38 protein-coding genes and 1 tRNA gene (1 of these 39 only partly in view) are annotated in these 41,705 nt (G+C 57.5%); 23 read left to right on the forward strand and 16 right to left on the reverse strand.

The window, feature by feature from the left end:
- Window positions 1-30, reverse strand: partial view of a twin-arginine translocation signal domain-containing protein gene (locus tag DWV57_RS12710; RefSeq protein WP_120020977.1) — the 5' portion only. Its footprint begins 1,410 nt before the window's first position; 30 of the gene's 1,440 nt are visible here — the first part of the coding sequence; the start codon lies at window positions 28-30; its stop codon lies off the left edge, out of view.
- An 85-nt stretch (window positions 31-115) separates the two neighbouring features.
- Window positions 116-1,123, reverse strand: coding sequence for a LacI family DNA-binding transcriptional regulator (locus DWV57_RS12715; protein ID WP_118529139.1), 1,008 nt, complete (start codon window positions 1,121-1,123; stop codon window positions 116-118).
- A 314-nt stretch (window positions 1,124-1,437) separates the two neighbouring features.
- On the opposite strand from DWV57_RS12715, the gene DWV57_RS12720 reads away from it, so the two are divergent.
- The 3 genes from DWV57_RS12720 (at window position 1,438) to DWV57_RS12735 (ending at window position 4,692) form a co-directional block, all read left to right on the forward strand.
- Window positions 1,438-1,626 carry a hypothetical protein gene (locus tag DWV57_RS12720; RefSeq protein WP_097776694.1) on the forward strand — a complete coding sequence of 63 codons (189 nt, stop codon included), beginning with the start codon at window positions 1,438-1,440 and terminating at the stop codon, window positions 1,624-1,626.
- A gap of 16 nt (window positions 1,627-1,642) precedes the next feature.
- Complete coding sequence (locus tag DWV57_RS12725) at window positions 1,643-4,078, forward strand: glycosyl transferase (RefSeq protein WP_097780933.1); 2,436 nt, start codon at window positions 1,643-1,645, stop codon at window positions 4,076-4,078.
- Between the two features lie 176 nt (window positions 4,079-4,254).
- Window positions 4,255-4,692: a hypothetical protein gene (locus DWV57_RS12735; RefSeq protein ID WP_243112362.1), complete on the forward strand. Its 438-nt coding sequence runs from the start codon at window positions 4,255-4,257 to the stop codon at window positions 4,690-4,692.
- Between the two features lie 200 nt (window positions 4,693-4,892).
- Here DWV57_RS12735 and DWV57_RS12740 read toward each other — a convergent pair whose 3' ends face one another.
- Both DWV57_RS12740 and DWV57_RS12745 read right to left on the reverse strand, forming a co-directional pair.
- Window positions 4,893-5,144: a DUF6061 family protein gene (locus DWV57_RS12740; protein ID WP_120020978.1), complete on the reverse strand. Its 252-nt coding sequence runs from the start codon at window positions 5,142-5,144 to the stop codon at window positions 4,893-4,895.
- Between the two features lie 177 nt (window positions 5,145-5,321).
- A tRNA-Leu gene (locus DWV57_RS12745) sits at window positions 5,322-5,408 on the reverse strand.
- Between the two features lie 230 nt (window positions 5,409-5,638).
- Here DWV57_RS12745 and DWV57_RS12750 point away from each other — a divergent pair.
- Together DWV57_RS12750 and DWV57_RS12755 are read left to right on the forward strand one after the other, a co-directional pair.
- Window positions 5,639-6,013, forward strand: a complete 375-nt coding sequence (locus DWV57_RS12750) for a DUF3592 domain-containing protein (protein WP_120020979.1) — start codon at window positions 5,639-5,641, stop codon at window positions 6,011-6,013.
- A 14-nt stretch (window positions 6,014-6,027) separates the two neighbouring features.
- Window positions 6,028-6,981, forward strand: a complete 954-nt coding sequence (locus tag DWV57_RS12755) for an FKBP-type peptidylprolyl isomerase (protein WP_120020980.1) — start codon at window positions 6,028-6,030, stop codon at window positions 6,979-6,981.
- A 57-nt stretch (window positions 6,982-7,038) separates the two neighbouring features.
- On the opposite strand, the gene DWV57_RS12760 is transcribed toward DWV57_RS12755, so the two are convergent.
- Window positions 7,039-8,814, reverse strand: coding sequence for an ABC transporter ATP-binding protein (locus DWV57_RS12760; RefSeq protein WP_120020981.1), 1,776 nt, complete (start codon window positions 8,812-8,814; stop codon window positions 7,039-7,041).
- Window positions 8,811-10,550: an ABC transporter ATP-binding protein gene (locus DWV57_RS12765; protein WP_347562398.1), complete on the reverse strand. Its 1,740-nt coding sequence runs from the start codon at window positions 10,548-10,550 to the stop codon at window positions 8,811-8,813. Before DWV57_RS12765 ends, DWV57_RS12760 begins: the two co-directional genes overlap by 4 nt.
- Before the next feature lie 199 nt (window positions 10,551-10,749).
- Between DWV57_RS12765 and DWV57_RS12770 the strand changes: the two genes are divergently transcribed.
- From DWV57_RS12770 to dnaK, 3 genes are all read left to right on the forward strand, one after another.
- Window positions 10,750-11,700, forward strand: a complete 951-nt coding sequence (locus DWV57_RS12770) for a glycosyltransferase family 2 protein (RefSeq protein WP_097776683.1) — start codon at window positions 10,750-10,752, stop codon at window positions 11,698-11,700.
- A 164-nt stretch (window positions 11,701-11,864) separates the two neighbouring features.
- Window positions 11,865-12,965, forward strand: a complete 1,101-nt coding sequence (locus DWV57_RS12775; RefSeq protein ID WP_005946528.1) for an SseB family protein — start codon at window positions 11,865-11,867, stop codon at window positions 12,963-12,965.
- Between the two features lie 91 nt (window positions 12,966-13,056).
- Window positions 13,057-14,874 carry a molecular chaperone DnaK gene (gene dnaK / locus DWV57_RS12780; RefSeq protein WP_120020983.1) on the forward strand — a complete coding sequence of 606 codons (1,818 nt, stop codon included), beginning with the start codon at window positions 13,057-13,059 and terminating at the stop codon, window positions 14,872-14,874.
- Between the two features lie 197 nt (window positions 14,875-15,071).
- On the opposite strand, the gene DWV57_RS12785 is transcribed toward dnaK, so the two are convergent.
- The 4 genes from DWV57_RS12785 to DWV57_RS12800 all read right to left on the reverse strand — a co-directional run bounded on the left by DWV57_RS12785 (window position 15,072) and on the right by DWV57_RS12800 (window position 18,313).
- Window positions 15,072-15,836, reverse strand: coding sequence for an amino acid ABC transporter ATP-binding protein (locus tag DWV57_RS12785; RefSeq protein WP_097776679.1), 765 nt, complete (start codon window positions 15,834-15,836; stop codon window positions 15,072-15,074).
- Entirely contained in the window at window positions 15,826-16,590 is a 765-nt protein-coding gene (locus DWV57_RS12790) for an amino acid ABC transporter permease (protein WP_120020984.1), read from the reverse strand. The genes DWV57_RS12785 and DWV57_RS12790 overlap by 11 nt, the downstream gene beginning before the upstream one ends.
- Before the next feature lie 111 nt (window positions 16,591-16,701).
- On the reverse strand, window positions 16,702-17,541 hold the full coding sequence (locus tag DWV57_RS12795; RefSeq protein ID WP_097776677.1) for an amino acid ABC transporter substrate-binding protein: 840 nt from the start codon (window positions 17,539-17,541) through the stop codon (window positions 16,702-16,704).
- Window positions 17,542-17,737: 196 nt separating this feature from the next.
- On the reverse strand, window positions 17,738-18,313 hold the full coding sequence (locus tag DWV57_RS12800) for a nitroreductase family protein (protein ID WP_097776676.1): 576 nt from the start codon (window positions 18,311-18,313) through the stop codon (window positions 17,738-17,740).
- 179 nt (window positions 18,314-18,492) lie between these two features.
- On the opposite strand from DWV57_RS12800, the gene DWV57_RS14595 reads away from it, so the two are divergent.
- The gene (locus DWV57_RS14595; protein ID WP_158576386.1) at window positions 18,493-18,645 is read left to right on the forward strand and encodes a hypothetical protein; all 153 of its coding nucleotides are present in this window, start codon (window positions 18,493-18,495) and stop codon (window positions 18,643-18,645) included.
- A gap of 69 nt (window positions 18,646-18,714) precedes the next feature.
- Here DWV57_RS14595 and DWV57_RS12805 read toward each other — a convergent pair whose 3' ends face one another.
- Window positions 18,715-19,170 (reverse strand): threonine/serine exporter family protein, encoded by a 456-nt coding sequence (locus tag DWV57_RS12805; protein WP_120020985.1) that lies wholly within the window; start codon window positions 19,168-19,170, stop codon window positions 18,715-18,717.
- Window positions 19,167-19,958: a threonine/serine exporter family protein gene (locus DWV57_RS12810; RefSeq protein WP_097776674.1), complete on the reverse strand. Its 792-nt coding sequence runs from the start codon at window positions 19,956-19,958 to the stop codon at window positions 19,167-19,169. The genes DWV57_RS12805 and DWV57_RS12810 overlap by 4 nt, the downstream gene beginning before the upstream one ends.
- A 537-nt stretch (window positions 19,959-20,495) precedes the next feature.
- Here DWV57_RS12810 and DWV57_RS12815 point away from each other — a divergent pair.
- From DWV57_RS12815 to metA, 5 genes are all read left to right on the forward strand, one after another.
- Complete coding sequence (locus DWV57_RS12815) at window positions 20,496-21,416, forward strand: MetQ/NlpA family ABC transporter substrate-binding protein (RefSeq protein WP_097776673.1); 921 nt, start codon at window positions 20,496-20,498, stop codon at window positions 21,414-21,416.
- A gap of 150 nt (window positions 21,417-21,566) precedes the next feature.
- Complete coding sequence (locus DWV57_RS12820) at window positions 21,567-22,580, forward strand: ATP-binding cassette domain-containing protein (protein WP_120020986.1); 1,014 nt, start codon at window positions 21,567-21,569, stop codon at window positions 22,578-22,580.
- Window positions 22,577-23,233: a methionine ABC transporter permease gene (locus tag DWV57_RS12825; RefSeq protein WP_097773982.1), complete on the forward strand. Its 657-nt coding sequence runs from the start codon at window positions 22,577-22,579 to the stop codon at window positions 23,231-23,233. Before DWV57_RS12820 ends, DWV57_RS12825 begins: the two co-directional genes overlap by 4 nt.
- A gap of 347 nt (window positions 23,234-23,580) precedes the next feature.
- The gene (locus tag DWV57_RS12830; RefSeq protein ID WP_120020987.1) at window positions 23,581-24,855 is read left to right on the forward strand and encodes an O-acetylhomoserine aminocarboxypropyltransferase/cysteine synthase family protein; all 1,275 of its coding nucleotides are present in this window, start codon (window positions 23,581-23,583) and stop codon (window positions 24,853-24,855) included.
- 159 nt (window positions 24,856-25,014) lie between these two features.
- Window positions 25,015-25,947 (forward strand): homoserine O-succinyltransferase, encoded by a 933-nt coding sequence (gene metA / locus DWV57_RS12835; protein WP_005946493.1) that lies wholly within the window; start codon window positions 25,015-25,017, stop codon window positions 25,945-25,947.
- A gap of 349 nt (window positions 25,948-26,296) precedes the next feature.
- Here metA and DWV57_RS12840 read toward each other — a convergent pair whose 3' ends face one another.
- The 3 genes from DWV57_RS12840 to DWV57_RS12850 form a co-directional block, all read right to left on the reverse strand.
- A complete protein-coding gene (locus DWV57_RS12840; RefSeq protein WP_120020988.1) occupies window positions 26,297-26,881 on the reverse strand; it encodes a flavin reductase family protein in 585 nt (194 codons plus the stop codon).
- Complete coding sequence (locus DWV57_RS12845; protein ID WP_120020989.1) at window positions 26,878-27,858, reverse strand: glycosyltransferase family 2 protein; 981 nt, start codon at window positions 27,856-27,858, stop codon at window positions 26,878-26,880. Before DWV57_RS12845 ends, DWV57_RS12840 begins: the two co-directional genes overlap by 4 nt.
- A 167-nt stretch (window positions 27,859-28,025) precedes the next feature.
- The gene (locus tag DWV57_RS12850; RefSeq protein ID WP_097776688.1) at window positions 28,026-28,706 is read right to left on the reverse strand and encodes a Crp/Fnr family transcriptional regulator; all 681 of its coding nucleotides are present in this window, start codon (window positions 28,704-28,706) and stop codon (window positions 28,026-28,028) included.
- A gap of 218 nt (window positions 28,707-28,924) precedes the next feature.
- Between DWV57_RS12850 and DWV57_RS12855 the strand changes: the two genes are divergently transcribed.
- From DWV57_RS12855 to DWV57_RS12875, 5 genes are all read left to right on the forward strand, one after another.
- Window positions 28,925-29,989: an MqnA/MqnD/SBP family protein gene (locus DWV57_RS12855; RefSeq protein ID WP_097776668.1), complete on the forward strand. Its 1,065-nt coding sequence runs from the start codon at window positions 28,925-28,927 to the stop codon at window positions 29,987-29,989.
- A 262-nt stretch (window positions 29,990-30,251) separates the two neighbouring features.
- Window positions 30,252-31,007 (forward strand): DeoR/GlpR family DNA-binding transcription regulator, encoded by a 756-nt coding sequence (locus tag DWV57_RS12860; RefSeq protein WP_120020990.1) that lies wholly within the window; start codon window positions 30,252-30,254, stop codon window positions 31,005-31,007.
- Complete coding sequence (gene pfkB, locus DWV57_RS12865) at window positions 31,004-31,909, forward strand: 1-phosphofructokinase (RefSeq protein ID WP_120020991.1); 906 nt, start codon at window positions 31,004-31,006, stop codon at window positions 31,907-31,909. Before DWV57_RS12860 ends, pfkB begins: the two co-directional genes overlap by 4 nt.
- 48 nt (window positions 31,910-31,957) lie before the next feature.
- A complete protein-coding gene (locus tag DWV57_RS12870) occupies window positions 31,958-33,883 on the forward strand; it encodes a fructose-specific PTS transporter subunit EIIC (protein WP_120020992.1) in 1,926 nt (641 codons plus the stop codon).
- 479 nt (window positions 33,884-34,362) lie between these two features.
- Entirely contained in the window at window positions 34,363-35,856 is a 1,494-nt protein-coding gene (locus DWV57_RS12875; RefSeq protein ID WP_097776665.1) for a DUF1846 domain-containing protein, read from the forward strand.
- A gap of 71 nt (window positions 35,857-35,927) precedes the next feature.
- Here DWV57_RS12875 and DWV57_RS12880 read toward each other — a convergent pair whose 3' ends face one another.
- Window positions 35,928-36,617, reverse strand: coding sequence for a GntR family transcriptional regulator (locus tag DWV57_RS12880; RefSeq protein WP_118529159.1), 690 nt, complete (start codon window positions 36,615-36,617; stop codon window positions 35,928-35,930).
- A gap of 391 nt (window positions 36,618-37,008) precedes the next feature.
- Between DWV57_RS12880 and DWV57_RS12885 the strand changes: the two genes are divergently transcribed.
- The 4 genes from DWV57_RS12885 to DWV57_RS12900 all read left to right on the forward strand — a co-directional run bounded on the left by DWV57_RS12885 (window position 37,009) and on the right by DWV57_RS12900 (window position 41,606).
- Entirely contained in the window at window positions 37,009-38,109 is a 1,101-nt protein-coding gene (locus DWV57_RS12885; protein WP_120020993.1) for a TRAP transporter substrate-binding protein, read from the forward strand.
- 164 nt (window positions 38,110-38,273) lie between these two features.
- The gene (locus DWV57_RS12890) at window positions 38,274-38,756 is read left to right on the forward strand and encodes a TRAP transporter small permease subunit (RefSeq protein WP_243089099.1); all 483 of its coding nucleotides are present in this window, start codon (window positions 38,274-38,276) and stop codon (window positions 38,754-38,756) included.
- A gap of 24 nt (window positions 38,757-38,780) precedes the next feature.
- On the forward strand, window positions 38,781-40,073 hold the full coding sequence (locus DWV57_RS12895; protein WP_097780898.1) for a TRAP transporter large permease: 1,293 nt from the start codon (window positions 38,781-38,783) through the stop codon (window positions 40,071-40,073).
- A 159-nt stretch (window positions 40,074-40,232) separates the two neighbouring features.
- Window positions 40,233-41,606: a sodium-dependent transporter gene (locus DWV57_RS12900; RefSeq protein WP_120020994.1), complete on the forward strand. Its 1,374-nt coding sequence runs from the start codon at window positions 40,233-40,235 to the stop codon at window positions 41,604-41,606.
- Window positions 41,607-41,705: the final 99 nt, after the last annotated feature.

The following is a 41,705-nucleotide window of genomic DNA, read 5'->3' on the forward strand; positions in this document are numbered from 1 at the left end:
CAGGAAATTACGGCGAGAGATCTTTTTCATAAGGGTAAACCTCCTTCATGGTTTTCCATTATTTGCAAAAGTTTTCTTCATAAAAGGTTCCGTAGCAAGAGCCTTTGGAGACATATTAAAGAATGCTGACCGACCCGCCGTCCAGCAATTTGCCGGAAACGCGGATCTGTTCGGGCAGGGTCACTCTTGGATGCTCGATCAGCTCAATGAGCTTGTCGGCAGCCGTGCGGCCCAGCGCGGCGGTGTTCTGTTGGTAAGTCACCAGCTGAGGCTTGACCACCCGCGAGAGGTAGATGCCGTCGTAGCCCATCACCGAAACATCCTCCGGGATCGAAAGCCCCTTTTCGCTGATGGCGTTGTAGCCGCCCAGCGCGGAGAAATCGTCCGGGAAGATGATGCAGGTGGGCGGCTGCGGAAGCTCCAGCAGCGCTTTGGTCTCGGCGGCACAGCGGTCGGCATCATGGTAAATGCCCTCCCGCACATAAGCTTCCGGGATCTTCAGGCCCAGCTCTTCGCAGGCCTGATAGAAACCTGCAACGCGGTTCTCGGTAACGGCGGTCTTTTCGCCGTGGATAAAGGCGATGCGGCGGTGGCCGCAGGCCCATGCCTGCCGCACCAGTGCCTTCAGGCCGGAAACGTTATCCGAGAGGATCGCCATGCGGTTATTGAACACATGATCGATCGTGACCACCGGCACCTCGCTGTTCACCAGCTCCACCACCTGCGGCTCGTAGAAGTTCACGCAGGCGATCACCACACCGTCCACATTGCGGTAGCGGCAGTGCTCAAGGTAGCTCATGCTCTTGCCGCTGATATTGTGGTTGATAAAGGTGATGTCGTAACCGTGTTTCTCGGCTTCCACCTTGAAGCTGTCCAGCACGGCGGAAAAGTATTCGTGGGTCAGGCCGCTCTGCCGTTCATCTACGAACAGAACGCCCAGATTGTAAGTACGGTTTGTTTTCAAGGAACGCGCGGCGGCGTTTGGCATGTAGCCCATACGGTGCGCTGCGGCCCGTACCCGTTCTCGTGTGGCAGGCGAGATATCTGGCTGGTCGTTCAGCGCCTTGCTGACCGTTGCCACCGATACGCCGCATTCCTTTGCCAGATCTTTCAGGGACGGCATCGCTCGTTTGCCTCCTTCCGAAGAACGTTTTACGGGGGATGTTTACCATCAAGTCCTTAATCGTTTTCGCAATCTCATAATAGCGTATTCTGTACGAAAAATCAAGCTAAAAAGAATAACTTCCATTGCTTTTGACCCATTTTTGGCGTTTTGTTCGTTTCTGAAGAACCGAAATTGTGCACCTTGGATGGATTTCGTTACATTTCGATTAAAATCAAAAGATTTTCGTTGCAGTTTCGTTACGATTTTCGCCGTATATAATATTACCTATAAATTGTGTTTCAGCGTTTTCACTTATAGGAAGCACAAAAAGCGTGCTTGAAATGAATTTTCTGAAAATCATGGAAACATGCGTATTTATGAAAGATACTTTCAGAAATTTTTTAGAAAATCCTCTTGCTTTTTTGGCCTGCTTGGGCTATGCTAGAAGCAAAGAGAATGCTTTGATCGTCTGCCTTAATCGTTTTCGCAAAAGCGATGCCGCCGGGGCTACCGGCAGCTGATAAGGAGGAAGCATTTATGAAATTCGGTCATTTTGATGACGCACGCAAAGAATATGTCATCACCACCCCGCGTACGCCTCTGCCCTGGATCAACTACCTTGGCAGCGAGGATTTCTTCAGTCTTGTCTCAAATACGGCGGGCGGCTACAGCTTCTACCGCGATGCGCGGATGCGCCGCCTGACCCGCTACCGCTATAACAGCTCCCCGCTGGATATGGACGGCCACCACATTTACATCAAGGATGGCGATACCGTCTGGAACCCCGGCTGGCAGCCCACCAAGACAGAGCTGGACAGCTACGCCTGCCGTCACGGTCTGGGCTATACCATTCTGGAGGGTGAGAAGAACGGTGTTTCCGCTGCGCAGGAGCTGTTCGTGCCCACCGGCGATGCCTGTGAGCTGGACCGCCTGACTTTGAAAAATAAGACGGATGCCATAAAAGAGCTGGATGTGTTCAGCTATGTGGAGTTCTGCCTGTGGGATGCCATTGACGACAGCTCCAACTTCCAGCGCAACTTCTCCACCGGCGAGGTGGAGGTGGAGCCGGCCATCATCTACCATAAGACGGAATACCGTGAGCGCCGCAATCACTATGCGGTATTCTGGAGCAATACGCCCGTTACCAGCTTTGATACCACCCGCGATGCCTTCTGCGGTGTGTATGGCGGCCCTGCAGACCCGCAGGCCGTCCGCGCCGGGCACTGCTCCGGCAGCATTGCCCACGGCTGGGCACCGGTGGGCGCGCTGCACATCCATGTCACCCTTGCACCGGGTGAGGAAAAGAAGATCCTCTTCGGTCTGGGCTACATCGAGAACCCACAGGAAGAAAAGTTCACGGCTCCCGGTGTCATCAACAAGGAGCGTGCCCATGCCATGATCGCACGCTATGCCACCGATGCACAGGTGGACGCGGCCCGCAAGGCGCTGGCCGACCACTGGGAAGCTCTGCTCTCCACCTACCATCTGGAATCCGGCGAGGAAAAGCTGGACCGTATGGTAAACATCTGGCACCAGTATCAGTGTATGGTCACCTTCAATATGAGCCGCTCGGCCAGCTACTTTGAAAGCGGGACCGGCCGCGGCATGGGCTTCCGCGACAGCTGTCAGGATCTGCTGGGCTTTGTACACATCATTCCGTCCCGCGCACGGGAGCGCATTCTGGATATCGCCGCCACCCAGTTTGAGGATGGCAGCGCCTACCACCAGTACCAGCCCCTGACCAAGAAAGGCAACCGCGATATCGGCACCGGCTTCAACGATGACCCGTTGTGGCTCATTGCCGGCACTGCCGCCTATCTGCGCGAGACCGGAGACTGGTCTATTCTGGACGAGCAGGTGCCCTTTGATAATGATGCCAGCAAGGCACAGAGCCTGATGGAGCATCTGCGCCGCAGCTTCAACTTTACCGTCACCCACCTTGGCCCCCACGGCCTGCCGCTCATTGGCCGCGCCGACTGGAACGACTGCCTGAACCTGAACTGTTTCTCGGAGCACCCGGGCGAGAGCTTCCAGATCACCGGTCCCAGCGAAGGCCCTGTGGCCGAAAGCGTGTTCATTGCGGGCATGTTCGTCAAGTACGGCCACGAGTACGCCGAACTGTGCGACCACTTGAACCTTGCCGATGAAGCCGCTGCGGCCCGCAAGGCCGTGGACGGCGTGGAACAGGCGGCCTTGACCTCTGGCTGGGACGGCGCATGGTTCCGCCGCGCCTACGATGCTTTTGGCAAGCCTGTTGGCAGCAAGGAGTGCACCGAGGGCCAGATCTTCATTGAGCCGCAGGGCATGTGCGTCATGGCTGGCATTGGCAAGGAGACCGGTCAGGCCGCGCAGGCATTGAAGAGCGTAGAGGAACGGCTGGATACCAAGTACGGTGTGGTTCTGCACCAACCTGCATACACCAGTTATCAGCTCAATCTGGGCGAAATTTCCAGCTATCCTCCGGGATACAAGGAGAACGCCGGCATCTTCTGCCACAACAACCCGTGGATCAGCTGTGCCGAAGCCGTTCTGGGCCACGGCGACCGGGCCTTTGAGGTGTACCGTAAGACATGCCCGGCCTACATCGAGGATATTTCTGAGATCCACCGCACCGAACCCTATGTTTACAGCCAGATGGTGGCCGGTAAGGATGCCCCCACCTTTGGCGAAGCAAAGAACAGCTGGCTGACCGGCACTGCCGCATGGACCTTCTTCAATGTGAGCCAGTATATCCTTGGCATCCAGCCCACGCTGGACGGCCTGAAGGTAGACCCCTGTATCCCACACACGCTGGGCGGCTTCACCGTTACCCGCCGCTACCGGGGCGCAACCTATCACATTGCAGTGGATAATACCGCTGCAGTCCAGTACGGTGTGAAGAGCGTCGCTGTGGATGGCAAGCCCATTGAGGGCAGCCTGCTGCCGCTGGCACCGGAAGGCGCTGTGGTAGAGGTGCAGGTGACCATGGGATAACCTTTACTGCATTTTCATAATTTCTCCTTCGTGCGGTTCTGAAAGAACAGCGGCCTCCGCATTACGATCCTGCTTGGCATCATATTTGCCTTGCAGGACTTCATCTGCAAGCTGCCGACCAATCTCGTGGGCCTGCTCCGGCGTGGTTTCACCCGGATGTCGGTGGTGTCGATACGATGCAGTGTGCCCGCCCCTGCCACGACACCCTCTATTCAAGTTTAGAGGTGGCCGAAAAATTATCGGCTGCCGAACAGGGCTGCCATGTGCCTACAGAGTTGGTGCCGCGCTGTCCCAAGTGCGGAGGTCCCATGGACATCCACATGGGCGCAGGTCAGAGAATAATTCCGGATACCGCTGCCCAAGCACGGTTCCAAAACTTTCTGAAAACCTACCACGGGAAGAAACTGGTAGTTCTGGAGCTGGGCATTGGCTGGCGCAATCAGCTGATCAAGGCTCCGATGATGCGTCTGGTGGCCAGCGAGCCAAACGCCACTTATGTGACCATCAATCTGGGCGAGGTCTACATTGCGGACAATATCAAAGAGAAGTCCTTTGGACTGGACGGGCGGCTGGATGAGTTGCTGCCTGCTCTCCGGGAGGCGTGCGAGGCATAACGATTTACGTATTTTCCGGACATAGCAAAACCTCCTCGTGTAGTTCTATTATCCTACACGGGGAGGCTTTTTGTCTATTGTCTAATTTTTATGGGTCGGTTCAATTTTACACCTCTCCGGAGGTTTACGCAACTATTGGGATGGTCTCCAAAAAAATGCTGGACAACACCAGCTCAAAAATGGTATTGTCCAGCATTCATTTAGATTTCCAGCCTGTGGCTCCCAGTTACATTTTTCAAATATTCCTTCGGATCGCCATTCAGAATCAAATCGGCATAGCCAAGCGGGTCATTGTAGATGAGGTAGTCCAACTCCGACCTCTGCGCCATGGTCACGTCCAATTCATCCTCGACCCCAGTGCAGTCAATGGAGATCATTCTCCCATCCCGGAGCAGCAGCTCCACGCAGCCGGTATCCATGTTGAATTTACAGACTCTTGCATCGTACTTCATGTTTGTGTCCCTTCCGCCTTACGGCACTCTTACAGTTGTGACCTTTGTGATACGGTCTTTTTTCTGATAAGGTTTTGGACACACAGCCGTCGGGAAGGAGCCTTCATTTTGCTTTCCGAAGAAAACAAAAAATCCGAACCCTTCTCCTATCGAGAAAAGGTTCGGATTTTCATGGTTTGGTGCGGATAAGAGGACTTGAACCTCCACCGAGTTGCCCCGATTAGACCCTGAATCTAACGCGTCTGCCAATTCCGCCATATCCGCATATTCTGTTTTGTTCGTGAGCTGTGTCGCTCGGAACGATAGTTATTATACCAGATATACGAAGAATGTCAAGCATTATTTTCAGATTTTCTCGACAAAATTTTGCTTAAAAATTGATGCATTCTGAATGGCAGCTGCAGGGCGAAATTTTTGCCAAAGTGTGATACAATAAACAGGACGTGCCGGGAGGGTGTCCTGCGCGCAGACTGAGAAAACGAGGGAAATGCAGAATGTTCAATATCATTATTTTCCTGCTGGGAGCAGGCATCATGTTCTTTATGGCTCTGCGCAGTGTGCTGGCACGGCGCAGGCTGTGCACGCAGGGGCAGAAGGTCACGGCCACGGTGGAGGGCACCGTGCAGAGCCGGGATGGCGGTGCCTATGTGCTGGCCTTTACCACCGCAGGCGGCAGCCATCGGCTGCACTACCCGAAGCCTGCGCGGGGCAAGAGCTTTGCAGTGGGGGATACCGTCACCTTATATTATGACCCCGAAAACCCGGGAAAAATGTATGTAGAGGGCGACCGCGCTACGCTGGGAGCCGAGGTGCTGTATGCCGTGCTGGGTGTGGCCCTGCTGGTGCTGACCGTGGGCATTGCCCGCTGAAAGGGGAAAAGAGGATGAAACTGGAACATTTTGGCATGGCTGAGGCGGGCGACTGCCGTCTGGTATTCACAGCCGGTGCCGAGGAGCTGGCGGCAGCCATTGCACAGGTGCAGGCAGGGCCGGACGCGCCGCAGGAAGAGGACGGTCTGCTGACCGAGGCGGTGAACCGCACCATTCTTGGCGGCTTTTCGGCGCTGTATGAGCAGCTGGTGCAGGAGTACCATGTGGTGCCGGTGACCGACCCGGATTTTGAATTGCTGGCGGTGAACCGGGCCGAGGGCTTCCGGGCGGGTGCACAGTTTTATGCGCTGCCGCCGCTGGAAGTGGGAGCATACACCGGCTTTGTGCAGGCCGTGGAGCCGCACCCCATCCGGCAGCTGACCATTGAACTGGAGATCAACCGTCACCACGGCGACGAAGAACGTGCAGCCGATGCAGCGGGCAAGGCGGCGCTGCGGCAGCAGGTGGCCCGCGAGATCTGGGCACAGCGCTGTGCCCAGGCTGAGCAGCGGGCACGCAAGGAGCTGGTATGGCAGCTGGGCGATGCAGTGAAAGGCCAGCTGCCAAAGCAGCTGGTGGGCGGTAACTATTTTGCCGAGCAGCGCCAGTTCAACCTGAGCCTGCAGGCCAATGGCATCAACTTTGACCAGTTCCTTAAAGTGCGCGGCCAGACGGTGGAAGAGTTCCGTGCATGGCTCCACGCGCAGGCAGAGCGCAAGCTGCGCAGCTGGCTGGGGCTTCTGCTGGTGGCAGAAAAGGAGGGCCTTGCACCCGCGGATGCCGAGGTGGAAGCAGCCTCTGCCCACTGGGATGCCAAGCTGGACGGCGAGCGCACCTTCCCCGCCAACGATGCACGCAAGGTGCGCCAGCGTCTGTCCCGGGAGCGGGCGGAGCAGTTCATCGTGGAGCATTCCACCCTCACTCCGCCGCCCACTGAACCCATCGTGCAGAAAGTTGAAAGCAAATAATAATAAAAAGGAGCGATGCAGCGCACCGCTCCTTTTTGTTATTATTATCGGGAACTCTCAGATCTCCACGCCTTCGAACTGGCTGTTGTAGAGTTTGGCGTAGAAGCCGTTTGCAGCAAGCAGCTCGTCGTGGCTGCCCTGCTCCACGATGTGGCCGTCCTTCATCACAAGGATCACGTCCGCCTCGCGGATAGTGGAAAGGCGGTGCGCCACAATAAAGCTGGTACGGCCCTGCATCATGCGGGCAAAGGCTTTCTGGATACGCACCTCGGTGCGAGTATCAATGGAGGATGTTGCTTCGTCCAGGATCAGCATCGGCGGCAGGCAGAGCATTACGCGGGCAATGCACAGCAGCTGCTTCTGGCCCTGACTGATGTTGCCGCCGTCCTCGGCGATGACGGTATCGTAGCCCTCCGGCAGGCGGCGGATGAAGCTGTCTGCATGGGCGGCTTTGGCTGCTGCCACGATCTCTTCAAGGCTTGCATCCGGCTTGCCGTAGGCAATGTTTTCCCGCACGGTACCGGCCCGCAGCCATGTATCCTGCAACACCATGCCGTAGCTGCCGCGCAGGGAAGCGCGGGTCACATCCCGGATGTCGGTGCCGGACACCTTGATGGAACCGCCGTTCACATCATAGAAGCGCATGAGCAGGTTGATGAGGGTGGTCTTGCCGCAGCCGGTAGGGCCGACGATGGCAATGCGCTGGCCGGGCTTTACGTCGAGGGAAAGGCCCTCGATCAGCGGGCGGTCGGGCAGGTAGCGGAAGGAAACATCCTCCAGCTGCACATGGCCGTCCGGCTGCAGCACGGAGGCGTTCTCGACTTCCGGCACCTGATCGTCGGCATCCAGCAGCTCGAACACGCGGGCGGCGCAGGCCAGAGCATTCTGCAGTTCGGTGACTACACCGGAAATTTCGTTGAAGGGCTTGGTGTACTGGTTGGCGTAGCTCAAAAACACGCTCAGCTGGCCGATGGTGATGCCGCCCCGCACCGCGTACACGGCACCCACAAGGCCCACGCCTGCGTACACGATGTTATTCACAAAGCGGGTGGCAGGGTTGGTCAGGCTGGAAAAGAAGATGGCCTTCAGGCTCACGTCCTGCAGACGGCCATTCACCTCGTCAAAGGCGGTAAGGCTCTCGGCCTCGTGGCCGAAGGCCTGCACCACCTTCTGGCCCTCGATCATCTCGTTGACCAGCGCGGTCTGCTCGCCGCGCACGGCGCTCTGGCTCTGGAAGTAACCATAGCTGCGCTTGGCAAGGAAGCTTGCCACCACGAGGCTCAGCGGGGTGATGCACACCACCACCAGCGTGATGGGCACATTCTCGCTGAGCATGAACAGCAGGGTGCCGAGGATGGTCAGCACGCCGCTGAACAGCTGTGTAAAGCCCATCAGCAGGCCGTCCGCAAAGGTGTCCACATCGGCCACCATGCGGCTGACGATATCGCCGGAGGGGTGGCTGTCGAGGTAGGACAGCGGCAGGGTCTGAATTTTGCGCAGGGCTTCGTTGCGCAGGTCGCGGCTGACAAGGAAGGTGATGCGGTTGTTGCACACGCTCAGCAGCCACTGCGCAAGAGCGGCCACACCGGCAACCACCAGCACCTCGATGATAATGCGCATCACACCGCCAAAATCTACGGAACCCTTGCCCAGCATCATATCAATGGCGCTGCCGCAGAGGATGGGGATATACAGCTGTGCACCCACGCTCACGGCAGCAACGATCAGGCTGCACACCACAAACAGGGAATAAGGTTTGATCTTGCCCAGAACACGGGTCAGGGTGGCCTTGCGCTGCTGCGGGGTCAGCTTTGTTTTTGCTTTTGCACTCATTTCTGCGCATCCCCTTTCTTGAACTGGCTCTCGTAGATCTCCTCGTAGACGGGGCAGGTCTGGCGCAGCTGGTCGTGGGTGCCGATGCCCACCAGATGGCCGTCGTCCAGCACCAGAATTTGATCTGCGTGCTGCAGGCTGGCAGCGCGCTGGCTCACGATGAACACGGTCAGGCTGCCGGGCAGAGCAGCCAGTGCCTTGCGCAGGGCGGCATCGGTGGCATAGTCCAGTGCGCTGGCGCTGTCGTCAAGGATCAGAATTTCCGGCTTGCCCACAAGGGCGCGGGCGATGGTCAGGCGCTGCTTCTGTCCGCCGGACAGGTTGCGACCGCCCTGCTCCACAGGCTCGTCCAGCCCAAGGGGCTTGGCTTTGACGAACTCCGCAGCCTGTGCGGTCTCCAGTGCGGCCCACAGGTCCGCATCGGTGGCATTCTTGTTGCCCCACAGCAGGTTGGAGCGGATGGTGCCGCCAAAGAGCTGGGCCTTCTGCATGACCATGGCTGCCTTGCCGCGCAGTTCTTCGCGGGGATAGTTCCGGGCATCGCGGCCCATGATCTCCACCGTGCCTTCGGTGGCATCGTAGAAGCGGGGAATCAGGTTGACAAGGCTGGATTTGCCGCTGCCGGTACCGCCGATGACACCAATGGTCTGGCCGCGCTTTGCAGTGAAGCTGATGTCGGAAAGGCTGGGTGCACCGGCACCCACATAGGTCAGGCTTACATGCTCAAAGCGCACGGCATCGCCGGATTTTTCGGCGGGCACCTCGCCCAGAAGCTTTTCCGGGAAGGCCATGCCGGGCTTGGTGTCCAGCACAGCCTGCACGCGGCCTGCGCAGGCCAGCGCCTTGCTCACCTGCACGATCAGGTTTGCCAGCTTGACCAGCTCCACAAGGATCTGGTTCATGTAGTTCACCAGCGCGATCACGTCGCCGGAAGCCATGCCACCCACATTGATCTCAATGCTGCCCACATAGAGCAGTGCCACAATGGCAATGTTGATGAGCACATAGGTCAGCGGGTTCATCAGGGCAGAGATATGGCCTACATGGAGCTGCATCTTGGTCAGCAGATCGTTGGCATTCTCAAAGCGCTCTACCTCGCTCTTTTCCTTATCAAAGGCGCGCACCACGCGCACGCCGGTCAGGTTTTCGCGGGTCAGGCCCAGCACCCGGTCAAGGCGATTCTGTACCGTCTTGTACAGGGGCCGGGTAGCAGCCATGATGCCGAACACCACCACGCTCAGCAGCGGGATGGTCACTACAAAGATCAGCGCTGCACGGGCATTCACTGTAAAGGCCATGACCATGGCACCGATCACCACGAACGGGCTGCGCAGGAACAGGCGCAAAAACAGGTTCAGGCCGCTCTGCACCTGGTTCACGTCGCTGGTCATGCGGGTGATCAGGGTGCTGGTACCGAGGGTGTCCATCTCGGTAAAGCTCAGGGTCTGGATGTGCTCAAACAGGGCGTGGCGCAGAGCTGTGGAATAGCCCACGGCCGCCTTTGCGGAAAAATACTGTGCCGTCAGGCTGCAGGCAAGGCCGATCATGGCCAGCAGCAGCAAAATGCCGCACCGCACAAGGATATAGTGGAAGTCGTGGGCGGCAATGCCGATGTTCACGATATCCGCCATGACCAGCGGCACAAACAGGTCGAACGTGGCTTCCAGCATCTTGAAAAGGGGCGCAAGCACGCTCTCGCGCTTGTAGTCCTTCAGATAGCCTAGCATCTTGTTCAAGGCGATACTCCTTCTTTCTTGCATTATAAGGTTTATGAAATCCTACTTATTATAGCGTACAAAAACTTAAAAAGCCATAGAAAATGTTTTTATTGCAAAAGTGTGCTGAAAACCGCCGGGCAAAATGCCGAAAACGGTTGAAACCAGGGTGGGGGTATGCTACAATGATTTTAAATATTGCACAAAAGGGGAAACAGGAATGCTGATAAGTTTGGTCGTTCCGTGCTACAATGAGGAAGAATCACTTCCCATTTTTTATAAAGAGGCCAGCAAGATCGCACAGCAGATGGGAATATCCCACGGAGCAGATTTTGAGTTCATCTTTGTGGATGACGGCTCAAAAGACCGCACACTGCAGATCGCGCGGGAATTGCACCGGAAAGATGCCCGTGTGCGGTACATCTCCTTCAGCCGGAACTTTGGCAAGGAAGCAGGCATTTATGCCGGATTAAAAGCGGCAAAGGGCGATTATGTAGCAACGATGGATGCGGATCTGCAGGACCCGCCCTCGCTGCTGCCGGAAATGCTGGAGCTGCTGCTCTCCGGCGAATATGACTGCGCGGCCACCCGCCGCACGACACGCGAGGGTGAACCGCCCGTTCGCAGCTGGTTTGCCAAAAAGTTTTATCAGATCATCAATAAGCTCTCGGATACAGAGATCGTGGATGGAGCAAGAGACTTCCGCCTGATGAGCCGCAAGATGACTGATGCCGTGCTGAGCATGGCGGAATATAACCGCTTCAGCAAGGGCATTTTCAGCTGGGTCGGCTTTAAAACGAAGTGGATCGACTACAAAAACGTAGAGCGTGTGGCGGGCACAACAAAGTGGAACTTCTGGGGTCTGCTCAAATATTCGATCGAAGGCATTGTGGGCTTTTCCACAGCTCCGCTGCTGATGGCGGCGGGCCTTGGCCTTGCCTTTTGCGTATTGGCGTTTGTAGGCATCATGATCGTGGTGGTGCGTGCACTGATGTTCGGCGACCCTACTTCCGGCTGGCCGAGCCTTGTCTGCATTATCCTTTTGTGCAGTGGTGTGCAGCTGCTGTGTACAGGCATTGCGGGCGAGTACCTTGCCAAAACATATCTTGAAACAAAGCACAGACCAATCTATATTGCTGCTGAGACCGAAGAAGATCTGGACGCGGAATAAGGCGTTTCAGGAAAAATGTATTTTTAACGGGGTGCCAGAAGAAGCTGATCTGGCACCCCGCTTTTTTAAGCAGGGAAAAATGGATACATACAGATAGGCGTTGTACCCAAAGCCATTTCCTGCTATACTAAAAATTGACTAGAAACTGGAAGAATGGTGAGCAGATGGCAAAAAGACAAGACGGCGGCATCCGGCTGCGCCCGGTGGGCACCCGCAAGCATCGGCAGAACGCTCCGGCCTACAGCCCGGCGGGCACCGGCTGCCCGGCCTTTGAGCAGGCAGTGGAAAATTTATATAAAGGCCAGAACGAAGAAAGCTTCTGGACGCTGATGGGCGCTTTGAACTATGCACTGGAAATGGAGACCCATGTTCTGGTGCCGCTGCGCACGGCACTGACGGTGCACAACACGCCTGCACCGTGGACGGAGCATCCGGTGCCCACGGCAAAGGCGAAGGACCTGCAGCTGTGGACCCTGCGCAACGAGAAGGGCCGCACATGGCTGCCTATGTTCACCTCTGCAGCTGCGGCCTGCGCCGACCGCAGCACTTCTGCCCGGCCAATGGCAGATTACACCCTGCAGGATGCCATGGAGCTGGCCCTTTCCACTGAGGGGATTGACGGCGTGGTGCTGGACCCGTGGAGCCACTCGGCTACGCTGGACGGCGCTCTGCTCAACGGTTTGCTGCACGCGGGCCATACGCCGGAAGACCCCGGTGATGAGAAAGCGGATGCCGGAAAGGAAGCCGCCCGCAAGGGCAACTGGGCGCAGGCTGTGGAATGCTTTGAAAAAGCAGCCGAGCTTGGCAGCACCATGGGACTTGCCCTGCTGGCAGACTGCATTTATAAGGGCCGCGGCACCCGCACGAACCGTGCCGAGGCCCGCCGCATGTGGAAGGAAGCAGCGGACAGCGGCGAGATCTTATCCAACATTGCACTGGGCGATGACTGCGCTGCCCGGGGCGACAATGGCCGGGCACTTTTGTATTACCGCCGTGCCCGCGCCAACGCAGCCCATATGCCGGATATCGAGTACACTCCGCAGGTGTGCCTGCGTGTGGCCCAGACCGAAACGCGCTACACCAGCCGCAAAAAGGCGCTGGCACTGGCCGCAGAAGCAAGGCAGGGCTTTTCCATCAAGGCCCGTGAACACGAGCCGGACGCAGAGCAGTGGCTGGCCGAAGCTGACCAGCTCATCCGGGAACTGACCAGTGAACTGCCTGCCCGAGCCACAGCTTACGACATGGAATCTTTACAATTGGACTAAAAAATCGTCATATCGGGACGGTAAGATATACTCGGAAATGATTTGAAGAGCTGCGCCCAAGATGCACAGCACCGGAGAGGAAACAGACAGTATGAGCAAAGTAATCGGCATCGATCTCGGCACGACCAATTCCTGTGTGGCAGTGGTGGAGGGCGGCAAGCCCGTGGTCATCACCAATGCGGAGGGTGAGCGCACCACCCCCAGCGTTGTGGCCTTCACGAAGGACGGTGAACGTCTGGTGGGCGGTGCGGCCAAGCGCCAGATCGCCACAAATTCCGGGCGCACCATCTCCAGCATCAAGCGCCATATGGGCAGTGACTATCGGGTGCACATCGACGGCAAAGACCTGACCCCGCAGGAGATCAGCGCCATGATCTTGGCCAAGATCCGCCGCGATGCCGAGAGCTATCTGGGCGAGCCGGTGACCGAAGCGGTCATCACGGTGCCCGCCTACTTCGACGACAGCCAGCGCAAGGCTACGCAGGATGCAGGCCGCATTGCAGGCCTGAACGTGCTGCGCATCATCAACGAGCCTACTGCTGCCGCTGTGGCCTATGGTTTGGATAACGAAGCGGCGCAGAAGATCCTCGTCTACGACCTCGGCGGCGGCACCTTTGATGTGTCCATCATCGAGATCGAGGACGGGATCTTTACGGTGCTTGCCACCGGCGGCGACACCCATCTGGGCGGTGACGACTTCGATCAGCGCATCGTGGAATATGCCGTGGCCGAGTTCAAAAAATCGGATCGCATCGACCTCTCCCGCGACCCGGCGGCTATGGGCCGGCTGAAAGAGGAAGCCGAAAAGGCAAAGAAGGAGCTTTCTGCCGCACCGTCGGCACAGCTGAACCTGCCCTTTATCGCAGTGGGCAAGGACGGCCCTCACCACTTGGATATCTCGCTTTCCCGCCCGCAGTTCGAGATGATGACCGGCGACCTGCTGGCCCGCACAGTGGCTCCCGTGCAGAATGCGCTGCGGGATGCAGGCATTTCTGCCAGCCAGCTGGGCAAGGTGCTGCTGGTGGGCGGCAGCACCCGGATGCCTGCCGTGGAGCGTCAGGTGAAGGAGCTGCTGGGCTGCGAACCCAGCCACAGCCTGAACCCGGACGAGTGTGTTGCCATGGGTGCGGCGGTACAGGGCGGTCTGCTGCAGGGCGGAGGCAAGCTGGCCGGTGCCACCGGCGCAGCGGCGCAAGGCCTTGTGCTGATGGATGTGACCCCGCTGACCCTCTCCATTGAGACGCTGGGCGGCGTGGCCACCCCGCTGATTACCCGCAACAGCATGATCCCCACCCGCAAGAGCCAGATCTTCACCACCGCACGGCCCATGCAGACCAGTGTGGAGATCAACGTGCTGCAGGGCGAGCGCCACTTTGCCCGCGACAACAAGAGTCTGGGCAAATTCAAGCTCACCGGCATCCGGGCAAGCTTCTCCTCCAAACCGCAGATCGAAGTTACCTTCGATATCGACGTGAACGGCGTGGTGAAGGTATCTGCCAAGGACCTTGGCACCGGCAGGGAGCAGAACATCACCATCACCGGAAGCACCAACCTTTCGGAAAATGAAATCCAGCGCGCCATGGCAGACGCTGCCGCCTATGAGGCCGAGGACAGCCGCCGCAAGGAGCGGCTGGACCTGCACAATCAGGCCGAGGTGCTGGCCTACAAGGTGGACGAGGCTCTTTCCAAATGCAAAAAGGAGCTGGATAAGGACGAGAAGAACCGCATCAAAACGGACCTCGCCAACCTCCGCCGCTGCCTGCGCAAGGATAAGCCCGAAAAAATGAATGAAAACGAGGAAGCCGCCCTGCGTCAGGCCAAGACCCAGCTGGAAGAAAGCGCCAACCATCTGATGGTGCTTTATACCAGTGAGCAGGATAGCAGCGATAACGGAGAAAATCATCTGTAATTTTACCAGCAGGACGGCAGATAGTTTCCTAAGTAAATGATCCGCTGGGGTGGGATCCTGTTGCCGCAGGCAATAGGGTGGGCGATGGAACGGCCCGTTGCATTTGCGTGGAAAGCTATCTGATGGCCTGCATCATAAGAACAACAAAAACCTCCGCTGTGTTTTTGCACAGCGGAGGTTTTCTATGTGGAAAAGTATTACAGCATCTTAGAAAGGAATGCTTTTAGTCTGGGATGCTTCGGGTTCGTGAACAACTCCTGCGGCGGCTCGTCCTCCTGGATCTTGCCGTCATCGATGAAGATGACGCGGTTGGACACCTCACGGGCGAAGCCCATTTCGTGGGTGACCACCAGCATGGTGATGCCGGTGTGGGCCAGCTCCTTCATCAGTTCCAGAACCTCGCCCACCATTTCGGGGTCGAGGGCGCTGGTGGGCTCGTCGAACAGGATCACGTCCGGGTCCATGGCAAGGGCACGGGCAATGGCAATACGCTGCTGCTGACCGCCGGAAAGGCTCTTGGGGTAGGCATCGGCCTTGTCGGACAGGCCCACGCGGGCCAGCAGCTCGTCGGCCTTGTCGGAAATGGCCTGCTTATCCTTGAGCTTGAGCAGGGTGGGGGCCAGCTCAAGGTTCTTCTTCACGGTCAGGTGGGGGAAGAGGTTGAAGTGCTGGAACACCATGCCCATCTTCTGGCGCACAGCATCAATGTGGGCCTCGTCCACCTCGGTGCCCTCAAATTTGATGCTGCCGGAGGAGGGAATCTCCAAACGGTTCAGGCAGCGCAGAAAGGTGGATTTGCCGCAGCCGGAAGGGCCGATCAGGCAGACCACATCGCCGCGGTAAATATCAATATCGATGCCCTTCAGCACGTCCAGAGTGGGGGTGGGCTGCTTTGCGCCCGGCTTCTTTTCGCCGCCGTAGGTCTTTGTCAGGCCGCGGACTTCCAGAATCTTATCGGTCACTTTGAGCAAGCCTCCTCTCAAACTTTGCCAGCAGACGGGTGAACAGCATGACCAGCACAAGGTAGATCAGCGCATCGCCCAGCAGCGGGAACATGGGCTCATAGGTGCGGTTCATGATGCCCTGTGCGGCGTACAGCAGCTCCTTGCCGCCGATGACCGTGATCAGGGAAGTATCCTTCAGCAGGATAATGAACTCGTTGCCCAGTGCGGGCAGCACCGCACGGATGGCCTGCGGGATGATGATGACCACCATGGTGGTCATGTAGTTCAGGCCGAGGCTGCGTCCGGCCTCCATCTGGCCGGGGTCAATGGCCATCAGACCGCCGCGGATGATCTCGGACACATAGGCACCGGAGTTGATGCCCAGTGCCAGCGCACCCACCATGGTAAAGTTGCGGCTGTTGGCAAAGATGACCATGCTCATGATGAGCAGCTGCACCATCATAGGCGTGCCGCGGATGATGGTGGTGTAAATTTCGCAGATGATGTTGAAGAAGCCCAGCACCGGGTTCTTGTGGCCGGGGCGCTGCTGGTCGTGTGCCACACGCACCAGAGCTACCACGCTGCCCAGCACGATGCCCAGTGCCAGTGCCAGCGCAGTGACCAGCAGGGTAGTGCCCACACCCTTGATGTACTGCGTCCAGCGGTCATTCAGGATGAACGCCTGATAAAACTTGAAGAAGAAATTCTGCCCGAAGCTGAGCGTAGTGCCGCTGTTGAGCAGCTCTTTGAGCAGTTCGTACTGTGCAGCCATTCGCATCCTCACTTTCCTGTTTTGTTAGAATTTTGTAACCTTATTTTTCCAAAAAAGGGGAGGTGCCCCAGTTGGGGCTGCCTCCCCGTGGTTCCGTTATCAGCCAGCTGATTATTCAGCGGTGATGTACTTGTCCACGATGGCCTGCAGGGTGCCGTCAGCCTTCAGCTCTTCCAGAGCGGAGTTGATGGCGTCCTCCAGCGGAGAGCTCTTTGCCATGCCGATGGCGTAATCCTCCTCGGCGTAGCTGGTCTCCAGCACCTTCAGGCCGGGGTTGGCAGCCACATACTCCTTGGCGGGAGCGTTGTCGATGACCACGGCGTCCACCTGACCATTGTTCAGGGCCTGCACAGCGGTCAGACCGCTGTCGTAAGCCACCACAGCGTCCTCGCCGAAATCATCGGTGCAGTAGATGTAACCGGTGGTGCCGCGCTGGGTGCCGATCTTCTTGCCGGCCAGATCGTCGGGAGAAGCAATGTCGGAGCCCTCGGGAACGATGACGGACTGGATGCCGGTAGCGTAGCTGTCGGAGAAGTCCATCACGGCCTTGCGCTCGTCGGTAACGGTAACGCCGGCCATAACGATGTCGGCCTTGCCCTGCTGCACGCTCAGCAGAGCGGCGTCAAAGTCCATGTCATCGATCTGCAGCTCCAGACCCAGCTTGTCAGCGATGGCCTGAGCAGCCTCGATGTCGATGCCCTCGAACTCGCCTGCATCGGTGGTCATCTCATACGGAGGGAAGGTTGCGTTGGTAGCCATGGTCAGCTTGCCAGCCTCAACGGTGGTCAGCTCGCCAGCGGCAGCGCTGGTGGAAGCAGCTTCAGAAGAAGCAGCAGAGCTTGCCACGGAGGAAGCGGTGCTTGCGGAAGAACCACCGCAGGCAGTCAGAGCCAGAGCGGCAACGGACAGACCGGCAGCTGCCAGAAAGCTGCGACGAGAGATCTTTTTCATATTCAAACACTCCTCAAATGTACTGTATGTTTTTGCGGTACGCCGGAACGATGCGATTCATCGAACATCTGGCGAACGAATTTAGTATAGATTGTACAAATTGAAAAGTCAATACTTGTGCAAAAAATCTCATCAATTGAAACCGAATTGAAAACAATTATACAAAAAATGCGTCGACAAAATGTATATATACAAATTATAGATATTTTGCGATCTCTTCTTTGCTCCGCTTTGGCACGCAGTAATCCCGGTTCTCGTCCAGATAATACTTTACGCCGGTCTCAGCCGTCAGCGGCACAATGTGAGCCTTGTGGGCCGGGTAGCCGAACGCCACCATGAATGCCAGCTTCTGCGGTTCTTCAATGCCCAGCAGTTCGGTGAGGGCGGGCTTGTTGATCGCGCCCATGATGCAGCTGCCCACGCCTTTGTCCCATGCGGCAAGGGTCATGTTGGCAAGGGCAATGCCGGTATCGGTGGCAAGGTCGCCGGGGATGGAGGTATCCTGCACCACGGCCACATACAGGGTGGGCAGCTCGTCGGCTTTGGGTGTGCCCTGCTCCGGCGGCAGATAGGCAGCCCACTTGACCAGCGGCTGCACCTTTGCCACCTCCTCGGGCTTGTTCACCACCACCAGACGCACAGCCTGACGGTTGGCTCCGCAGGAGGACAGGCGGACGGCCTCGACGATATCATCCACCACATCCTGCGGAACAGCTTTCTGTGCAAAGCGGCGGTAGGTGCGGCGGCTGACAAGAGTATCCATAACAGACATAAAGAGCACCTCTTTTGTATAAGTACTGTCAAAAGTATAGCAGATGCGGCAGAGTCTTGCAACGCTCCGGCGCAAAAAAAGCTTTCACGCTGGGCAGTGATCTTGCCTTCTGCGACAGGCTGCGATTGCATCCGACGAATGATATATGGTAAAATGTGGTAAAAGAAGGGGGCGGCGCAATGGTATTGGCGGCAGGCATCGTGGGTTTTATTCTGGGGGTCAATGTGGGTTTTTTGTTTGCCGGGCTGATGCGGGCGGCAAGAGAGGAACAGAAGCAGACGAGAGAGGAACAGGAGCAGACGAAAGATGAAAACGGGACATGCGGAGGATGAGTAAAAATAGCACAGAACAGAAGGGGCCGCTGCAGGGAATAATGTGCAGCGGCCCTTAAATTATGATTTTTAATGTTTCCGGTGCCGCTTTGGGATGGGCACGCTGAGCACCAGCGTGATGCCGATGGCCAGCGCAACGGCTACTTTAAAGGTACTGATGCCGTTGGAGAGGGCCAGCGCGTTGTTGCCCTGAATGAAATAGTAGGCGGTGTAGTAGATGCCCGCGCCGGGCACCAGCGGGAAGATGCCGGACAGCAGAAAGACCGTTACCGGCATTTTGAGCACAATGGCAAACACCCGGGTGAGGATGGTCAGCGGGATCACCGCCAGCAGGGAGGCTGCGGCACTGTCTGCCCCCAGCATCACGGCCAGCTCGTAGACGAACCAGCCCACGGCACCCACCAGCCCGCAGAAGGGCAGGCTTTTGCGCGGACAGCCGAACAGAACGGCAAAACTCAGGGTGCCTGCGCCGGCAATAAAGAACTGCGCGGCCAGCTCCCCAATTTGTGTACTGGTCAACATCATGCCACGACCACCCCCGTAAAGAATGTATAAAGGCTCAGCACAAGGCCGGTGCCAATGGCAATGCTGGCTGCAATGAGCAGCGCATCGATCATGCGGATGGTGCCAGAGAGGTAATCTCCGTGCACAAAGTCGCGGATGCCCATGGTAAAGGCGATGCCGGGGGTCAGGATCATCAGCGAACCGATAATAGAATGACTGGCCGGTGTGCCCAGCACTCGGCAGGCCAGAATGCACACCAGCGTGATAAGCGCAGCACAGCTGATCTTGCAAAAGCCGCCGGGCAGCTCGTGCTGCTCACACAGCAGCAGATAGCCGCTGGCAAGAAAGCCTGCCAGTGCCGCCGCCAATGCGCTGCGCAGCGTGCCGCCGAAGATCAGCGCAAAGCAGAACGCACCGCACATGCCGCTGACCAGCTGCACCCAGTTCTTGGGAAAAGGGATGCGCCGCGCCAGCACCAGACGGCTCTCGGCTTCGTCCAGCGACATGCTGCCCTCTGCGATCTCGCGGGAGAGGGCATTCACTGCCGCCACCCGGCCCAGATGAGTGGTGCGGGTAGGTACATTGCGCACCTCGCTGATCTCGGCGGTGCCCGCACTGGCAAAGATGCCGTTGGTCAGCACGTAAACATGGAACTCCCGCAGGTGGAATGACCGGGCCATGATCTCCATGGTCTGCTCCACCCGGAACACCTCGGCACCGTTTTCCAGCAATGTCTGGCCCGCCGCCATGATAAAATCCATGATGCGGCGGCGCAGCTCTTCATCCGGGAAAACCTCGCGGCTGCTCATTGCCGTACCTCCTTTATAAATAATGCTGTCTTATTCTACCATGTCCGCGGCTGGCGCACAAGATAAAAAAACGCAATTTCCTACTAAAAAACTTCGTTGTAGGTGTTGACAAATCCGGTCGATTGGATTATTATAAATGCAATATCACAAAAATGGCTGTGAAGAGAAGAGTAGGCCTTCGCATTGATCCTTACCAGAAAGCCCGGGCGATGGAAAAGGGCAGGAAACAGGAAGCTGAAAATGGTCTCGGAGCCGTGTGGGCGAGGCGCATGAGCGCTAAGTTTGCAACGGGATGCGCCCGTTACAGCGTCCGGCTGTAAGCAGCAAAGCTGCCGCAGCATCGAGGCTGTGCCCGTGAGGGTATGGTAAACCAAGGTGGTACCACGGAAGTATGTTATGCTCCCGTCCTTGTCTGAGCGTTGGCTCAAGGTCAAGGACGGGAGCTTTTTTCATGCATCCGTCAAAGGCCCTTAGCACGGAACTGTGCCGTGCGGGCCGCTGTACATTATAATAAGCAAATAGAGAGGGAACAAAACTATGATTACTCGTCGTGATTTTCTGAAAGTTACCGGTGCTGCAGCTGCTGCAGCTGCCCTGACCGCATGCGGCGGTTCTTCTTCCACCGCATCTTCTGCTGCTTCCGGCACTGCTTCTTCCGCAGCTTCTTCTGCTGTGGCTAAGCTGGACAAGGTGAAGGTGGCTGTGCCCAACGACACCACCAACGAAGCACGCGCCCTGACCCTGCTGGAGAAGAACGGCTTCTTTAAGCTGAAGGCGGATGCAGGCCTGACCGCAACCGCAAAGGACATCGAGGAGAACCCTCTGAATGTTTCCGTCGATGAGGTCGAGGCTGCTCAGGTGCCCAACGTCCTGCAGGACGAGGACTACGCCGTCATCAACTCCAACTACGCCATCTCCGCTGGTCTGGACCCCATGACCGATGCTCTGGCAATGGAGGACGGCACCTCTGCTTACGTCAATATTCTGGTCTGCAAGGACGGCAATCAGGAAGAGCCGAAGATCAAGGCTCTGGCCGCTGCTCTGCAGAGCCAGAAGGTGAAGGAGTTCATGGATGAAAACTACAAGGGCGCTGTGGTGTCCGTTGTGGAGAACCCCACCGACGGCTATGACTCCTCCATCGACTACGATGCACTGAACGGCGAGACCGTCAGCTGCGCTGCTACGCCGGCTCCTCACTGCGAGGTTCTGGAGATCTGCAAGGACATTCTGGCCGAAAAGGGCATCACGCTGGATATTCAGGAGTACGACGACTACATCATTCCCAACAACATCGTTGAGGACGGCCAGTGCGATACCAACTATTTCCAGCATCAGCCGTATCTGGACGACTTCAATGCAGAGCACGGCACCCATCTGGTGACGGTTGCCGGCATCCACGTGGAGCCTATGGGCATCTACGGCGGCAAGCAGGACAGTCTGGCACCGATCGAGGGCTAAGCAGACTCCCCCAGTCACCTTGCGGTGACAGCCCCCTCGGGGAGGGGGCCTTTGCCTGACCGTTCTGTTTCAGGCTCCCTCCATGAGGGAGCTGGCAAACCCGCAAGGGTTTGACTGAAGGAGTTTATTCAACAGCAAGGAGCAATTTCTGTGATCGAGATCAAACATCTTTCCAAGACCTTCCAGATGAAGGACGGCGCGGTGAATGCGCTGAAGGACATCAACCTCACCATCCCGGATGGTTCCATTTATGGCATCATCGGCATGTCCGGTGCGGGCAAATCCACGCTGGTGCGCTGCATCAACTTGCTGGAACGCCCCACCGAGGGCAGCGTTGTGATCGACGGCACCGCTATGGAGACTTTAAACGCAGCCCAGCTGCGTGAGCGCCGCCGCGAGATCACCATGATCTTCCAGCAGTTCAATCTGCTGATGCAGCGCAGCTGCCTGAAGAACATCTGCTTCCCCATGGAGCTGGCCGGTGTGAAAAAGGCGGAGGCCGAAAAGCGTGCCAGAGAGCTGCTGGAAGTGGTGGGCCTGCCCGATAAGGCCAACGCCTACCCGGCACAGCTGTCCGGCGGCCAGAAGCAGCGCATTGCCATTGCCCGCGCACTGGCAACGGACCCCAAAGTTCTGCTCTGCGATGAAGCCACCAGCGCACTGGACCCCAACACCACCCATGCGATCCTGACCCTGATCAAGGACATCAACAAGAAGCTGGGCATCACGGTGGTGGTCATCACCCATCAGATGAGCGTTGTGGAAGAGATCTGCGATCATGTTGCCATTCTGGACGGCGGCGTTGTGGTGGAGGAAGGCTCCGTGCAGGAGATCTTCTCGAACCCCAAAACGCCCGCAGCAAAGCGTCTGGTGGCACCCAACGGCGGCAGCGCCGCGCGGGATCTGTCCAGTTTTGCACCGGACGACCATGTGGTGCGCGTCACCTTCAACGGTTCGTCCACGGCAAAACCGCTGGTGGCAAGCCTTGCCGCAGAAAAAGGCGTTCTGGTGTCGGTGCTCAGCGCCGACACCCGCGACCTGAGCGGTCAGTGCTACGGCTCCATGCTGCTCAAGCTGCCCGCTGATGTGGAGCAGGCAAAGCAGGCTGCGGCCTATATGCGCGCCCAGCCCGGCATTACGGTAGAGGAGGTGACCGGCGAATGAGTATTGCAGATTACGGCTTTGCCATCTGGGAGACCTTTTATGTGACGGTCCTTTCCACCGCGTTTGCGCTGGTGCTGGGCCTGCCACTGGGTGTGCTGCTGGTGGCCGGTGATAAGGACGGCATTCTGCCGCTGCCCGGCTGGCTGATGCACATTCTCAACATCGTTATCAACATCCTGCGCAGTGTTCCGTTCCTGATCCTGATGATCTGTGTATTCCCGCTTACCCGTGCCATCGTGGGCACCACGGTGGGTACCAAAGCCACCATCGTTCCGCTGGTGGTGGCAGCCTTCCCGTTCGTGGCACGTCTGGTGGAGACCAGCCTGCGCGAGCTGGACGAGGGCGTGGTGGAAGCGGCCCAGAGCATGGGCGCAACGCCGTTCCAGATCATTACCAAGGTGATGATCCCGGAATGCCTGCCCGGCCTGATCTCCAGCATGACCACCGCACTGACCACCATTCTGGGCTACTCGGCCATGTCCGGTGTCATTGGCGGCGGCGGTCTGGGCAAGATCGCTTTGTCCTACGGCTATTACCGCTACCAGACCGATATCATGATCGTGTGTGTCATTTTGCTGGTGCTGATGGTTCAGGTGTTCCAGACTTTGGGCACTGCTTGGGCCACCAGAAGCGATAAGCGGCTGCGGAAGTAAGAAAAGTGTCCTCGCCCTCTCAGTCTCGCGTTTGCTCGACAGCTCTCCCAAAGGGAGAGCCCTTGGCAGAACCGGAAACATATTCATTATGCCAAAGCCTCCCACTTTGGGAAAGATTCTCCCCGCATCGGGGAGAAATGTCACCGCAGGTGGCAAAGCGGGGAACAGGTGGCACGGCGTGAGCCGTGACGGAGAGGGCGAGGCTGCTGACCGAAACAAAGCAGTTCAAGCCTGATTTAAGCCCCGGACGGGAACTAAAATTTAACGTTTCAATTCCCCGCCGGAGGCCGCTGCACTCCTGCGGGGAATTGTGCTATATGGACAAACCCAGTAAAGGAGTATGTAGTATGAATCGTGATACCATCTGTGTGCAGGGCGGTTACACCCCCGGCAACGGCGAACCCCGCCAGATCCCCATTGTTCAGTCCACCACCTTCAAGTATGCCACCAGCGAAGACATGGGCAAGCTGTTCGATCTGGAAGCCGACGGCTACTTCTATTCCCGTCTGCAGAACCCCACCTGCGACCTTGTGGCTAAGAAGATCTGCGAGCTGGAAGGCGGCACGGCTGCAATGCTGACCAGCAGCGGTCAGGCTGCAAACTTCTTTGCCCTGTTCAACCTCTGCGAAGCAGGCGACCACATCGTGGCATCCAGTACCATCTACGGCGGCACCTTCAACCTGATCTCCGTCACCATGAAGAAGATGGGCATTGAAGCCACCTTTGTGGACCCGCTGTGCACCGAGGAAGAGCTGAACGCCGCATTCCGGCCCAACACCAAGGTGGTGTTCGGTGAGACCATCGCAAACCCGGCCCTGACCGTGCTGGACATTGAGAAGTTTGCCAAGGCTGCTCACGCCCACGGTGTGCCGCTGATCGTGGACAACACCTTCCCCACGCCGGTCAACTGCCGCCCCTTTGAGTGGGGCGCGGATATCGTGACCCACTCCACCACCAAGTACATGGACGGTCATGGCGCGGTGCTGGGCGGTGCCATCGTGGACGGCGGCAAGTTCGACTGGATGGCCCACGCTGAGAAGTTCCCCGGCCTGTGCACCCCGGACGACAGCTACCACGGCATCACCTACGCCGAGCGTTTCGGCAAAGAGGGTGCCTTTATCACCAAGGCTACCGCGCAGCTGATGCGTGACTTTGGCTCCATGCAGTCGCCCATGAACGCCTACATGCTGAACCTCGGTTTGGAAAGCCTGCATGTCCGGATGCAGCGCCACTGTGCCAACGGCATGGCCGTGGCAGAGTTCCTTGAAAGCCATCCCAAGGTGGCCTACGTGAACTACTGCGGCCTGGAGTCCAGCCCGTACCATGCACTGGCTGAAAAATACTTGCCGAACGGCAGCTGCGGCGTGGTCAGCTTTGGTCTGGCCGGCGGCCGTGAGGCTGCAAGCATCTTTATGAAGAACCTGAAGCTGGCAGCCATCGAGACCCATGTGGCCGATGCCCGCACCTGCTGCCTGAACCCTGCATCCAGCACCCACCGCCAGATGAACGATGAGCAGCTGAAAGCCGCCGGTGTGCCCGCAGAGCTGGTGCGCATGAGCTGCGGCTTGGAAAGCAGCGAAGACCTCATCGCAGATATTGCACAGGCGCTGGATAAGATCTAAAAGGTGAGTTCAGCAGCATCTATCGGTTCCGGCCCTTCTCGTAAAAACGCGTTTGGAGCGCCCCGCAGGGCGCGACAAACGCAAAATATAAAAATAAATTCCGCTGAAGATAGCCAGAGCGTCAGCGGAGGCTATTCTAAATCGTTAGGAGTACGAACTATGCCGCTGATCATCCCCAAGACCCTGCCTGCTTACGATGCCCTCTACAACGAAAATATCTTCGTCATGCATCGTGAGCGCGCCCTTGCCCAGCACATCCGCCCGCTGGAGATCCTGATCCTGAACCTGATGCCCACCAAGATCACCACCGAGACCCAGATCGCCCGTCTGTTGGCAAATACCCCCCTGCAGGTGCACATGACCCTGCTGCAGACGGCCAGCCATGCGGCGACCCACGTTTCGGCAGCACACCTCGAATCGTTCTATAAGAACTTCAACGAGGTGAAGAACAACCGCTACGACGGCATGATCATCACCGGCGCACCGGTGGAGACCATGGACTTTGAGCAGGTGGATTACTGGCCGGAGCTGTGCGAGATCATGGACTTCAGCGAGACGAACGTCTACTCCACCCTGCATGTGTGCTGGGGCGCACAGGCGGGCCTGTACTACCACTACGGCGTGCACAAGCAGCTGCTGCCGGAAAAGATGTTCGGCGTGTTCGAGCACCGGGTCACCCGCCCGTCGAACCCTTTGGTGCGCGGCTTTGACGAGGTGTTCTATGCGCCCCACAGCCGCCACACCGGCATCAGCCGCGAGGATGTGGACAACTGTAAGGCTTTGCGCATCCTTGCCGAGAGCGATGCGGCTGGGCCCTTCCTTATGAGCACCGAGAACGGACGGCAGATCTTTGTCACCGGCCACCCGGAGTACGACAAGTACACGCTGGATTCGGAGTACCGCCGCGATGTGGACAAGGGCCTGCCCATCCATGTGCCGGTGAATTACTACCCGGACGATGATCCCACAAAGCCGCCACTGTTCCGCTGGCGTGCCCACGCCCACCTGCTGTATGAGAACTGGCTGAACTACTACGTCTACCAGAACACCCCCTACGATCTGGGCGAGATCCAGCGCGTGAAGCACGAATAAATGCACAAAAACCGGTATTGCGTCAAAATTGCGCGATACCGGTTTTTGTGCTATGCTGTTCCTGCGGCCCTTCTCCATTCCCCTAACCGCGGAAAGGAGGTGGTAACCAATGGAAGCCTTCATCTCATTTATACAGACTGTCGGAGCAGAGGTAGTTGCCTACTATCTGTGCAAGTGGCTTGACAGCCTGTTCTTCAAGGGCAGTAAGCACTAACCCAAGAAGCCCCCCGGTAGTATCAGTACCGGGGGGCTTTTGGTTTTTTCGTGGTAACCACGGAACAGGCCTTCATCTCATTGCCTATCTTTAGTATATGCAGTTTTGGGCAAAAGTCAAGCGATGAAATGTAAATTATTTTTTACGCCTTACCGGCTTTTTCTTGCGCACGCTGTAGCCAAAGGTGCCCAGCTTTTTGCCCAGTGCCAGATAGTCACCGTGGCTGTAGACGATGAGCTTTGCCTTTTCGAGACACAGCTTGCCGTTTTCGTCCAGCAGGCTTTCGTCCACATCACAGGCTGCCACTTCGGCAAGGAACAGGTCGTGGCTGCCCAGCGGGATCACCTGAGTTACCTTGCATTCCAGATTGACCGGGCTTTCTTCCAGAATGGGGCAGTCGGTCAGCACGCTGCCGGGGGCAGAATGCAGGCCGCAGGCGGCAAATTTATCCACATCACGGCCGCTTTTCACGCCGCACCAGTCCACCGAACGCACCAGCGCTTCGGTGGGCAGATTGATGGCAAACTGTCCGCTTTCCTTGATGAGGTGGTGGCTGTAGCGCTCCGGCCGAACGCTGATGGACACCATGCTGGGCTGGGTGCAGATGGTGCCCGTCCAGCCGATGGTGATGAGGTTTGGCTTTTCCAGCCCGCCGCAGGACACCAATACCGGCGGTTCCGGGTTCAGCAGGGTGCTGCCCCGCCAGCTCTGTTTGCTCATCCGTGATACTTCCTTTCGTAGGGTGCCCAGGTGCGCTCGCTGATGATGTAGCGCGGGCGGGCTTTCGTCTCCATATAAATTTTGCCGATATACTCGCCGATCACGCCTAAGCATACCAGCTGCACGCCGCCCACAAAGCAGACGATGCAGATAGTGGAGGCCCAGCCGGCCACCACGCTGCCCATGGCAGCTTCGATGATGGCCCAGATGACTCCGATAAAGCTGATCAGGCTCACAAAGATGCCAGATCCGGTAATAAGGCGGATGGGCTTGTTGGAAAGACTGGTGATGCCGTCGAAGGCAAGGGCCAGCATCTTGCTCAGCGGATAGTGGCTCTCACCGGCAAGGCGTTCGTGGCGCTCGTAGGTGACTACCTCGCTCTTGAAGCCAACCAGCGGCACCATGCCGCGCAGGAAAATGTTCACTTCCCTGTAGTCGGCAAAGCTTTCCAGCACACGGGTGCTGATGAGGCGGTAGTCTGCGTGGTTGAACACGATGTCTGCGCCCAGAGCGTTCATCAAATGGTAAAAGCCCTCGGCGGTGAAGCGCTTGAAGAAGGTGTCTGTATCGCGGCGGCTGCGCACGCCGTAGACCACCTCGGCACCGTCCAGATACTTTTTAACCATCTCGTCCATGGCGTTGATGTCGTCCTGACCATCGCAGTCGATGGAAATGGTAACATCGCAGGTGCCGCTGTGCAGTGCCTCCATCAAGCCTGCCAGCACGGCGTTCTGGTGGCCGCGGTTGCGGCTCTGGGAAATGCCGATGTAGTGCTCGTCCTGTGCGGCAAAACTCTGGATCAGTTCCCATGTCTTGTCTTTGGAGCCGTCGTTCACGAACAGCACCCGGCTCTTCTCGCTCACAAGGCCCTGTGCGGCAAGGCCGCTGATCTTTTCCAGAAACATGGGCGCTGTAATGGGCAGCACCTGCTCCTCGTTGTAGCAGGGGATCACGATCCATAAAATCGGTTTTGACATATTTAAAAATACTCCTATATTAAAAATAACAAGATGATGCCGCTGACGGTTACGGCCTTCCAGTGAAAAAGAGTTTGAGAAAATCCGTAGATTTTTCTAAAACTCAAATATAAAAATAAAATTCAAGCTGAATACAGCCAAAGCGCACGCGGCGGCTATTCAAATGGTCACTGCACCATTTGCTTCAGTACCTCAGGCTCCAGCAGCTTGAAGCTGCTTTTGTAGGTGTCCAGCAGGCCGTCCCGCTGCATCTGGCTCAGCTCGCGGCTGAGGGCGCTGCGGTCGCAGTTCAGGTAATCTGCCAGCTGGATGCGGGAGAACGGGATGCTGAAGGTCAGGCTGCCAGCCCGCTCGGCTTCACTGAGCAGATAGGCGCACACTTTGGCCCGCAGGCTTTTGAGCACCAGCAGGTCGATGCGGCGGGAGAGGGAAAAATATTTATCGCTGATGGTGCGCACCAGATTGCGCAATGTCTGCTGGTGCGCCGGACTGCCATCCGAAAGCAGCAGCCGCTCGTAGGGGATCAGCAGCACCTCGCAGGGCACCGAAGCCATCACCGTGACCGGGCTTGCCAGACTGGAACCGCTCAGCACATCGCCGAACACGCCGCCCGGTTCCATGTGGGTGATGGGAATGCGCGCACCCTGCGGCCCGGGACGGTAGGCTTCCAGCTCACCGGACAGCACGATGCCCACCCTGCGGTTGGGTTCGCCCGCCAGAACAAGCGCTTCGCCTTTGCCGTAGCTGCGCATAACGGAACCCAGCTGGGCCAGCAGGGTCTGCAGCTCTTCAGGGGTCAGACCATTGAATAAAGAGGTGGAGCATAACAGCGGAAGAAAGTTTTTCATCACAATTCCGTGGGAAAGATCCGGCTTCCCACAGCCCTCCTGCAATTCCGTTGCACACGCAACGGTATTTTTGACTCTATTATAGTAAACTTAGACCCGCAAAGCAAATGATTTTGCAAATTTGCCTTGTAAAAAATATGAAAAGACCGACCCATGGTTCTGTGCAAAATTTTCAGGCACAAAACGGCGCGGTCTTGTGAGGAAAGAGGGAACCCCGCATGAAAAAACTGACATCCATGCTGCTGGCTCTGGCCCTTGCGCTGAGCCTTGCCGCCTGCGGCGGTGCGGCATCCAGCTCTGTTGCATCCAGTGCAGCTTCCAGCGAAGCTGTCTCCGAGGCTGCTTCGGAAGCCGCTTCCAGTGAGGAAGCCAAGGAACTGTCCACCACCGATGCTCTGCGCATTGCCGGCCTGAAAGGCCCCACCACCATGGGCCTTGTCAACCTGCTGAGCATGGAAGAGGATGGCACCGCTTCCATGGATTACGACCTGCAGCTTTACGGCGCTGCCGATGAGATCGTGCCGCTGCTGATGAAGGGCGAGCTGGACATGGCTGCCATCCCGGCGAATCTGGCCGCCACCCTGTATCAGAAGACGGAGGGCGGCATTCAGGCTGTGGCCGTCAACACGCTGGGCGTGCTGTACGTAGTGGAAAAAGGCGGCGATACGATCCAGTCCATGGCAGACCTTGCAGGCCGTACCATCCTGTCCACCGGAAAGGGCACCACGCCGGAGTACGTGCTGCGCTATCTTCTGAACGCCAATGGCATCGACCCGGACAAGGACGTGACCATTGAATACTACAGCGAGGCCACCGAGGTCACGGCCCAGATGGCCAATACCGAGGATGCCATTGCAGTTCTGCCCCAGCCCTATGTGACTGCAGCCGGCCTGCAGGACGACACCCTGCGTGTGGCCCTCGACCTGACCGAGGAATGGAACAAGGTCGCAGATACCCAGCTTATCACCGGCGTGACCGTGGTGCGCAAGGAGTATGCCGAGGAACACCCGGATGTTGTGGCCGCATTCCTGACCGACTACGCCAAGAGCGTGGAAGCTGCCAACACCGATCTGGACGGCACTGCCGCTCTGTGCGAGGAGCAGGGTGTTGTGGCCAAGGCTGCCATTGCCAAGAAGGCCCTGCCCAACTGCAACATCGTCTGCCTGACCGGCGACGAACTCAAGACCAACGCATCCGCTTATCTGCAGGTGCTGTTTGATGCCGACCCCAAGGCAGTGGGCGGCGCAATGCCCGGCGACGATTTCTACTGGACTGCCGAGTGATTCCTCAATAAGCCATCTCTCCGGCCGCTGTGCGATTGGTACGCACGGCGGCTTTTTCGTTTGCACAAAATGCTTGTATCCCAGCTTTTGTGCTCCCTGCACAAATTTAAAGACAAATTTTTGTGAACGAAAATGAACGAAATTGACTGGAAGTGATTGATTTTGGCACTGTATTTGCTATAATAAAGATGCAATCAACCAAAAAAACGCACAAACGGTCACAAACCGTCAAACGAAAATAAAGCTAAAGGAGAGGATGCCGATGCTGGCAGAAGAACGCTTCAGCCTGATCATGGAACAGCTGAACCGCAAGCGCACCGTGACGGTGCAGGAACTGTGCGAGGCGCTGAACACCAGCGAATCCACCATCCGGCGCGACCTGACCGAACTGGACCGGCTGGGCAAGCTGAACAAGGTGCACGGCGGTGCCACCCTGCCGGACAGCCGTTTTCTGGCGGATGAACCCACCATGGAGGCCAAGGAGTCGCAGGCTGTGGAGCAGAAGCGCAGCATCGCGCAGGCGGCGGCAAAGCTCATCAACGCCGATGATTTTGTGTTCATCGATGCAGGCTCCACCACGCTGGAGCTGGTGCGCGCACTGGCGGGGGATGCCCTCAAGGCCAGCTATGTGACCAACGGCGTGGCCCATGCCCGAGCACTGGCCCGAAAGGGCTGCCGGGTGTATCTGCCCGGAGGACTGCTGCGGCCCCAGACCGAAGCCATTGTGGGTGCACCCACAGTCACCAGCCTGCAGCGCTACAATTTTACCAAGGCGTTCATGGGTGCCAACGGTGTGGCGCTGGATGCCGGTTTTACCACGCCGGACCCCGAGGAAGCTGCCGTGAAAGCAGCGGCAGTGCACCGTGCACGGGAAGCCTGGTTCCTTGTGGATGATGCCAAGTTTTCCCGCATCTACCCGGCAGTCATTGCCGACCTGCAGGGCGGTGCCATTCTCACCAACCGCTGCCCCAACCCCAAATACGAACAATTCACGCTGGTAAAGGAGACGGAAGCATGATTTATACCGTAACATTCAACCCGGCCATTGACTATGTGGTGCGTTTGGATGCACCGCTGGAAGTAGGCGAGGTGAACCGCGCCAAAGGCGAGGACTGCGTGCTGGGCGGCAAGGGCATCAATGTGTCCGGTGTGCTGGCACAGCTGGGCTGCGAGGGCGTGGCGCTGGGCTTTGTGGCCGGTGAGACCGGCGCATGGCTGGAACGCGGTCTTGCTGCACAGGGCTTAAAGACCGATTTTGTGCATCTGGAACAGGGCATGACCCGCATCAATGTCAAGATCAAGGCAGGGCAGGAGACCGAGCTGAACGGCGCGGGCCCCGACATTCCGGAGAGCGCCATGCAGGAGCTGGAAAAGAAGCTGGACAGCCTGAACGAGGACGATATCCTCATTCTGGCGGGCAGCATTCCGGCAAGCCTTTCGCAGGATACCTACGAGCGGCTGCTGGCCCGGCTGCAGGGCAGGGGCGTGCGTGCTGTGGTGGATGCCACCCGCGACCTGCTGGTGAACGTGCTGCAGTACCACCCCTTCCTCATCAAGCCCAATAACCACGAGCTGGGCGAGATCGTGGGCAGGGTGCTGACTACGGACGAAGAGATCATTGCTGCGGCCCGCACCCTGCAGGAAAAGGGTGCTTGCAACGTGCTGGTAAGCATGGCGGGCGACGGTGCCCTGCTGGTGGACGAAAATGGCGAGGTGCATCGCATCGGCTGCCCCAAGGGCAAGGTCGTAAACAGCGTGGGCGCAGGCGACAGCATGGTGGCCGGCTTTGTGGCTGGCTGGATGCAGACCCGGAGCTATTCCTTTGCACTGCGTCTGGGCACCGCCTGCGGCAGCGCCACCGCGTTCAGTCTGGGTCTTGCCACCAAAGAAAAAATCGACGAACTGATGAAGGAAATCTGACCCTCTGTGACGGAGAGGGTTGCAGTTATACAGGAAGGGAGAAAAATCATGCGTATTACGGAATTATTCACCGCGCAGTCCATCGCACTGGATGAGGCTCTGACCGATCAGGAGCAGATCATCAGCCGTCTGGTGGAGCTGCAGGCCACCCATGGCAACATCACGGACAAGGAAGCCTACAAAAAGGCCCTTTATGCCCGTGAGGCGGAGGGCTCCACCTATGTGGACAACGGCATCACGGTGCCCCACGCCAAGACCAATGTAGTCACCCGGCCCAGTCTGGCGGCGCTGCGGCTGAGCAGCCCTGTGCAGTACAATGCCGAGGACGACGGTACCACCGACCTGCTGTTTGCCATTGCGGCCCCGGAAAACGGCAGCCTGCATGTGGACATGCTGGCCCGTATGATGCAGATGCTGATGAACGAGGACTTTGTGGCCAAGCTGAAAGCCGCAAAGACCCCGGCAGAGTTCCTTGACTGCATTGATGCACAGGAGGAGGCTCAGTTCGGCGCAGAGAGCTTCACCCAGCAGGAGATCCCCCAGAACGGCTACCGTATTCTGGCCGTCACCGCCTGCGTCAACGGCATCGCCCACACCTATATGGCAGCGGAAGCCCTGACCAAGGCCGGCGACAAGCTGGGTCTGCCCACCAAGGTGGAGACCAATGGCTCGGATGGAGCAAAGAACATCCTCACCAGAGAAGAGATCGCAAACTGCGACGGCATCATCGTGGCAGCAGAAAAGAAGGTGGAGACCGCCCGCTTCGACGGCAAGCCGGTGCTGTTCACCCGGGTGGACGATGGCATCCACAAGCCGGAGGAGCTCATCAAGAAGATCGTGCACGGCGAGGTGCCTGTTTACCACGCCGAGGGCGGCGCACAGGCCGCCGAGGATGCTTCCGGCAAGGACAGCTTTGGCCGCACTCTGTACAAGAACCTGATGAACGGTGTTTCCCACATGCTGCCCTTCGTGGTGGGCGGCGGCATCATGATCGCACTGGCGTTCCTGCTGGACGATTACACCATCGATCCCTCCAACTTTGGCATGAACACCCCGGTCGCTGCCTTCTTTAAGACGGTGGGCAGCGCAGCTTTCGGTTACATGCTGCCCATCCTGTCGGCCTTCATTGCTATGTCCATTGCAGACCGTCCGGGTCTGGCAGTCGGCTTTGTGGGCGGTGTGCTGGCCATGAACGGCACCAACTTTGCAGGAATTGCAGCGGGTGAGACCACCGGTGTTTCCGGCGGCTTCCTTGCTGCACTGCTGGCCGGTTTTGCTGCAGGCTACATCGTCGAGCTGCTGAAAAAGATCACCGAAAAGCTGCCTGCCAGCCTGAATGGCATCCGTCCCATGCTCATCTACCCGCTGGGCGGTATGCTCATCCTCGGCGCGGTGATGTGCGGCATCAACCCGGTCATGGGCATGATCAACACTGCCATGACCGATTGCCTGAACGCCATGGGCGGCACCTCCAAGGTGCTGCTGGGTGCCATCGTAGCCGGTATGATGAGCATTGATATGGGCGGCCCGTTCAACAAAGCAGCTTACGTCTTTGGCACGGCAGCCCTTGCCTCCGGCAACTATGAGGTGATGGCCGCTGTCATGGTGGGCGGCATGGTCCCTCCCATCGCCATCGCCCTGTCCACCACCTTCTGCCCCAAGAAGTGGACTGCCGACGAGCGCCGCAACGGCATCGTGAACTACGTCATGGGCCTGTGCTTCGTCACCGAGGGCGCGATCCCTTATGCAGCAGCAGATCCGCTGCGCGTCCTGCCCAGCTGCGTGGCCGGCGCAGCGGTGGCCGGTGCGCTCTCCATGACCTTCGGCTGCGCTCTGCGTGCACCGCACGGCGGCATCTTCGTGTTCCCAGTCGTGGACCATACCGCTCTGTACTGTGTGGCGCTGGCTGTGGGCAGCGTGCTGGGTGCTGTGATCCTGAGCCTGCTCAAGAAAAACCGTACCGACGCAGAATAAACGCCATTCTCTCCATATTCGAGATACTTCATAAAGCCGCAGCAAGCCCCCGGGGAGACCCGGGGGCTTGCTGTATCACGCAGGATCGCGCGAAGGATCAGAAGGATAAAAAGAAAAAGTAACCGCCCACGACTTCCAATCCAGGCGGTTACTTTTCTTTTGAAATTTAATTGCCGGTAAGAGGTCTGCCGTTTGCGGGCAGTGCCTTTTCCTGTCTTCATTGTAGACGCTGGTGTGTACTTTGCCAAGCATGAGCCATCAGATATAACATGATACACCCGCTGTCAAAAACGCGGCAAGAACCATTTTCACAAAAAATACAGCAAAGAACAGCGCGAAACACCGCATTTGCTGGAAAAAAGCCGCACGGGCCTCCTTTTGGATTGCACCCGGTTTTTGAGTGTGGTATACTGTTTCTGTTATGGAAAAGTTCCGGTGCGGTGTGCCGGGCACAGCAAAGAGGAAAAAGGAAACGAACGATGAAAATTGGATTTGACAACGACAAATATCTCTCGATGCAGTCAGAACATATCCGCGAGCGCATCAAGAAATTTGACAACAAGCTCTATCTGGAATTCGGCGGCAAGCTGTTCGATGATTACCACGCGTCCCGCGTACTGCCGGGCTTCCAGCCCGATTCCAAGCTGCAGATGCTGCTGCAGCTGAAGGATCAGGCCGAGGTGGTCATCGTTATCAGCGCCGAGGACATCATCAGCAACAAGATCCGCGGCGACTACGGCATCACCTACGATCTGGATGTGCTGCGCCTGATCGATGCCTTCCAGGAAGTAGGCCTGTATGTGGGCAGCGTGTGCGTGACCAAGTACGCCGCTGCACCGGAGGTGGAGGCCTTTGAAAAGCGGCTGAACGGTCTGGGCATCCGCACCTTCCGCCACTACAAAATTCCCGGCTATCCCAACGATGTGGCCCGCATCGTTAGCGACGAGGGCTACGGCAAGAACGATTACATCGAGACCCAGCGCCCGCTGGTGGTCATCACGGCCCCCGGCCCCGGAAGCGGCAAAATGGCCACCTGCCTTTCCCAGCTGTACCACGAGTACAAGCGCGGCGTGAAGGCCGGTTACGCCAAGTTCGAGACCTTCCCCATCTGGAACATTCCCCTCAAGCACCCGGTGAATCTGGCCTACGAGGCCGCTACAGCCGACCTGAACGATGTGAACATGATCGACCCGTTCCATCTGGAAGCCTACGGCGTGACCACCGTCAACTACAACCGCGATATTGAGATCTTCCCGGTGGTGAACGCCATGTTTGAGCTGATCGCTGGCAAAAGCCCGTATAAGTCCCCCACGGACATGGGCGTGAACATGGCAGGCAACTGCATCGTGGACGATGCGGTCTGCCGCGAAGCCTCCCGCAAGGAGATCCTGCGCCGCTACTTCAAGTGCCTGTGTGAGCAGAAAATCACCGGCACGGTCAAGGAGACCGAGCGCTACAAGCTGGAACTGCTGATGAATCAGGCCGACCTGACCGTGGGCCAGCGCGAAGTGGAAAAGCAGGCTCATGCCCGCAGCGAGAGCACCGGCGGAGCCCCTGCTGCCGCCATTGAGCTGCCGGACGGCACCGTTGTTACCGGCAAGACCGGTCCGCTGCTGGGTGCAGCAGCATCTGCTCTGATGAATGCTCTCAAGGTGCTGGCCGGCATCCCGCAGGAGACCGACCTTGTGAGCGCAGCTTCCATTGAGCCCATCCAGACCCTCAAGACCAACTATCTGGGCGGCAAGAATCCCCGCCTGCACACCGACGAGATCCTGATCGCACTTTCCAGCTCGGCTGCTTCCAACGAGCAGGCTGCAGCGGCCATGCATCAGCTGCCCAACCTCAAGGGCTGCGATGTGCACTCCACCGTGCTGCTCTCGGGTGTGGATACCAGCACCCTGAACCGGCTGGGAATGTACCTGACCTGTGACCCTGTTTACGAGGAAGAGGACCGCAAGTACCACAAGCAGTAAATCATACAAAAAAACGAAACAGGCGCATCCAAAGGCCGAAGGGCTGGCGGATGCGCCTGTTTTTCATTGGTTCAGATGCCGGTAAAATAGGATCTGTACTTTTCTGCGTACAGCTGGGTGCCCATGCGGCGCAGGCCGCCGTACAGGTGCTGCCGGATCAGCGGTTCAATGGCATCCAGATCTTTTTCCCGGATCACCCGCAAAATTTCCCGGTGCTCGCTCAGCACATCCGGCACATTGTTGGCCCGCACCACATCCAGACGGGTAAAGCGGGAATAATCCGGCTGCGGCTTTGTCAGGTTCTGCCAGATGTACCACTTGTTCATGCTGCAAAACCAGATGGCGTGCATTTCCAGATCCAGCGTCAGGAAGGCATTGATATCCACATTGTCCGGGTCGGTCATGGTCTGGGCCATCTCTTCCAGTAGGTCATATTTGTGCTTGATTTCGATGTACTCTTTGGGCGAACAGACCTGAATGAAATCGCGCAGCACCATGCTTTCCACAGCGGTGCGCTGGTACACGATCTGATCCACGATATCCAGATCAATGGGGGTGACGATGGTGCCCTTGCAGGGAATGATCTGCACAAAGCCATTCTGCTCCAGCCGCTGCAGAGCAGTGCGCACCGGTGTGCGCGAAATGCCGAACCGTTTGCACAGCTGATTTTCGCTGATGGTCTCTCCGGGCTTGATCTTCAGCGTAACGATCTCATATTCCAGCGTCTGGTAGATGTCCTCCGGATGCAGCTGTTCAGCCATGTGCTCACACTCCATTTATACAGTTGATGATAAGATAGTTCTATTTTAGCCTGCCCAAAAGAGATTGTCAACGCATGAGGATGAAGTATACAAGAGCCTGTATACAAGTATAGGAAAAGCTCCGAAATTTATCATTTTTGACAAAAAATTGATATATCAGATGAAAATGAACGGAATTGTGTCATCGGATTGTAACAGTTTCCACGAGAAACGGATAAGATTGTTAGTTATGCACAAAGAAACTTTGCGAAGTTGGTGAAGTTTGGCTCTTGTGCGGATGTGAATTTTCTGTTACGATTAGCGTGCAATGAAAATGCTGTATACAGGGGATCGCTAAAAACTTTGCTGGCGTATGAGGCAAAACGGTGCCCCTGAAACAAGGAGGAAGATTATGAAAAAGATCTCTCGTCGCAATTTCCTGAAGGTATCTGGTGCAATGGCAGCTGCAGGTGCTCTGGCAGCCTGCGGCGGTTCCGGTGCATCCACTCCGGCTGCTTCCGGCGCAGCATCCACCAGCACCGCAGCCAGCGCTGCTGCAGCCGGTGAGGACAAGTTTGCTTCTCTGGGCGACTTCACCATGACCGTGGGTCATGCACAGCCCGAGGGCAACCCCCGCTTTGTTTCCATGGAGCAGTTTGCCGCCGATGTGGCAGAGGCCACCAACGGCCATGTGAAGATCGAAGTTTACGGCAACGGCCAGCTGGGCACCGAGAAGGAGATGCTGGAGCAGGTCGTGGCCGGCACCGTGCAGGGCATGCGCGGCGGTCAGTTCGACTTCAGCCCCCGTCTGCTGATGTTCACCCTGCCCTTCCTGACCAACACCCGTGCGCAGGTCACGGCTCTGTTGCAGAGCGATCTGGCACAGAAGGTGTGCGCTGAGGCCAAGGGCGAGACGGGCACTGTCATCATTAACCTGTGCGATGCAGGCGGCTACCGCCAGTTCTCCAACTCCAAGCACCCCATCAAGGCTCCCGCAGACCTGAAGGGCCTGAAGATGCGCACCAACGGCATGAAGACCATTGACATGACCTTCCAGGCAATGGGTGCTACCACCACCACCATCCCGTACTCCGACCTGTACATGGGCCTGAAGACCGGCGTTGCAGACGGTCAGGAGAACCCCTGGGTCAACGTGGAGGGCATGAAGTTCTATGAAGTGCAGAAGTACTTCACCGAGGTCAACTACCAGTTCCATCCGGACCCCTTCTATGTGAACGCAGCATGGTGGAACAGCCTGCCCGAGGAGTACCGCGATATCATTACCGAGTGCGCCACCAAGATGGGCGAGTACAACGACGAGCTGATCGACAAGAACTCCAGCGCCGCAAAGCAGACCATCGTGGATTCCGGCTGCGAAGTCTACGAGCCCTCTGCCGATGAGCTGAAGGCCTTCCAGACCGCTGTGCAGTCCGTGTACGACCAGTGTGTCACCGAGGGCATCTGCACCGCCGACGAGATCAAGGAGATGCAGGATATCGTCGCAAAGGCATAAGCAGAAACGACCAAAGGCAAAAACGGCCATGTTACGGTAAAGGCGAGAGGGCAGCCTGCGGGCTGCCCTCTGCTGTAACAGGCCGATGGAAAAAGTTGTAAAATAACCGAAAGGGGCTGAGCACCATCGAAAACCTTAAAAAATTCGGGAAAAAGCTGTTCGACGTGTATTTTACCATCGGCGTGATCGCCATGGCACTGCTGGCGGCTCTTGTGATCTTTACCGTTATTGCGCGCTACTGCTTCTCCCTGAGCTGGAAGCAGCTGGCAGAGTTCAACACCACCCTGTTTGCCTTTACCACCTTCTGGGGCATGGGCATCAACGTGATCAAGGACGAGCACGTCATGATCGACATCCTTTACGACGGTGTCAAGCCTGCCCGCAAGCGCTGGCTGGCTATCGTCAATTACCTCATCGTGCTGGCCGTGGTGCTGGTGTTCACCTATCAGGGCTTCAAGTATGTGGGCGTTGCCGGTAAGCAGATCAGTCAGGGCATGGAGATCCCCATGATGTATATGTACGGCATCATGCCGGTGTGCGGCATCATCTGTGCCATCTGCGTCGTGATCAAGATCATCACCCTGTACAAGGCCGATATTTCCTACTTTGCGCCCAAGAATCAGGCGCTGAGCCGTGACGACGCATAAGCGGAAAGGGGAGAATACACAACTATGGCAATGCTCATCCTTCTGGTGCTGCTGATCTTCTTTGCCGCGCTGGGCATCCCGCTGGCTTTCGCCATCGGTGCTTCCTGCGTGACCTACATCCTGATCTATGCACCTACCTTTATCACCATGCTGCCGCAGCGCGTGTGGAACGGTGCCTACAGTGAGCTGATGATCGCCATGCCGCTGTTCATGCTGGCTGGCGAACTGATGAACACCGGTGGCATCACCCAGCGCATTATTAACTTCTGCATGGAACTGCTGCGGCCCATCCGCGGCGGTCTGGGCGAAGTGAACATTGTGGCTTCCATGATCTTTGGCGGCATTTCCGGTTCCTCTGTGGCCGATACCTCGGCTCTGGGTTCCATCCTGATCCCCGCCATGGAGAAGGAAGGCTACCCGCCGGAAGCTTCTGCCGGTATCACGGTGGCATCCTCTACCATGGGCATGATCATCCCGCCCTCCACACCCATGATCGTTTACTCCATGATCTCCGGTGCATCGGTGGGTGCGCTGTTCGTGGCAGGTGCCGTGCCCGGCATCCTGATCGGTCTGACCCAGCTGGTGCTGGTGTACATCATCAGCGCCAAGAAGGGCTGGCATCCGGAAAAGGTCAAGTTTGACGGCAAGCGCGCCGCCAAGAGCCTGCTTTCCGGCATCCCTGCCCTCATCATGCCGCTGTTCATCATCATCTGCGTTTCCTTCGGCGTGTGCACTGCATCCGAAAGTGCCGGTGTGGCCGTGCTGTATTCCATGCTGGTGGGCTTCTTCGTCTACAAGGAGCTGACATGGAAGGGTGTCTGGGAAGCTTTGAAAAAGACCCTGATCTCTTCTTCCTCCATCATGCTCATCATCGGCTTCACCACCATCTTCACATGGGTGCTGACCATGCAGAAGGTGCCGCAGACGGTGGGTGCCTTCTTCATGTCTCTGAACATGCCCGCATGGGCCATTGCGCTGATCTTCGATGTGCTGATCCTGATGATCGGCACCTTCATCGACGTCAGCCCGGCCATCCTGCTGCTCACCCCCATCCTGCTGCCGGTCATGGTGCAGTACGGCTTCTCGCCGCTGCAGTTCGGTGCCATGATGATCACCGGTCTGGCCATCGGTCTGGTCACTCCGCCGGTCGGCATGTGCCTGAACGCCTGCAATAAGATCAACCGTATGCCCATCATCGAGATCTTCAAGGGCGCAGCGCCCTACGTGATCTGCAACGTGATCGTTCTGATCTCCATCAGCCTGTGGGGCCCGCTTACTACCGCCCTGCCGCAGCTGCTGGGCTACAGCATCTTCTGAGTGCAACGCGTATACCTCTTATAAAAAAACAGGCAGCGCTCCCTTGCGGGGCGCTGTTTTTTTTTGCACGCAAACAGGCGGGACCGTTGTATTTGACGGACAGATATGGTACACTAAGGCCACTTGTGTATAGGAATATAGGAAAAGAGGAATTAAATCATGGATACGCAAAAACAAAAGCGCAGCGCCTTTTCCGGCAAGATCGGCTTTGTGCTGTCGGCCGCAGGCGCTTCGGTGGGTCTGGGCAACATCTGGCGGTTTCCGTACCTCGCCGCGAAATACGGCGGCGGCATTTTTCTGCTGGTGTACATCGTGCTGGCCGCCACCTTTGGCTACACGATGATCGTGGCCGAAACGGCACTGGGCCGCATGACCCACAAAAGCCCGGTGGGTGCCTTTGGAGCCTTTGGCAAAAAGGGCGGCCTGCGGTTCGGCGGCTGGATCAATGCGGTCATTCCCATTCTGATCGTGCCGTACTATTCGGTCATCGGCGGCTGGGTCATCCGCTATCTGTCGGAGTATATCAGCGGCCATGGCAGTGAGCTTTCACAGGACGGCTATTTTTCCAATTTCATTTCCAGCGGACTGTCGGCAGAGGTGTGCTTTCTGATCTTCACGGCCTTTACGCTGGCCATCATCTTTGCCGGTGTGCGCAACGGCGTGGAGCGTGTTTCCAAGGTGATGATGCCGGTGCTGGTGGTGCTTTCGGTGGTCATTGCGGGCTATTCGGTCACGCGCCCGGGTGCGTTGGAAGGTGTGAAGTATTTTCTGGTGCCGAACGTGGCAAACTTTTCCTGGATGACGGTGGTCACGGCCATGGGCCAGATGTTCTATTCGCTGTCCATCGCTATGGGCATTCTGGTCACCTTTGGCTCCTATATGAAAAAGGATGTCTCCATTGAGGAATCCACCGAGAACGTGGAAGTGTTTGATACGGCCATTGCCATCATGGCGGGCCTGATGATCATTCCGGCGGTGTTCTCCTTCTCCGGCGGCGACCCGGACACCCTGCAGGCCGGCCCGGCGCTGATGTTCATTACCATCCCCAAGGTGTTCGAGAGCATGGGCTTTGGCCATGTGGTGGGCATCCTGTTCTTTTTGCTGGTGCTGTTTGCAGCCGTGACCAGCTCCATTGCCCTGACCGAGAGCGCTGTCTCCACCTTTGAGGACGAGCTGGGCTGGAGCCGCGAGCGCGCAACGGCACTGATCGGCCTGATCATGGTGGCGCTGGGCAGCCTTTCGGCACTGGGCTATGGCCCGCTGGCGGGCGTAACGGTGTTCGGGATGCAGTTTCTGGATTTCTTCGATTTCCTCACCAACTCTGTCATGATGCCCATTGCAGCCATTGCTACCTGCCTGCTGGTGTCCCGCGTGATCGGCGTGCAGAAAATCGAAGAAGAGGTGACGCTGAGCGGCAAGCCCTTCCGCCGCAAAAAGATCTTCAACTTCATGATCCAGTATCTGTGCCCCATCTTTGCGGCCATTATCCTGATCAGCTCTGTGGCAAATGCTCTGGGCTGGATCGCAATGTAAAACAAAAAAGCGCAGAAGGTGTTTCTCAAAGGAAGCCTTCTGCGCTTTTTTGTAAACACTAATCTCCATGATTGTTACCATTGAAGGAATACATTTGCG

Source organism: Faecalibacterium sp. AF10-46 (assembly GCF_003604105.1).
In the GTDB taxonomy this organism is placed as follows: domain Bacteria; phylum Bacillota; class Clostridia; order Oscillospirales; family Ruminococcaceae; genus Faecalibacterium; species Faecalibacterium taiwanense.

What these genes read in the sequence shown, in the direction of transcription:
- DWV57_RS12875 (WP_097776665.1), top strand. Translation starts at nt 34,363, where the DNA reads ATGAAAATTGGATTTGACAACGACAAATATCTCTCGATGCAGTCAGAA.
- DWV57_RS12760 (WP_120020981.1), bottom strand. Translation starts at nt 8,814, where the DNA reads ATGAGTGCAAAAGCAAAAACAAAGCTGACCCCGCAGCAGCGCAAGGCC.
- DWV57_RS12810 (WP_097776674.1), bottom strand. Translation starts at nt 19,958, where the DNA reads ATGAGCAGCCGCGAGGTTTTCCCGGATGAAGAGCTGCGCCGCCGCATC.
- DWV57_RS12800 (WP_097776676.1), bottom strand. Translation starts at nt 18,313, where the DNA reads ATGTCTGTTATGGATACTCTTGTCAGCCGCCGCACCTACCGCCGCTTT.
- DWV57_RS12880 (WP_118529159.1), bottom strand. Translation starts at nt 36,617, where the DNA reads ATGGCTGAACAGCTGCATCCGGAGGACATCTACCAGACGCTGGAATAT.
- DWV57_RS12860 (WP_120020990.1), top strand. Translation starts at nt 30,252, where the DNA reads ATGCTGGCAGAAGAACGCTTCAGCCTGATCATGGAACAGCTGAACCGC.
- DWV57_RS12715 (WP_118529139.1), bottom strand. Translation starts at nt 1,123, where the DNA reads ATGCCGTCCCTGAAAGATCTGGCAAAGGAATGCGGCGTATCGGTGGCA.
- DWV57_RS12840 (WP_120020988.1), bottom strand. Translation starts at nt 26,881, where the DNA reads ATGAGCAAACAGAGCTGGCGGGGCAGCACCCTGCTGAACCCGGAACCG.
- DWV57_RS12845 (WP_120020989.1), bottom strand. Translation starts at nt 27,858, where the DNA reads ATGTCAAAACCGATTTTATGGATCGTGATCCCCTGCTACAACGAGGAG.
- DWV57_RS12895 (WP_097780898.1), top strand. Translation starts at nt 38,781, where the DNA reads ATGGCAATGCTCATCCTTCTGGTGCTGCTGATCTTCTTTGCCGCGCTG.
- DWV57_RS12855 (WP_097776668.1), top strand. Translation starts at nt 28,925, where the DNA reads ATGAAAAAACTGACATCCATGCTGCTGGCTCTGGCCCTTGCGCTGAGC.
- DWV57_RS12795 (WP_097776677.1), bottom strand. Translation starts at nt 17,541, where the DNA reads ATGAAAAAGATCTCTCGTCGCAGCTTTCTGGCAGCTGCCGGTCTGTCC.
- metA (WP_005946493.1), top strand. Translation starts at nt 25,015, where the DNA reads ATGCCGCTGATCATCCCCAAGACCCTGCCTGCTTACGATGCCCTCTAC.
- DWV57_RS12755 (WP_120020980.1), top strand. Translation starts at nt 6,028, where the DNA reads ATGAAACTGGAACATTTTGGCATGGCTGAGGCGGGCGACTGCCGTCTG.
- DWV57_RS12885 (WP_120020993.1), top strand. Translation starts at nt 37,009, where the DNA reads ATGAAAAAGATCTCTCGTCGCAATTTCCTGAAGGTATCTGGTGCAATG.
- DWV57_RS12750 (WP_120020979.1), top strand. Translation starts at nt 5,639, where the DNA reads ATGTTCAATATCATTATTTTCCTGCTGGGAGCAGGCATCATGTTCTTT.
- DWV57_RS12790 (WP_120020984.1), bottom strand. Translation starts at nt 16,590, where the DNA reads ATGGCTGCACAGTACGAACTGCTCAAAGAGCTGCTCAACAGCGGCACT.
- DWV57_RS12770 (WP_097776683.1), top strand. Translation starts at nt 10,750, where the DNA reads ATGCTGATAAGTTTGGTCGTTCCGTGCTACAATGAGGAAGAATCACTT.
- DWV57_RS12775 (WP_005946528.1), top strand. Translation starts at nt 11,865, where the DNA reads ATGGCAAAAAGACAAGACGGCGGCATCCGGCTGCGCCCGGTGGGCACC.
- DWV57_RS12830 (WP_120020987.1), top strand. Translation starts at nt 23,581, where the DNA reads ATGAATCGTGATACCATCTGTGTGCAGGGCGGTTACACCCCCGGCAAC.
- DWV57_RS12850 (WP_097776688.1), bottom strand. Translation starts at nt 28,706, where the DNA reads ATGAAAAACTTTCTTCCGCTGTTATGCTCCACCTCTTTATTCAATGGT.
- DWV57_RS12825 (WP_097773982.1), top strand. Translation starts at nt 22,577, where the DNA reads ATGAGTATTGCAGATTACGGCTTTGCCATCTGGGAGACCTTTTATGTG.
- DWV57_RS12870 (WP_120020992.1), top strand. Translation starts at nt 31,958, where the DNA reads ATGCGTATTACGGAATTATTCACCGCGCAGTCCATCGCACTGGATGAG.
- DWV57_RS12740 (WP_120020978.1), bottom strand. Translation starts at nt 5,144, where the DNA reads ATGAAGTACGATGCAAGAGTCTGTAAATTCAACATGGATACCGGCTGC.
- DWV57_RS12900 (WP_120020994.1), top strand. Translation starts at nt 40,233, where the DNA reads ATGGATACGCAAAAACAAAAGCGCAGCGCCTTTTCCGGCAAGATCGGC.
- DWV57_RS12805 (WP_120020985.1), bottom strand. Translation starts at nt 19,170, where the DNA reads ATGATGTTGACCAGTACACAAATTGGGGAGCTGGCCGCGCAGTTCTTT.
- pfkB (WP_120020991.1), top strand. Translation starts at nt 31,004, where the DNA reads ATGATTTATACCGTAACATTCAACCCGGCCATTGACTATGTGGTGCGT.
- DWV57_RS14595 (WP_158576386.1), top strand. Translation starts at nt 18,493, where the DNA reads ATGGTATTGGCGGCAGGCATCGTGGGTTTTATTCTGGGGGTCAATGTG.
- DWV57_RS12815 (WP_097776673.1), top strand. Translation starts at nt 20,496, where the DNA reads ATGATTACTCGTCGTGATTTTCTGAAAGTTACCGGTGCTGCAGCTGCT.
- DWV57_RS12725 (WP_097780933.1), top strand. Translation starts at nt 1,643, where the DNA reads ATGAAATTCGGTCATTTTGATGACGCACGCAAAGAATATGTCATCACC.
- dnaK (WP_120020983.1), top strand. Translation starts at nt 13,057, where the DNA reads ATGAGCAAAGTAATCGGCATCGATCTCGGCACGACCAATTCCTGTGTG.
- DWV57_RS12735 (WP_243112362.1), top strand. Translation starts at nt 4,255, where the DNA reads ATGCAGTGTGCCCGCCCCTGCCACGACACCCTCTATTCAAGTTTAGAG.